Annotated in this window: 52 protein-coding genes and 1 other annotated feature (2 of these 53 cut by a window edge); of the genes, 5 read left to right on the forward strand and 47 right to left on the reverse strand. The window is 45.7% G+C overall.

Translation table 11 applies throughout. The features are described from left to right. Window positions 1-86: the 5' end (the start) of a signal peptidase II gene (lspA, locus tag MHH50_RS23450; RefSeq protein ID WP_036683603.1), read on the reverse strand. It extends 427 nt beyond the left edge of the window; the window shows 86 of its 513 coding nt (coding positions 1-86); its start codon is at window positions 84-86; its stop codon lies beyond the left edge, outside the window. A gap of 245 nt (window positions 87-331) precedes the next feature. Here lspA and MHH50_RS23455 point away from each other — a divergent pair, with 245 nt between their 5' ends. After that, on the forward strand, window positions 332-1,054 hold the full coding sequence (locus tag MHH50_RS23455) for a TraR/DksA C4-type zinc finger protein (protein WP_076098553.1): 723 nt from the start codon (window positions 332-334) through the stop codon (window positions 1,052-1,054). Between the two features lie 92 nt (window positions 1,055-1,146). On the opposite strand, the gene MHH50_RS23460 is transcribed toward MHH50_RS23455, so the two are convergent. The 37 genes from MHH50_RS23460 to MHH50_RS23640 all read right to left on the reverse strand — a co-directional run bounded on the left by MHH50_RS23460 (window position 1,147) and on the right by MHH50_RS23640 (window position 44,386). Continuing rightward, window positions 1,147-1,443 (reverse strand): DUF5665 domain-containing protein, encoded by a 297-nt coding sequence (locus MHH50_RS23460; RefSeq protein ID WP_051491300.1) that lies wholly within the window; start codon window positions 1,441-1,443, stop codon window positions 1,147-1,149. Window positions 1,444-1,772: 329 nt separating this feature from the next. Then, entirely contained in the window at window positions 1,773-4,865 is a 3,093-nt protein-coding gene (ileS, locus tag MHH50_RS23465) for an isoleucine--tRNA ligase (protein ID WP_340033513.1), read from the reverse strand. Between the two features lie 1,361 nt (window positions 4,866-6,226). Then, window positions 6,227-6,501, reverse strand: a binding site (T-box leader). A 185-nt stretch (window positions 6,502-6,686) separates the two neighbouring features. Next, window positions 6,687-7,199: a DivIVA domain-containing protein gene (locus MHH50_RS23470; RefSeq protein ID WP_051491297.1), complete on the reverse strand. Its 513-nt coding sequence runs from the start codon at window positions 7,197-7,199 to the stop codon at window positions 6,687-6,689. Window positions 7,200-7,426: 227 nt separating this feature from the next. Further along, window positions 7,427-8,209: a YlmH/Sll1252 family protein gene (locus MHH50_RS23475; RefSeq protein ID WP_036683613.1), complete on the reverse strand. Its 783-nt coding sequence runs from the start codon at window positions 8,207-8,209 to the stop codon at window positions 7,427-7,429. Window positions 8,210-8,218: 9 nt separating this feature from the next. After that, entirely contained in the window at window positions 8,219-8,485 is a 267-nt protein-coding gene (locus tag MHH50_RS23480; protein WP_036683616.1) for a YggT family protein, read from the reverse strand. A gap of 7 nt (window positions 8,486-8,492) precedes the next feature. Continuing rightward, window positions 8,493-8,933 (reverse strand): cell division protein SepF, encoded by a 441-nt coding sequence (gene sepF / locus MHH50_RS23485; protein ID WP_036683619.1) that lies wholly within the window; start codon window positions 8,931-8,933, stop codon window positions 8,493-8,495. Window positions 8,934-8,944: 11 nt separating this feature from the next. Next, a complete protein-coding gene (locus tag MHH50_RS23490) occupies window positions 8,945-9,631 on the reverse strand; it encodes a YggS family pyridoxal phosphate-dependent enzyme (protein ID WP_036683622.1) in 687 nt (228 codons plus the stop codon). A 3-nt stretch (window positions 9,632-9,634) separates the two neighbouring features. Then, window positions 9,635-10,492, reverse strand: a complete 858-nt coding sequence (pgeF, locus tag MHH50_RS23495) for a peptidoglycan editing factor PgeF (RefSeq protein WP_340033514.1) — start codon at window positions 10,490-10,492, stop codon at window positions 9,635-9,637. A gap of 104 nt (window positions 10,493-10,596) precedes the next feature. Continuing rightward, window positions 10,597-10,941: a YlmC/YmxH family sporulation protein gene (locus tag MHH50_RS23500; protein WP_036683628.1), complete on the reverse strand. Its 345-nt coding sequence runs from the start codon at window positions 10,939-10,941 to the stop codon at window positions 10,597-10,599. Window positions 10,942-11,071: 130 nt separating this feature from the next. After that, a complete protein-coding gene (gene sigG / locus MHH50_RS23505; RefSeq protein WP_036683631.1) occupies window positions 11,072-11,854 on the reverse strand; it encodes an RNA polymerase sporulation sigma factor SigG in 783 nt (260 codons plus the stop codon). Between the two features lie 78 nt (window positions 11,855-11,932). Next, window positions 11,933-12,655, reverse strand: a complete 723-nt coding sequence (gene sigE / locus MHH50_RS23510; protein ID WP_036683937.1) for an RNA polymerase sporulation sigma factor SigE — start codon at window positions 12,653-12,655, stop codon at window positions 11,933-11,935. 92 nt (window positions 12,656-12,747) lie between these two features. Beyond that, a complete protein-coding gene (spoIIGA, locus tag MHH50_RS23515) occupies window positions 12,748-13,695 on the reverse strand; it encodes a sigma-E processing peptidase SpoIIGA (RefSeq protein WP_076129086.1) in 948 nt (315 codons plus the stop codon). Window positions 13,696-13,965: 270 nt separating this feature from the next. Beyond that, complete coding sequence (gene ftsZ / locus MHH50_RS23520; protein ID WP_076129065.1) at window positions 13,966-15,087, reverse strand: cell division protein FtsZ; 1,122 nt, start codon at window positions 15,085-15,087, stop codon at window positions 13,966-13,968. Window positions 15,088-15,148: 61 nt separating this feature from the next. After that, entirely contained in the window at window positions 15,149-16,411 is a 1,263-nt protein-coding gene (gene ftsA, locus MHH50_RS23525; RefSeq protein ID WP_076136520.1) for a cell division protein FtsA, read from the reverse strand. Between the two features lie 343 nt (window positions 16,412-16,754). Next, entirely contained in the window at window positions 16,755-17,510 is a 756-nt protein-coding gene (locus MHH50_RS23530) for an FtsQ-type POTRA domain-containing protein (protein WP_340033515.1), read from the reverse strand. 65 nt (window positions 17,511-17,575) lie between these two features. Then, window positions 17,576-18,859 (reverse strand): UDP-N-acetylglucosamine 1-carboxyvinyltransferase, encoded by a 1,284-nt coding sequence (gene murA, locus MHH50_RS23535; protein WP_036683642.1) that lies wholly within the window; start codon window positions 18,857-18,859, stop codon window positions 17,576-17,578. 205 nt (window positions 18,860-19,064) lie between these two features. Next, a complete protein-coding gene (gene murG / locus MHH50_RS23540) occupies window positions 19,065-20,177 on the reverse strand; it encodes an undecaprenyldiphospho-muramoylpentapeptide beta-N-acetylglucosaminyltransferase (RefSeq protein WP_248549382.1) in 1,113 nt (370 codons plus the stop codon). A gap of 5 nt (window positions 20,178-20,182) precedes the next feature. Continuing rightward, window positions 20,183-21,280 carry a stage V sporulation protein E gene (gene spoVE / locus MHH50_RS23545; RefSeq protein WP_036683647.1) on the reverse strand — a complete coding sequence of 366 codons (1,098 nt, stop codon included), beginning with the start codon at window positions 21,278-21,280 and terminating at the stop codon, window positions 20,183-20,185. A 49-nt stretch (window positions 21,281-21,329) separates the two neighbouring features. After that, a complete protein-coding gene (murD, locus tag MHH50_RS23550) occupies window positions 21,330-22,751 on the reverse strand; it encodes a UDP-N-acetylmuramoyl-L-alanine--D-glutamate ligase (RefSeq protein ID WP_340033516.1) in 1,422 nt (473 codons plus the stop codon). 3 nt (window positions 22,752-22,754) lie between these two features. Beyond that, window positions 22,755-23,720: a phospho-N-acetylmuramoyl-pentapeptide-transferase gene (gene mraY / locus MHH50_RS23555; protein WP_036683653.1), complete on the reverse strand. Its 966-nt coding sequence runs from the start codon at window positions 23,718-23,720 to the stop codon at window positions 22,755-22,757. Between the two features lie 21 nt (window positions 23,721-23,741). Next, complete coding sequence (gene murF, locus MHH50_RS23560; RefSeq protein ID WP_076306391.1) at window positions 23,742-25,148, reverse strand: UDP-N-acetylmuramoyl-tripeptide--D-alanyl-D-alanine ligase; 1,407 nt, start codon at window positions 25,146-25,148, stop codon at window positions 23,742-23,744. Further along, complete coding sequence (locus MHH50_RS23565; protein ID WP_038572864.1) at window positions 25,145-26,632, reverse strand: UDP-N-acetylmuramoyl-L-alanyl-D-glutamate--2,6-diaminopimelate ligase; 1,488 nt, start codon at window positions 26,630-26,632, stop codon at window positions 25,145-25,147. The genes murF and MHH50_RS23565 overlap by 4 nt, the downstream gene beginning before the upstream one ends. 55 nt (window positions 26,633-26,687) lie before the next feature. After that, the gene (locus MHH50_RS23570; RefSeq protein ID WP_076136530.1) at window positions 26,688-28,613 is read right to left on the reverse strand and encodes a stage V sporulation protein D; all 1,926 of its coding nucleotides are present in this window, start codon (window positions 28,611-28,613) and stop codon (window positions 26,688-26,690) included. A 79-nt stretch (window positions 28,614-28,692) separates the two neighbouring features. After that, window positions 28,693-30,849, reverse strand: a complete 2,157-nt coding sequence (locus MHH50_RS23575; RefSeq protein ID WP_340033517.1) for a penicillin-binding transpeptidase domain-containing protein — start codon at window positions 30,847-30,849, stop codon at window positions 28,693-28,695. 124 nt (window positions 30,850-30,973) lie between these two features. Then, window positions 30,974-31,366, reverse strand: coding sequence for a septum formation initiator family protein (locus tag MHH50_RS23580; protein WP_036683668.1), 393 nt, complete (start codon window positions 31,364-31,366; stop codon window positions 30,974-30,976). Window positions 31,367-31,389: 23 nt separating this feature from the next. Next, window positions 31,390-32,343 carry a 16S rRNA (cytosine(1402)-N(4))-methyltransferase RsmH gene (rsmH, locus tag MHH50_RS23585; RefSeq protein WP_036683671.1) on the reverse strand — a complete coding sequence of 318 codons (954 nt, stop codon included), beginning with the start codon at window positions 32,341-32,343 and terminating at the stop codon, window positions 31,390-31,392. A 36-nt stretch (window positions 32,344-32,379) separates the two neighbouring features. Next, a complete protein-coding gene (gene mraZ, locus MHH50_RS23590) occupies window positions 32,380-32,817 on the reverse strand; it encodes a division/cell wall cluster transcriptional repressor MraZ (protein WP_036683674.1) in 438 nt (145 codons plus the stop codon). Between the two features lie 262 nt (window positions 32,818-33,079). Beyond that, window positions 33,080-34,351, reverse strand: a complete 1,272-nt coding sequence (locus tag MHH50_RS23595) for an adenosylhomocysteinase (protein WP_340034635.1) — start codon at window positions 34,349-34,351, stop codon at window positions 33,080-33,082. Window positions 34,352-34,518: 167 nt separating this feature from the next. Then, window positions 34,519-36,150, reverse strand: coding sequence for a bacillithiol biosynthesis cysteine-adding enzyme BshC (bshC, locus tag MHH50_RS23600; protein ID WP_076129044.1), 1,632 nt, complete (start codon window positions 36,148-36,150; stop codon window positions 34,519-34,521). A 230-nt stretch (window positions 36,151-36,380) separates the two neighbouring features. Next, a complete protein-coding gene (locus MHH50_RS23605; protein ID WP_036683682.1) occupies window positions 36,381-37,301 on the reverse strand; it encodes an ATP-binding cassette domain-containing protein in 921 nt (306 codons plus the stop codon). Further along, window positions 37,298-38,293, reverse strand: coding sequence for an ABC transporter ATP-binding protein (locus MHH50_RS23610; RefSeq protein ID WP_036683686.1), 996 nt, complete (start codon window positions 38,291-38,293; stop codon window positions 37,298-37,300). The genes MHH50_RS23605 and MHH50_RS23610 overlap by 4 nt, the downstream gene beginning before the upstream one ends. An 11-nt stretch (window positions 38,294-38,304) precedes the next feature. Then, a complete protein-coding gene (locus MHH50_RS23615) occupies window positions 38,305-39,240 on the reverse strand; it encodes an ABC transporter permease (RefSeq protein WP_036683689.1) in 936 nt (311 codons plus the stop codon). A gap of 3 nt (window positions 39,241-39,243) precedes the next feature. Continuing rightward, window positions 39,244-40,176: an ABC transporter permease gene (locus MHH50_RS23620; protein ID WP_036683691.1), complete on the reverse strand. Its 933-nt coding sequence runs from the start codon at window positions 40,174-40,176 to the stop codon at window positions 39,244-39,246. Window positions 40,177-40,397: 221 nt separating this feature from the next. Then, window positions 40,398-42,107, reverse strand: coding sequence for a peptide ABC transporter substrate-binding protein (locus tag MHH50_RS23625; protein WP_076129042.1), 1,710 nt, complete (start codon window positions 42,105-42,107; stop codon window positions 40,398-40,400). A 150-nt stretch (window positions 42,108-42,257) separates the two neighbouring features. Then, complete coding sequence (locus tag MHH50_RS23630; protein ID WP_076129040.1) at window positions 42,258-42,644, reverse strand: DUF3397 domain-containing protein; 387 nt, start codon at window positions 42,642-42,644, stop codon at window positions 42,258-42,260. A 21-nt stretch (window positions 42,645-42,665) separates the two neighbouring features. Further along, window positions 42,666-43,628: a 2-dehydropantoate 2-reductase gene (locus MHH50_RS23635; RefSeq protein ID WP_076278782.1), complete on the reverse strand. Its 963-nt coding sequence runs from the start codon at window positions 43,626-43,628 to the stop codon at window positions 42,666-42,668. Between the two features lie 107 nt (window positions 43,629-43,735). Then, window positions 43,736-44,386 carry an RsfA family transcriptional regulator gene (locus MHH50_RS23640; RefSeq protein WP_036683702.1) on the reverse strand — a complete coding sequence of 217 codons (651 nt, stop codon included), beginning with the start codon at window positions 44,384-44,386 and terminating at the stop codon, window positions 43,736-43,738. A gap of 345 nt (window positions 44,387-44,731) precedes the next feature. Here MHH50_RS23640 and MHH50_RS23645 point away from each other — a divergent pair, with 345 nt between their 5' ends. Together MHH50_RS23645 and MHH50_RS23650 are read left to right on the forward strand one after the other, a co-directional pair. Beyond that, on the forward strand, window positions 44,732-44,968 hold the full coding sequence (locus MHH50_RS23645; RefSeq protein ID WP_036683705.1) for a DUF2626 family protein: 237 nt from the start codon (window positions 44,732-44,734) through the stop codon (window positions 44,966-44,968). A gap of 167 nt (window positions 44,969-45,135) precedes the next feature. Continuing rightward, the gene (locus tag MHH50_RS23650; protein ID WP_076185283.1) at window positions 45,136-46,236 is read left to right on the forward strand and encodes a hypothetical protein; all 1,101 of its coding nucleotides are present in this window, start codon (window positions 45,136-45,138) and stop codon (window positions 46,234-46,236) included. Here MHH50_RS23650 and MHH50_RS23655 read toward each other — a convergent pair. Continuing rightward, complete coding sequence (locus tag MHH50_RS23655) at window positions 46,228-47,454, reverse strand: extracellular solute-binding protein (protein ID WP_076192073.1); 1,227 nt, start codon at window positions 47,452-47,454, stop codon at window positions 46,228-46,230. The genes MHH50_RS23650 and MHH50_RS23655 overlap by 9 nt on opposite strands. 380 nt (window positions 47,455-47,834) lie before the next feature. Further along, window positions 47,835-49,166 carry a PhoH family protein gene (locus MHH50_RS23660; RefSeq protein WP_036683710.1) on the reverse strand — a complete coding sequence of 444 codons (1,332 nt, stop codon included), beginning with the start codon at window positions 49,164-49,166 and terminating at the stop codon, window positions 47,835-47,837. Between the two features lie 107 nt (window positions 49,167-49,273). Here MHH50_RS23660 and MHH50_RS23665 point away from each other — a divergent pair, with 107 nt between their 5' ends. Further along, window positions 49,274-49,849: a YhcN/YlaJ family sporulation lipoprotein gene (locus tag MHH50_RS23665; RefSeq protein WP_340033518.1), complete on the forward strand. Its 576-nt coding sequence runs from the start codon at window positions 49,274-49,276 to the stop codon at window positions 49,847-49,849. Window positions 49,850-49,904: 55 nt separating this feature from the next. Here the strand turns inward: MHH50_RS23665 and MHH50_RS23670 are convergent, their stop codons facing one another. From MHH50_RS23670 to MHH50_RS23695, 6 genes are all read right to left on the reverse strand, one after another. Beyond that, window positions 49,905-50,357, reverse strand: coding sequence for a pyridoxamine 5'-phosphate oxidase family protein (locus MHH50_RS23670; protein ID WP_076129033.1), 453 nt, complete (start codon window positions 50,355-50,357; stop codon window positions 49,905-49,907). A gap of 101 nt (window positions 50,358-50,458) precedes the next feature. Beyond that, a complete protein-coding gene (locus MHH50_RS23675; protein WP_076129031.1) occupies window positions 50,459-51,559 on the reverse strand; it encodes an LCP family protein in 1,101 nt (366 codons plus the stop codon). Window positions 51,560-51,641: 82 nt separating this feature from the next. Beyond that, window positions 51,642-51,938, reverse strand: coding sequence for a YlaH-like family protein (locus MHH50_RS23680; protein ID WP_076179286.1), 297 nt, complete (start codon window positions 51,936-51,938; stop codon window positions 51,642-51,644). A 129-nt stretch (window positions 51,939-52,067) separates the two neighbouring features. Next, window positions 52,068-53,909 (reverse strand): translational GTPase TypA, encoded by a 1,842-nt coding sequence (gene typA / locus MHH50_RS23685; RefSeq protein ID WP_076129029.1) that lies wholly within the window; start codon window positions 53,907-53,909, stop codon window positions 52,068-52,070. Between the two features lie 205 nt (window positions 53,910-54,114). Next, entirely contained in the window at window positions 54,115-54,624 is a 510-nt protein-coding gene (locus tag MHH50_RS23690) for a hypothetical protein (protein WP_076192076.1), read from the reverse strand. A gap of 220 nt (window positions 54,625-54,844) precedes the next feature. Continuing rightward, the gene (locus MHH50_RS23695; RefSeq protein WP_076136549.1) at window positions 54,845-55,504 is read right to left on the reverse strand and encodes a TerC family protein; all 660 of its coding nucleotides are present in this window, start codon (window positions 55,502-55,504) and stop codon (window positions 54,845-54,847) included. Between the two features lie 171 nt (window positions 55,505-55,675). Between MHH50_RS23695 and MHH50_RS23700 the strand changes: the two genes are divergently transcribed. Next, a complete protein-coding gene (locus MHH50_RS23700) occupies window positions 55,676-56,368 on the forward strand; it encodes a TerC family protein (RefSeq protein WP_340033519.1) in 693 nt (230 codons plus the stop codon). Between the two features lie 67 nt (window positions 56,369-56,435). On the opposite strand, the gene thiI is transcribed toward MHH50_RS23700, so the two are convergent. Continuing rightward, a protein-coding gene (gene thiI, locus MHH50_RS23705) for a tRNA uracil 4-sulfurtransferase ThiI (protein WP_340034636.1) crosses the window boundary here: on the reverse strand, window positions 56,436-57,671 show its 3' portion. It continues 45 nt past the right edge of the window; the window shows 1,236 of its 1,281 coding nt (coding positions 46-1,281); the start codon falls outside the window, past its right edge; the stop codon is at window positions 56,436-56,438.

Below are 57,671 nucleotides of genomic sequence, written 5' to 3' on the forward strand. Positions count from 1 at the left end.
TCTCCGATCTCCAGACGTGTAGCAATGAGATACTTTGTCCCTTGATCCACCAAAAATACAATAAGAGCAATCAAATAGTACACCACAGAAGTTGTCACTCCGTTCTTATTTTTCCCGCTAAATGCGGTACGAATACTGTTTAAAGACTTGTATATTGTAGCACAGCCCTTAAAGAATCGTCTATTGCGGGACATCCGCTAAGTTCAATCTTGGGGACTATTTTCCAGCGCTAAAATCCCTGCTCTCCGGTCAACCTAACAGAGAACCATCCGGTGTTATCCGGCAAGTCGGAATGATTCTTATAAAAGGTACAGAAAGGAGCTTTCTCATTATGACGCACCTGACAGTACAGCAGCTCTCAGAGCTACGCGCACGATTGGAAAAAGATCGGGATACGATTCAGCACAGGCTTCAGAATAATGAACATTACGGCTTAGATGAATCCATGCGGGATGGCTCCGGAGAACTTTCCGAGAATGACAACCATCCAGGAGATGCAGCCACCGATTTGTATAATCGCTCCATGGACATTTCACTGTTAGAGCGGGACGAGCATGAGCTGGACGATATTGAAGCTGCTTTATCCGCTATGGATAATGGCACCTATGGGATATGCAAGGCTAGTGGTGAGCCGATCCCTTTTGAACGTTTATCTGCCATCCCTTCCACACTTTATTGTAAAGAGCACAACCCGCGGCAAAACGCACCTTTCACTCGTCCAGTGGAAGAGGAGCTGTTATCTCCACCTTTTGGACGAACCAGTCTGGATGAACGCGACGATCAAAACGGTTTTGACGGTGAGGATGCCTGGCAGATTGTTGAAAGCTGGGGTACCTCGAATTCTCCCGCCATGGCGGAGGGCAACAATATTGATTCTTATAATGATATGGAGATTGAAGCCGATGAGCTGGAAGGCTGCGTAGAGCCTTGGGAGAACTTTATCGCCACTGATATCACGGGCAACAATCTAATTGTAGTGCCTGGACGGAGCTACCAGCGTTATTTGGACAGTGACGAGGCAACCCATAGCCTAGATCCTCTCGACGAAGACTAAACACAGATGTCCTCAACACAAAAACATTTAAACAGCGTACTGTTCCAGTTTTGAGGAATGGTTCGCTGTTTTTAATCTTAACGTTTCGATGGCTATTTGAACTCTAGCTGACGTTGTACGATCCGCACAATATCCGCAATATAATCACCAATGATCGGTAGATTGAGCGCGCCTAGTCCCTGAAGGATATAAATAATCGTTGCCGCAAAAAAAGTAAAACCCAGTGCAATCCCAACTCCCCGAGCTGCTCCAAATAAAATATTTCTCCAAATCAACCGCCAAGGTGAATATAGCAGATCCGTATATTGATAAATTCGGGATTTTTCCAAAATATGAGCCCACTCAAAGGTCAAACGGTACATCGTATTCATTTTTTCTTCCAGCGGAATATCCTCGGGATTACGCGGATCTGCTGTTAGATACTCAGGATTAACTTCAGGAAAAGCCTTATTCTCCTTTTCCTTGTCTGGGTTATTCTTATTGCCGGATGTCTTAATGGAGATTCTCCTCTTATTTCCCTCCACAGCTACGGCTCCTCTCATATGTCTTTCCTTCGCTACAAAGTAAACGAGCCCGGCCAAAGAGAATTCATCTCCTTAAGCTCGGGACTCGTTAGTTTTGCGCCGAAATATAAAGACTATATTTCCCGCATAAACGGAAGATCTCCGTTTACACTTATGCCGCTAGTATATGCTGTTTTGGGACAGGTAATGCAGAATTATGCTTCGATATGGATACCGATGGATTTGTCACCGACTTCTACCGTCTCAAAAGCATGTTCTCCATCAAAATCAACCGTAGTCACAAGAACATTGTCTCGCAATACATTGTCAAATGCTGTAACAGCTGCTTTTAGCTCATCGTCTAACTTCAAAGTGAGTGCGATCCGTTTCTCGATCGGCAGATCCAGACGTTTACGGTAATCTTGAACCGCGCGAATGATCTCACGAACCCAGCCTTCTTGTTCAAGCTCAGGCGTGATTTCGGTATTGAGCGCAACCGTAACTCCATATCCGGAAGCTGCGGCGAAACCTGCTTTGGCTTGTTTTTCAACAAGCAGCTCTTCAGAAGTGATTACAAGCTCTTCACCTTCAGGTGTCGCAATTGCAATTTTACCGTCCTGTACCGCATTGCGGGTAGAATCACTGTCGAGGCTTTTCAGGAAGCCTTGCAGGAAGCCTACATTTTTACCGTATTTTTTACCGGCTACCTTAAGATTCAGCTTGAGTGTGAAATCAACAAATCCGCTGTCACTGTTCTCCAGCACGATGTTCTTGATGTTGATCTCATCTTTGATGATCTCTTCATACTCAGCCAAATGGAAGTCACGGTTCATCGAAACGATCAGCTCGGACAGCGGTTGACGATTCTTAATGCCTGTTTCGTTACGTACGTTACGCGCCAACTCAACGATCTGTCTTGCACTTTCCATATCCTCTTCCAGCTCTTTATCGATCAAGTTCTCGTCAGCAACCGGGTAGTCTGCCAAATGCACACTTTCTCCGCCGCCAAGGTTCGTGAAGATATCTTCGGACAACATCGGTGTAAATGGAGCCATCAAAGTTGCTGTCGCCAAAAGCACATGAGTCAACGTACGGTAAGCATCCAGTTTATCTTCACCTAGGCCACTCCCCCAGAAACGGTCACGGGAACGACGGATATACCAGTTACTCAGCTCATCCACAAAGTTCTCAATAGCTCTAGACGTATTCACGAAGTCATTTACCGCAAGCCCTTTATCCACCAAAAGAATCAAGCTGTTCAGACGGGACAGAATCCAGCGGTCCAGCTTATGTTTTGATACTTTAAAAGGATGGTCGGCTGGATCGTAACCATCAATGCCCGCATACAGCGTCAAGAAGGCATGTGTATTTACCAGCGTATCCACTACTTTAGATTTCGTCTCACCTACAAGACCACGCGAGAAACGTTTATTATTCCACGGTGCACTGTCGGACAAAATAGCCCAACGGAATGCATCCGTGCCGTAATCGTTCATGATTTCCCAAGGATCAATAACATTGCCCTTGGATTTAGACATTTTTTGACCATTCTCATCGAGGATATGACCGTGAGCAATAACTGCTTTATATGGAGCTTTACCCTTGAACAAGGTGGATACTGCAAGCAAGCTGTAGAACCATCCACGGGTCTGGTCGATCCCTTCACAGATCATATCTGCCGGGTACTGATCATCCAGCTTATCCTCGTTCTCAAACGGATAATGGCTTTGTGCAAAAGGCATCGAGCCACTATCGAACCATACGTCGATCACTTCCGATGTACGAACCATCTCTGCACCTTCGCTAAACGGACTGCGCAGCTTGATCTTATCCACGAAAGGTTTATGCAGTTCGATATCTTCCGGAACATCACCAATCGCCATCGCTCTTAGCTCTTCAATGCTGTGTGGAGCAAACTCTTTGCCCGTTTCTTGACATACCCAGACATTGAGGGGTGTACCCCAATAACGGTTACGGCTGATATTCCAGTCAACCAGTTCATCCAAGAACTTCCCGAAACGGCCTTCTCGTACATGCTCAGGGTACCAAGTTACACTGTTGTTGTTAGCAATCAGCTGATCTTTGATCGCTGTAGTGTTGATGAACCAGCTGTCTGTTGCGTAATACAAAAGTGGGGTATCACAACGCCAGCAGAACGGATAGCTGTGCTCGTATTTCTCTTTACCGTAAAGCAATCCTTTTTCAGACAAAACCTTAATGATATCCAGATCGCAATCCTTAACAAAACGTCCCGCAAAATCAGAGACTACATCCGTATACTTACCGGAATTATCAACCACATTTACGAAGCTGATGCCATTCTCACGGCAAGTCTTGTAGTCATCTTCACCATGTGCTGGTGCCATGTGTACGATCCCTGTACCACTGGAATCTGTAACGAAAGAAGCGCCTACGATAACATTGCTTTTCTCTGCCTTAATATATCCGAATGGAGGTGCGTAAGTTTTACCGATAAACTCGGAACCTTTATGTGTAGAAAGGACTGTGTGCTCACCTTTCATTACTTCTTCGACCAAGTTTTTAGCAACGATGTACACACCATCTTCTTGTTGCACACGTACATAATCCATGTCCGGGTTCATAGCTAGCGCCATATGGGCTGGCAAGGTCCAAGGTGTTGTCGTCCAAGCCAATACGTAGTCTCCGCTGTCATCCAGCTTGAACTTCGCGGTCGCACTGAGATCCTTAACGGTTTTGTAGCCTTGAGCAACTTCATGTGAGCTTAGTGTAGTCTGGCAGCTCGGGCAATACGGGCTAACACGGTGTCCGCGGTAAAGCAACCCGTTCTCATGCACTGTAGCCAAGATGTTCCATACACTTTCGATATAGGTGTTATCCAAGGTTACATAAGGATTATCTAAATCCGTCCAGTATCCGATTGCTTCTGTAAATTCACGCCATTGCTTCTCATAACCGAAGACGCTGTCTTTACATTCCTGGATGAATTTTTCTACGCCATATTCCTCGATCTCTTGTTTGCCGGAGATGCCAAGCTTCTTTTGTACGCCTAGTTCTACTGGCAGACCGTGTGTATCCCAGCCTGCTTTACGTACCACGCGGTAACCTTTCATCGTCTGGTAACGACCGATGAAATCCTTGATTACCCGTCCCAGCACGTGTCCGATATGCGGCGCACCGTTTGCTGTAGGCGGACCTTCATAGAATACATAATTTGGACGTCCCTCACGGTTCTCCATGGACTTGCGGAACGTATTTTCGTCGCTCCATTTCTTTAATATGCGGACATCTCTTGCCCGCGCCTTTTCTCTGACATCTACTTTTTGCATGTGATGGTCAATCCTTTCATGGATTAGTCTATAAAGCTCTTTTCGATCTTTGGGCGACCTTGCGCAGCTGGTCGCTCACCGCTCTTGCCCGGGCACCCGAGCTGCGATCCCGCAGGGCAACAATCGCTCGGGGCGCCATACGCGACCTTGCGCAGCTGGTCGCTCACCGCTCTTGCCCGGGCTCCCGAGCCTCGTTCCCGCAGGGCAGCAATCGCTCGGGGCGCCATACGCGACCTTGCGCAGCTGGTCGCTCACCGCTCTTGCCCGGGCTCCCGAGCCGCGATCCCGTTAGGGCAGCAATTGCTCGGGGGGCCAATGGGCGACCTTGCGCAGCTGGTCGCTCACCGCTCTTGCCCGGGCTCCCGAGCCGCGATCCCGCAGGGCAGCAATCGCTCGGGGCGCCATACGCGACCTTGCGCAGCTGGTCGCTCACCGCTCTTGCCCGGGCTCCCGAGCCTCGTTCCCGCAGGGCAGCAATCGCTCGGGGCGCCATTTTCGCGACCTTGCGCAGCTGGTCGCTCACCGCTCTTGCCCGGGCACCCGAGCCGCGATCCCGCAGGGCAGCAATTGCTCGGGGCGCCATACGCGACCTTGCGCAGCTGGTCGCTCACCGCTCTTGCCCTGGCTCCCGAGCCGCGATCCCGCAGGGCAGCAATCGCTCGGGGCGCCATACGCGACCTTGCGCAGCTGGTCGCACAGCTCTTGCCCTGGCTCCCGAGCCGCGATCCCGCAGGGCAGCAATCGCTCGGGGCGCCATACGCGACCTTGCGCAGCTGGTCGCTCACCGCTCTTGCCCGGGCTCCCGAGCTGCGATCCCGCAGGGCAGCAATCGCTCGGGGCGCCATACGCGACCTTGCGCAGCTGGGCGCTCACCGCTCTTGTCCGGGCTCCCGAGCCGCGTTCCCGCAGGGCAGCAATCGCTCGGGGCGCCAATGGGCGACCTTGCGCAGCTGGTCGCTCACCGCTCTTGCCCGGGCACCCGAGCTGCGATCCCGCAGGGCAGCAATCGCTCGGGGCGCCATACGCGACCTTGCGCAGCTGGTCGCTCACCGCTCTTGCCCTGGCTCCCGAGCCGCAATCCCGTAGGGCAGCAATTGCTCGGGGCGCCAATGGGCGACCTTGCGCAGCTGGTCGCTCACCGCTCTTGCCGTAAAGGCCCCGCAGGCGAACCCGCCAGGGGAGCCTAAGAAGGGCCGCTCCTTCAGCCACATGAATCCGTTCGTTTCCACCACCGTACCTAGTTTGCACGAGGCTTTACTTTGCGGGTGTCCAGAGGGCAGCAGCCCTTGGGGTCCCCCTTAGAAAGGGGGATTTAGGGGGATGGCCGCCCCGGAACAACAAAATAAGCGTCATCCCACCCCCAAAGGGGCGAGACGACGCTCGCGATACCACCCTAATTCTGCGCATGAGCACATCCTTAAGGGGAGTGTATTCAGCACAATCTCAGTCCTGCGCGTAAATTTTGTGCACAGGTCCGGTGTAACGTCCGGCAGACGGTTAGGCTTACGCACGATCAACGCTTCAGCTTAACTTCTAGGGGAAGATCTTCCGGCAGGGTTCGAACAATCGGCTCGCAGCAATCGCCGACTCTCTGGAGAACGTTACCTTGTCGTACTTGTCCCGTCATCGAATACATATAAACATTATACAGATATGTTCTATTTATAGACTTTTTGAATCTAAATGTCAACAACCATTCGCCCAATCTAGCTATTATGAGCGTACTAGCGCATGGAGTTCACTTTATTATGGTCTATTTTATCGAAAAATAAAAATAGAGGGAATAGCTCCCTCTATTTAGCCAATTATCGTCTGAAACCTTTAGATGCGATGAAGAACATCATCCTTGAAAGCTACATTCTCGCTCGCCTCACGACTCTCTAAGGCATTCCAGTCATCCTGTGATAACAGCTCCAGCTGAGCTTCCACTAATGTCCGGAAACGAGTGCGATAGATCGAAGCTTGCTTGCGCAATTCTTCAGTCTCAATAGCAACCTTACGGGATTTGGATAACGCTTCGTTAATAATACGATCGGCGTTTTTCTCCGCTTCCTTGATAATGAGCTGGGATTCCTTCTTGGAGTTGTTCTTCACATCATCCGCCGCTTCCTGAGCGACTAAGATCGTCTTCGATAAACTTTCTTCAATATTCACAAAATGATCCAGACGCTCTTGAATAGACAAAAGCTGATTCTGCAGTTCCTTGTTCTCACGGATGACGCTTTCGTAATCCTTGATCACTTGATCCAGAAATTCGTTGACCTCGTCCTCATCATAACCGCGAAGTCTCCGAGAAAACTCCTTGTTATGTATATCGAGCGGTGTTAATGGCATGCTGTGCACCTCCTAGAAATTTCGGACCTTCTTTATCTCTAAATCGCAACTAAGCGGCAGACAAAGAAGAAAGACTGTACTTCAAGTAAAGGCAGAAGGTGTTCCTGTGTTCCGCCTGCCATTCATGGTCCGCCTCTTCTTAAAAGTATCGGCGTCCAGCTTAAAAAATGTTTGATTCCCTCGAAATAATCAATTTCGACAAGTAAGACCGTATTCCTGCAAGGGATTCACACAAATTTACCAATCTGAACACGGTATCGGCCCTTTTTCGTCAAACTGCCGACCTCTAGAACCTTGAAGCGACCAAAGCCTTGAATAGATACCATGTCACCATCCTTAAGACCGCAGGATGGGTCTTCCTCCACTTTCCAGTTTACCCGAACACGTCCAGCCTTGATGGGAGCAAGAATTTTGCTTCGGCTAAGCCGTGTTACATCTGCGGCAATGCCATCCAATCGCAGGGATGCTACAGTCAAATCCATCAATTCCAGCTTAACCTCACTATTACGCAAGGCGGAAAGGGGTAATACTTCCGTACTTACCTGTATCCGGTGCACTCCAGTTAAATTCATAGCTAAATAATCTGCAATATCAGCAGCGACTACAACATGACAACCATCGTCCAGAACATGAATATCACCGATTTTGCCTCGTTTAACGCCCAGCCCCAGAATAGAACCCATGTAGTCCCCATGCTCCAGAGCCAGAAACTTCTGCTCCCCTGAGGTTATTGCAAGCACCTTCAGCTCCATGTCTTCCTGATCCAGGTCACGATAATCAGGAGCGACAAGCGCTCGCTTCCGCTCTGCCTCAGCATGTCCACCTTCCCATTTAACAATCACATCAGGATGGCGGTTAACTAAAGTTTGCAGAATAAAACCTTGGCGGGGATCGAGAAATTCAGTTAATTTAGTCTCATGATATTCTCCAGCGTTGGTAACCCATTCGAAGGCCTTGTCCACAAATTGACGTTCATCGGGATGAAAATGCCCGTAAACTTCGTTCTTCATCACAATTGCCTAAAAAATCAAATGCAGGATAGATTTAAGTCCGCCTGCAGCGAATTCCAAGACAAGTAATGCAATAATTGGAGAGATATCAAGTGTACCGAAGAGCGGTGGAATAAACCGTCTGAAAGGTGTTAAATACGGCTCTACGAGTTTGCTTAGCAGTTCTCCAATGAAGTTATCACGAACGTTGGGTAACCAGGACATTAGCACATAGAAAATAATCATGTAAAAATAAATGTTAAACAAAATATCGATAATGTAATCAATTTGAAGCAAAGCCCATTCACCTCATTCTGTTATAGTCTTGATCGTCACCTAGGATTTCTGTAATGGAGCCTTGAATTTCAACAGTATCTGGAGTGCACATAAATATATTGCCCCCAATTTTAGAGATTCCTCCCCCAAGGGCATAAACAGTTCCGCTGAGAAAATCAATAATTCGCATTGCTTGATCATTGCGAACACGCTGCAGGTTAATTACTACCGTCCGATGCGAACGGAGATGATCAGCAATCTCCTGTGCCTCATCATATGAACGTGGTTCATATAATACAACCTTGACATTTTTTTGCGAATGGATACTGACAACGTTGCCCCTCTGATTTTTGCGGGTTTCTACAGGGGCCGGCTCATACTCATCCTCTTCGTGGATTTGCTCCCGCTCCACAACTTCCTCTTCCTCCTGCAAGCCCAAAAAACTCATAAATCGGTTCATAACGCTCATCACGATCCCTCCTAATGGCCTACTAACACCGTACCCAGGCGTACCCAGGTGGCTCCTTCCTGTATCGCCACTTCAAAATCATTCGACATTCCCATGGACAGCTCCGTAATCGGCTCAGGTGTCAAAGCAAGTTGATTAAGCTCATCGCGCAGCTCACGAAGTCCGCGAAATACAGGACGGGTAAGCTCCGGATCACCTTCTAAAGGTGCCATCGTCATAAGTCCAATTACCTTAACGCGGTCCAAACTAGCGATTTCACGTAAAAATCCAGGTACTGCCTCAGGTGACAGACCAAACTTCGTATCTTCGCCAGAGATATTCACTTGAAGAAACACATTCACTTCCTGATCAGCGGCAAGCGCCTTTTTGTGCAATTCTTGCGCCAGAGACATCCGGTCCAAAGAGTGTATATATTGAAATTTGCCAATAACGTCTTTAACCTTATTGGTTTGCAAATGCCCGATAAAATGCCATGTCCCTTTGTCCCCTAAAACCTTCCATTTGTGTTCAGCATCCTGCCAGCGACTCTCAGCAACATGCTCTAGGCCTGCCTCCAATACGGAGGATACCATTTCCAGAGAAACATATTTCGTCACTGCAATTACCTTGACGTCATTACGATCCCGGCCGCTTGCCGCGCAGGCACGTGCTACACGTTCCTCTACCTCAGCAATTCTCTCCTGCAGTGTTAAAGACAACTTTCAACTCTCCTTTATTCCGATCCAGCTCGTCATTCTGCCTGTAATACCGTTTTCTTTGCGATAAGAAAAAAACAAATCACGATTACAGCTTGTACACCATGTTGTACATTCGATATGAGTCGGCAATATTCCTGCTTTTATCATAATGCGTCGATTCATTTCTTTCAAGTTTAGCAAGTATTTACTCTGATCAGTCTCTGAGGCTCTGTAAAGCTCCACAGCATCGAAAGTTTCTATCCCCTCATTCAAGCTGCCCTCCAGCTGCCGAACATGCTCCATCACATAATCATCCACCTCATAACAGCAGTCGCCAATGGATGGACCGATCGCTGCCACAATATCATGTGGATGGCTGCCGTATACCGTTTGCAGCTTACTCACCATGGCTGCGGCAATCTGAGCCACCGTTCCTTTCCAGCCTGCATGTGCAAGACCGACGACTCTACGCACGGGATCATAAAAATAAAGGGGCACACAATCCGCATAAAAAGAAGTCAACAAAACCCCAGGCACATCCGTCAGCAGACCATCCTTAGCTTGAAATGCCGATGCTCTGTCCTGTTGTCCCCGCCCACGGTCCACTTCCCTTACTACAGCTATCTCTGCCCCATGAGTTTGTTCTCCACAGGTCCATGCTTCCGGCTTGAAATCAAGAGCTTCGGCAAGCGCTCTCCGATTGCTCAGGACATCTTCAGGAGCATCCCCAACGTGAAACGCACAATTCAGGCTGTCATAGGGCGCCTTGCTAGCCCCTCCCTGTCTACCAGTAAACCCCGCTGTAATTTCGTTATGCTCCACTCGCCAAGGCTCCAGATGGAGCAGCATAAGCATTTCTTTCCCCTGCACAAACGGTTCCATTTCCTCACCTCCGCCTTAGTGTACCACATGTAAATACCCGTACAAAGTGACGGTTAAGCCTGATCGCCTAAATTCTTAAATAAAAAAACAAAAAACGCACCTAATTAATAAGTGCGCCGTTCGCTGCGATCTCCCCGTTCCAGATACATCGTTTCACGCTCTTCCTGTCCCGGAGACATCCGCGACTCTTCAATCTTCACGAGCACAACATCGGACCCGATCTTGACTATATTCCGCCATGGAATAATCAGATCTGTCCCGCCTCCGAACAATCCCATAAACCGAGTGTATCCGGGTATAACGATGGCATCAATGACACCACGGCGCAAATCAAGCTCCAGATCACTAATCTGCCCCAACCGCTTGCCATCTACAATGTTGATAACATCCTTCGTCTGAAAATCAGAGATTTTCATTTTTTTGGCAGACCCTTGATAATCCTCGTTCATCTCACCACCCCTGTACAATCCGACCTATAGTCCAATATATGATCCGGAAGCTTGTCAACATGCATTAAAAAGAGGAGACAGCCCAAAATCCTTAACCCGGATTCTGGAATATCTCCTCATGGCTACTGCTCTAAGATTTCACGTGTTTTTGCATTTGCTGAATCGCAGATTTCTCCAGACGTGAGACCTGTGCCTGTGAAATGCCAATCTCATCTGCGACCTCCATCTGTGTTTTCCCTTCGAAAAACCGCATGGATAAAATTCGTTTCTCCCTTTGTCCTAATTTACGCATCGCTTCACGTAATGCAATTTCTTCGATCCACGACACATCCTTATTCTTATCGTCGCTAATCTGGTCCATTACATAAATAGGATCGCCGCCGTCATGATAGATCGGCTCGAATAAGGACACTGGATCCTGAATGGCATCAAGAGCAAAAACAACATCTTCCTTCGGCACACCCAGCGCTTCTGATATTTCGAATATCGTCGGTTCCCGTGAGTTCTGATTGGTCAGACTATCACGTACCTGGAGCGCCTTGTAGGCGATATCTCTGAGAGAACGTGATACCCGAATCGGGTTGTTATCACGCAGGTAACGCCGAATCTCACCGATAATCATCGGAACTGCATATGTGGAGAATTTAACGTTTTGTGATAAATCGAAATTATCGATGGCTTTCATCAGACCGATGCAGCCCACCTGGAACAAATCGTCAACAAATTCTCCCCTATTATTGAACCTCTGGATAACGCTTAGAACAAGTCTAAGATTACCGTTTACCAATTTCTCTCTGGCGGATCGCTCGCCCTGCTGCTGCAGCGAAGTGAACAGTTGCCGCATTTCCACATTCGTTAGAACAGGCAGCTTAGCAGTATCCACACCGCAAATCTCGACTTTATTACGGGTCATGATGATTTACCTCCCAAGGAGAAACATTACTGTACATTATCTCCCGGGCTCGCCATTTTATTCCTTGCTAATTTCACCTTACACCATCTTGTTAAACTCCTTGCGCAGCCGCTTGATAATTCTTTTCTCCAGCCGCGAAATATAAGATTGGGAGATGCCAAGCAGATCAGCCACATCTTTTTGTGTCTTTTCTTCGCCTCCGCGCAGGCCAAATCTCAGCTCCATAATGAGTCTTTCCCGATCACTCAGCTTTTCCAGTGCCTTTTGCAGCAGCTTGCGATCAACCTGTTCTTCTATGTTCCGATAAATGGTATCATTTTCCGTTCCTAATACGTCAGAAAGCAATAATTCATTGCCATCCCAATCAATATTAAGCGGCTCATCAAAAGAAACCTCACTCCGTGTCTTGCTGTTCCGCCGCAGATACATCAAGATTTCATTCTCTATGCAGCGGGATGCATAAGTAGCCAGTTTTATTTTTTTCTCAGGATCAAAAGTGTTCACAGCCTTAATTAAGCCAATAGCGCCAATCGAAACCAGATCCTCGATATTGATGCCGGTATTCTCAAATTTACGAGCGATATATACTACCAAGCGAAGATTGCGCTCAATCAACATCGCACGAACAGCTGCATCGCCGCTAGACAGCCGCTGAAGCAGATATTCTTCTTCTTCCCGTGTCAGCGGTGGAGGAAGTGCCTCACTCCCGCCAATATAATAGATTTCCTGACTCTTCAGCCCTAGTAGAAACAGCATGCGGTAATATTGCAGCTGCAGAGCAATTTTCCATTTGACCATTATTTGTTCCTCCTCCAAGAAGTGCACGGTTCGCGTGTGAAGCTTTCAAATCCCGCTTTCAGCCATCAGAAGTTTGGTTCAGCTAGCTTTAAAGATTAGGAAGGCAGTGCTGCAACAGTAGCGCTCTCTTTTTGAGTCAAATCAGGATGTATTACAGCCCGATAGGCTCCATCCCCCGACAATGTCCCACCATCCAGCCCAATCAAGACTCTTTTACAATAAAAGATATCTTCACCAAGCTTTATCGTCACCTGATCAGGCTTCAGTGCGAGCATAAATGATGCCCCCCGGTTAACTCCCCTGTAAGGCACCAGTCGCATCCTGTCCTGCCAAGCAAACGACTGCCCGTCCGTTTCTAGTAAAAGTTTGTCCGCTCCGTCCTGAGTGAGTCTACCTTTCCATGTTTCAGGCAGATGTCCCTCCCAGAGCGAAGATTCCATAACCATCACCGGTATGCGGGTCAAAGGATCACAAAGCCGGTTACCTGTGTCTAGCAGGCCGGGACAGGAAACAGTCACTCCATCAATTTCTACTACCACCTCACCGATATAGGTTTCAAGCTGCTCCCTTCTGATTCGTGAGGAGTGCACTGCCTTGAAGCAGATTAACACCAGGGGAAATACTGCAATTACAAACCAAAAGCCAATCTTTAGGCGGTAAGCATGCCCTCCTGAAGCAGTGAACATAATACCATTCCAAATATCACCGGAGCTCTGCAGCAAATAGTGAATACCTACAATCCCACCAGCCGCTGCGAAATTGATAATATAAAAAGCTCCCATAGTGCGAAGGTAGCTTTGCAGACTCCCAAAACCAAAGGCAATCCATAGCATAACCACCGACAATCCAAACTTAATGAGGAAGGTATACATGAAAGACAACTCCGGCACAAACATCATCACCACATACAGCGCACCAACCAGAGCTGAGAGGACTAAACGCCACCATGATATCCTCAGCTTGACCATCCAGCCTGTCAGCCACAAAAGAATTCCGTCGATCACTAGATTGGCGGCGAATATCAAGTCAATATAAACAACCAGTGCATTCACCTGCTTACTATGGCGGAATCTATCCTGTAGCCAAAATGGATCAGGCTCTGTTTTTTTGGACGATATGATTAGTATAAAAAGTCTCGCATTCAAAGTCTGTCTAAACTTGGGGGGCATTCTTAAGGTTTTTTTGTCGAGTTATAGCGCGGGAGGGTTTTATTCCTACTGAACAACATTTCACATAAAAAAAAAGCACCGCATTGCCCTAGCTCTATTAGCTGGGGAATACGGTGCTTCATATCTTTTAATAAAAATATTTAATTAGTCATTGTTGCCACGATTACGGTTACGCAGGAACGTCGGAATATCTAATTGATCTGACGTATTCTGATTCCCGAACGGACGCAGATTAGCAGCGTTCTTATCCGGTGCTGCCGCTGGCTCGTTATTCGTCGAGACCGGACGGCGTCCTGGAGCTTCAGGCGATGGTTTATGTTCAAAGCCAGTAGCAATTACTGTTACTTTGATATCATCCTTCAGGCCTTCATCAATTATCGCACCAAAGATCATATTCACTTCAGGATCAGAGGCGGATGTAACAATCTCAGCCGCTTCATTGACTTCGTATAGAGAGAGGTTAGATCCTCCCGTAATGTTCATGATTACGCCGCGGGCGCCTTCAATAGACGTTTCCAAGAGTGGGCTCATGATGGCTTTACGTGCTGCTTCAGACGCACGGTTCTCACCATTTGCAATACCAATACCCATAAGCGCTGAACCGCGCTCTGTCATGATCGTCTTTACATCCGCAAAGTCAAGGTTAATCAGACCAGGAACCTTAATTAGGTCAGAGATACCTTGAACAGCCTGCCGGAGAACATTATCTGCTTCACGGAAAGCTTCCAACATCGGTGTTTTCTTATCAACAATTTCAAGCAAACGGTCATTTGGAATGACGATTAGTGTGTCGACTTTTTCTTTCAAAGCTTCGATTCCAAGCATTGCCTGGTTATAACGTTTTCTTCCTTCAAATGTGAACGGGCGAGTCACTACACCCACAGTCAGGGCTCCACACTCTCTAGCAATTTCAGCTATAACTGGCGCCGCACCTGTACCTGTACCGCCACCCATTCCTGCAGTAACAAATACCATATCTGCACCTTTAAGGGTATTCGAAATCAGATCACGGGATTCCTCCGCTGCTTTCTTACCGACTTCAGGGTTGGCGCCTGCACCCAAACCGCGGGTCAGCTTGTCCCCAATCTGCAGCTTGTGCTCCGATTTGGCCATATGCAACGCTTGGGCGTCTGTATTAACCGTAATAAATTCTACACCCTGAACGCCGTTTTCAATCATCCGGTTGACAGCATTACTACCTCCGCCGCCCACGCCGATGACTTTTATTTGCGCCAAGCTCTCCATTTCAAAATCAAATTCTAACATATTGTTCCATCTCCCCCTCAATGTGCTTGGATGGCCGGTCCAAGTATATCTGGACTTACACTTATATAAACTCGCTAAACATATTTTTTAGACGCTCCACAAATCCGGGCTTCTGAACAGTTTCCTGACTCGGAGTGGCGTTCTGCTTGCTCCGGTTGACCGTCTTTTTGTTGCTGCTTCCACCACTGTTTCTTCCACGGAAACTACGGACAACATTATGCAGAATACCGACACCGCCGGTAAACCCAGGGTCCCGTACACCGATATAATCCGGCACGGCGATGCGTACAGATGCAGCCAGCTCAGTCTGAGCAGCCTTCAATACACCCGGCATCGAGACAGTCCCACCTGTTAGTATATAACCTCCAGGCAGTTCACTGTAACCAAGCCGTTTAACTTCTTGACGAATCAGGTGGAATATTTCTTGCACCCTTGGCTCGATAATGGCCGCCAGATCCTCTTGGTTAAATTCCTTCTCCACGTTACTGCCAATGCGCAATACCTTGAAGACAACGTCTGAGGCTGCATCGTCAATCCAAGCACAACCATATTTAAGTTTTACCTTCTCCGCTTGATCAGTAAGTGTCCGAAGTCCGTAGGCAATATCATTGGTTACGAATTCTCCTCCGATCGGAATCGTGGAGGTTGCACTAAGAGAACCCTCTTCGTATATGGCTATTGTTGTTGAGCCCGCACCGATATCAACCAGAACAGATCCCATCGATTTCTCGTCCTTGGACAGCGCCAATCCACCAGCTCCAAGAGACATCAGCACAAGATCCTTTACCTTCAGCCCTGATTTCTCAACACAGCGTAGTAGATTATGTATTGGCGTCTTAGCACCCGTAATGATTGTTGCCTCAACTTCCAGACGAACACCAATCATTCCGCGCGGGTCTTGAATTCCTTCAAGACCATCGACGATAAATTGTTTGGGAACAACATCAATCACTTCACGCTCCGGAGGCATAGCAATGACTTCCGCAGCTTTAATTACGCGATCGATATCATCATCGCCGATTTCACGATCCTCATTCTGAACGGCCACAACACCGTGGCTGGATTGCAGGCCAATATGATTACCGGAAATGCCTACATAAACCTCTGATATTTGAATACCCACCATCTGCTCTGCATGATCTATAGCACTTTTGATCGATTGCACAGTTTGGTCGATATCTACAATCGCGCCTTTACGTATTCCTTCCGAATCGGCAGATCCAACGCCAATAATATTAAAGGTTCCATTGGTAACTTCCCCAATTATTGCCCGAACTTTGGATGTACCGATGTCCAAACTAACAATGATGTCATTGTTGCTCAAGTCCTATGGCACCTCCTGTTATAATCATAATTAATTGCATTACCTTATCCCGGTCCCGGGAAACTTCTCTGTACATATTCAACATACCTAATCCTTTCCCTCTTTTTTCTACAAATTTTTTGAACGGAATAATATTCCAACATCCCCAAATGTGAATAGTTACTCATATGTTATTGTAAAAATAGCAATTATCACAAGAAATATCGGCCTAATTGGTCATTTCAACCAAATATAGTACTATATCTCAAAAAAATCGAAGAAAAAAGAGGGATATAGCTTATTGCCCGTAACTCCGATTGTAGCATTTTTTTAACTCTATTAGTAGGGACTATTTACCTCCACACTACTCTTGCGCAACATCTTCTTCATCGCTTACAACCTGAAAGGGAACATATGAATCGGCTTCTAGCATTTTAATCAGTCCAGGCTGTTCAGTCTCTATAATCTGATTCAAATAGGACACCTTGCTCTTTAGCAATGAGATGGCTGTAATCACCTCAAAACGGGATCTAGTATAGAGCTTGATCCGGTCTGGAAAAGACAAGGTCGGCGAGGGAACAATCTCAGAGATATCACTTGTCAATTCATTAGGAATGCTTGCTAATGCTTGACAAAGCTTAGCCTTATTCGGATCTTCCGGGTCCCAGTTCGTTAATATGGGTTTCTCAACGGCAATTCCTGTCTCATTAACAGGGACTGCAGCTCCACTGGATAGAATTGCCTTCAAGAGGCCTCCCTGTTCCAGTTCATAGGCTACCGCTGGAAATTCCTCAAGCTTCACTGTGATCACCCCGGGGAAATCCTTCTGCACGCTGACGTCTTTAATCGTCTTAAGCTTCAGCAGAGATTCTTCCACAGCTTTCGTTGATACAGCAAAGAATTGCCCACCTATTTTAATTCCACTTTGTGAGAGTAGCTCTTCACTAGTAGAATACTTACTACCTTGAAAATCTATCACTGTAATATGGCTAATAGACGATCTAAAAAAAATCACAGCAAGAAGCGCAGTGAACAGCAGCAGCAGGATCGCCGTAATCTTACGGCTCATTTTTTTCTTAGGCTTGTCCTCTTTAAGAAGAGGTAATCGGGTTGTAGTCATTCTCATATTCTCCGTAATAAGGCCCTGTCTCCTTCTCTGGGAGATCTGGAAGGAGACAGGGAGCTTTAATTGGCCAAATCAAGTGGATCCGTTACAGGCACCTTACGGCTTATACGCGCGCCAAGCTTCTGAAACAGCTTCTCTATTCCATCATAACCACGGTCAATGTGATGCGCTTGCTCAACGACCGTAGTCCCTTGTGCAGCAAGCCCGGCAATGACCAGAGCTGCACCCGCCCGCAAATCAGTAGCTTCCACAGTAGCACCATACAATCTCTGAACGCCGCGAATAAACGCACGATTCAAATCGATAGAAATGTCAGCACCCATCCGGGCCATTTCTTCCACATGTTTGAACCGTCCCTCAAACACCGTCTCCTTGATCACACTAAAACCATCGGCGAGCGACAGCAGCACCATGACCTGAGATTGCAGATCCGTCGGGAAAGAAGGATAAGGAGAGGTTACAATTCTCTCAACCGCACGCGGACGCCCCATGCAGCTGACATTAATTATATCATTGCATACTGTGATTTGAACACCAGCCCGCTTAAGCACATGAATAAGCGAAGTCAGATGCCCGGCGTTCGTATGTGTCAAGGTCACATTCCCACGTGTAGCTGCTGCAGCAATCATTACAGTTCCAGCCACTATCCGGTCTGGGATTACCTCGTACGTACAGGGATATAAGTTTTTGACACCCTGGATCGTAATGGTATCCGTGCCTGCACCGATAATCTGAGCACCCATACTATTCAAAAATTGCTGTAGATCCTGTATTTCCGGCTCTCTTGCTGCTCCCGATATCGTCGTTGTCCCCTCTGCCTTGGCGGCAGCCATCATAATATTCTCCGTGGCTCCAACACTTGGATAGTCGAGATGAATATCACTCCCTACAAGCTTTGAGCCCCGACAGGATATTCGTCCGTTGCTTTCCTCGATCTCCGCCCCCAGTGCTTTAAGACCCTGCAAATGAAGATCGATTTTACGCTCCCCGATCGCACAGCCACCAGGCTGATAGATCGTTACCTCACCAAATCTGGATAACAGCGGTCCCATTAAAAAAATGGAAGATCTCATCTGCCGCATCAAATCCTCAGGTACATGAGATGTCCCCACGGCTGACGTATCTATCGTCACCGTATCCTCTTGATGCACGCACCTGCAGCCCAGCCGATCCAAGATGTCTAGCATAGTCTCGATGTCCAGCAGCTTCGGCACATTATGCAGTGAGTGAACTCCTTCGGCCAGCAGGCTTGCCGCTAGAATCGGCAGCGCCGCATTTTTTGCTCCATGGATACGAATGGTGCCTGACAGGGGACTTCCACCCTCAATCACCAATTTGTCCAATGTATCACCTCCGAGATTACCGCTCACCCACCACAAACACTTCCGATACAAGGTCATATGAAATGTACAAGATTATCCTGCACTACCTTTCAGGTTAGGAAGTGTCCTGGGTGATTGTCACGATTATAGGATTATCCTATGTTCGTTCCTCCAAGTGTGTGACAGAGAGCTGCCAATAAGGAAAAACCTCTCAAAGGTTAATGGCTTAAGACTGTTTACCGGCTAGTCTTCGGAGTTCGTTAGTGACAATGGCAGCAGAATCCCTTTTGCCCAGTCGTCTGGAAGCCTCGGACATTTTTTGGCGTACAGCTTCAGTTCCAATGATTGCTTGCACAGCTTCATAAAGCGCCTTACCATTCAATTCCTTCTCAAGCAGCACCACAGCGGCCCCTTCGCGTTCCAGCTGTCTTGCATTCGCCTCTTGGTGATTATTCGTCACATTAGGAGAAGGGATAAGTACAGAAGGAATACCCAGCGCTGTAATCTCAGCGAGAAAGGATGCCCCCGCCCGATTTACGATTAAGGAGGTACAAGCCAAGACCTCCGGCATATTGTGAACATAAGGTAGGACATGCAGCCAGTTCGGTGTGCTACCCAGCTTCTGACGCAATTCAGCACGGGTATCCTCAAAATAAGGCTCACCTGTAACGTAAACATAATGAACACCATTACCCTTACCCACAAATGGGGCCATTTCAATCATGGCTTTATTAATAGCCTTAGCCCCTTGACTGCCGCCAACAACCAAAACAACCGTGCTGTTATCCGGAATGCCCAGCGAGGCAAACCCCCGTTGTGGACTAGCCGTAGTAACCGTCGTTGCCCGAGGATTACCTGTGTAGATTACGTGCTTGCTCCCCGGAAAAGCAGATTCTGTCCCTTCAAAGCTTACGGCCACTGTACTCGCGTAACGACTTAGAAAACGATTTGTTAAACCAGGGATAGCATTTTGTTCATGGATCAAGGTTGGAATACCCAGCCGGGATGCAGCGTAAACGACCGGACCACATACATAACCGCCTGTACCAATTACAACATCAGGCTTAAACTCTCTTAACATTTCTTTGGAAGCCTTAACGCCCTTTAAAAAACGCATCACCGTCTTGACGTTGTCCATGGACAGCTTGCGCCGAAAGCCAGTGATGTCGATAGATTTGAAAGGGATATTCTCTTGGGGAACGAGCTTGCTCTCTAAGCCACGCGTTCCACCAATATACAGGAAGGTAGATTCACTATCTTCTGATTCCAGTTGTCTAGCAACAGCGACTGCGGGATAGATATGACCACCCGTGCCTCCGCCGCTTAATACGATACGCATGTCTTTCACCTCGCATAACGGGATAAGTTCAATAGAATGCCCAGGGAGGTTAACATCAGTGTAAGTGAAGAACCTCCATAGCTAATCAGAGGAAGTGTGATGCCTGTTACAGGCATTAGACCGATGACCACACCAATATTAATAATGACTTGCACAGCCACCATACAGACGATGCCAACGGCCAAATAGCTTCCAAAACGGTCAGGTAGACTCATCGCCACCTTCATTCCGCGCCAGATTAGAATAAGAAACAGGATCAACACAGCCAAACCACCGATAAACCCCAGTTCCTCGGCCAATATAGAAAAAATAAAATCGGTCTGCGGCTCAGGTACATAACTGTACTTCTGCCGGCTCATTCCAAGTCCGAGACCCCCGAGTCCTCCAGGCCCAATCGCGTATAGCGACTGAATAATCTGGTAGCCTGCACCGAGGGGATCGGACCAAGGATCAAGAAAAGCGGTTATACGCTGCAACCGGTAAGGTGCTGCGGCAACCAAAGCAACAAACCCAGCCACCCCAGCTACTCCTAGTGAGAGTAGATGTTTCATTCTTGCTCCAGCTGTAAAGACCATCATTAAGGCTGCGCCAAACATAACGGTACCTGTACCCAGATCCGGCTGGAGCATAATCAGTGCAAAAGCTGATCCGATAAGCGCTAACGGGGGAAGTAAGCCACGAGTGAAGGAGGTGATATCATACTCTTCTTTTCCCAGCCAATTCGCCAGAAATAGAATCATCCCCATCTTCATGAACTCGGAGGGCTGAATCCCGAAGGAGCTGATTCCGAGCCAGCTGCGCGCTCCCCCGCGAACTACACCAATGCCGGGAATAAGCACCATAACGAGCAGGATAAAGCAGACAATCAGTGCCGGCTTAGCCAGCTTTTTTAACACTTTGTAGTCTGTATTCGCTGTAACAAACATTGCAACAAGTCCCAGTCCTGCAAACAAAAGCTGCCTCTTTACAAAGTAAAACGAATCTCCATAATTGCGGAAGCCTAAAACAGATCCGGCGCTGTATACCATCACCATGCCGATCACCAGCAGAGAAAGAATGGGAATCAGCAACCAAATATCGGGAGCATGACGAGTTTTGTTCATCAGGAGCACACCTCTTGCATCCGTAGTAGGGGCTTATCCACCCCCCTACTTAAAGGTTATGCACCGCCTCTTTAAAAATACACCCGCGCTCTTCATAGGATGTAAACATATCCCAACTAGCACATGCAGGAGACAGGAGAACGATATCTCCTTCTTCCGCCAGAGCGGAAGCTTCCCGCACAGCTGCTTGCAGCACGGCGGCGGCGCTCTCCCCATTATCGACGGAGATAATCTGCTTTAATCCTGCCAGCTGTGCTACATTTATTAGCTTGTCCTTGGTTTGTCCTAACGCCACCAAAGCTTTGACGCGTCCGCTCAGGACAGGCAGCAGCTCCATATAATCGGAGCCGCGGTCTAATCCGCCAGCGATCAATACCACCGGCCGCTGAAACGATGTCAAAGCCGTAATTGTCGCTTTGGAGTTCGTTGCTTTGGAATTGTTATAATAAGCGGCTCCAGCCTTATCAGCTACATACTCCAGGCGGTGCTCCACACCGCGAAAAGAAGAAAGCACTCCGCTTAATAGAGAGGGGTCCGCTCCAGCGGCAATAGCAATTCCACAGGCAGCCAGCGCATTCCCCACATTAAAGCGACCCGGAAGGGCGATGGAATCCACATCCGCGATTATCGTTTCCTTGTCCGCAGATTCGCGATAGATAATGTGGCGCTTCAGCTCATCATCTTGCCCCGTAATGTAGGACGGGCTAACAAATACTCCATGAGGCAGCTCCTCAAACAAGGAGAATGGAAGAATAGAAGCCTTCATATAGGGTACAAGTTCCCGGCAGACAGGATCATCCCAGTTCAGCACTGCTGTATCCGTAGCTAATTGATTAGCGAACAGCTTGGTTTTGGAATCCACATAATCTTTCATGCTTCCATGATAATCCAGATGGGTCTCTGCAATATTCAGCAGACAGCCTATCTTAGGGCGGAAGGTCTCCGTACCTTTAAGTTGAAAGCTGCTAAGCTCAACTACCATCCAGTTATCCTCGGTAGCCTCTTGTGCAGCCTGACAGAGAGGCGTACCAATATTGCCCGCAATTATAGGGTTCATTCCCGCAGCTTCCAGCATATGGCCTACCCAGGTCGTCGTTGTCGTCTTACCATTGGAACCCGTGATCCCGATCATCGGCGCTGCACAAAGTCGATATGCCACCTCTACCTCTGTGACCACTTCAATTCCAAGCTCAATTGCCTTTTGTACAGGAGGCGCAGAATAAGGAATGCCTGGATTCTTGATTACCAGACTTACACCTTCATGAATAAGACCTTCCGGATGCCCACCGCATATAACACAAATTCCCAAAGATTCCAATTCGGAAGCTTCGGGACTTTGATCTCTTTCCTTTTTATCGTTCACCGTAACTACAGCGCCGCGTTCATGCAGCACTTTAGCCACCTGGACACCGCTTTTAGCAAGCCCAAGAACCACAACTTCTTCACCACGATACTTATCTGGATGTTTCATTCTCTACAACCCCTTGCTAATAAATAGTCCCACAGCAGCCAACACCAAGCTAACCGCCCAGAACGAAATTACCACACGCCACTCCGACCAGCCACCAAGCTCAAAATGATGGTGAATCGGGCTCATTCTGAATACACGTTTGCCACGGGTTTTAAATGAAACGACTTGAATCACAACGGACAACATTTCAATTACAAAAACACCGCCAATGATGAGAAACAGCAGCTCACTCTTCGTGACAATAGCAATAGCACCTATCGCGCCACCAATACCAAACGAACCCGTATCCCCCATAAATACTTTAGCAGGGTGGGCATTAAACACAAGAAAGCCAAGTACAGCACCAATCATTGCCGCAGCACATACACCTGCCGCAATAGACGTAGCCTGCATTGCCACCACCGCGTATGCGGCCAAAGCAATGGCGCTAACCCCGGACAACAGTCCATCGACTCCATCTGTAAAGTTAACGGCATTCGTCACTGCCATCATCATAATAATGATGAATGGATAATAGAACCAGCCACCCCAATCAAAGCTGAAATCAGTACCTGGAACGCTGATACTTGTACTGTGTCCGGCATAGATCAGAAGACCGCACATTAAAGCACCAACCAGCAGCTGTCCAAATAACTTTTGACGTGCTGTGAGCCCTAAGGAACGCTTAAACACAATTTTGATATAGTCATCCAAAAATCCAATCAATCCAAAACCAAGCGTAGCTACAAGCAGTACATAAAAATCTGTATTCACCACAGAAAATTTCAGATAAGACAAGGTAAAAGCTACGATAATCACGATACCGCCCATAGTCGGCGTTCCCGCTTTCTTCAAATGGGTTTGCGGTCCGTCATCTCGCACCTGCTGTCCGAATTTCATCCTGCGCAGAAGCGGAATGAAGAGCGGAGCGGCAATGACCGCAAGGATAAAAGAAACAGCAATAGTCAATAACAATAGTTGATAATCCATGGGTACACCCCCTCCAATGATTTAGGTCTGTTGAATATCTTTATTTAGGCTCTGAAGCACTTCCTCGAGCTTCATCCCTCTTGATCCTTTAAATAGAACAATATCCTTAGCACTGCATTTCTCTAGAAGGACAGCGGTTAGTTCCGCTTTATCTGTAAAAGCTTTTACGCGCTCTTTGCCGAATTTCTCTTCTGCTGCTTTGGCAATATGAACGGATAATGGTCCGTAAGTACATACAAAATCAGTTAATGAAGGGTCAAGGTAGTAGCCTATTTCTTGATGAAATTCTACTTCCTCCGGCCCAAGTTCCAGCATGTCCCCGAGCACAGCGATTTTATTGCCACTGCATTTCATAGATTGCAGGACATCTATAGCCGCCTTCATAGAAGTAGGGCTGGCATTATAAGCATCGTTTAAAAGCGTAAGTCCGGAGGAAGTCCGAATCACTTCAATCCGCATGCCCGTCAACTTGAGCCTGCTGAGACCCTCCTTCATATTCTGCTCCGTAACCCCAAAATGACGAGCAACCGCTAGTGCAGCCAGAGCGTTAACAACGTTATGCTGACCTGGCAGCGGTAATGTAAAAGCATGTTCCTTATGACGGCTTGACGTGAACGTCATGCCACCAGTATGGGACATCATCCCTGTTGGATAATCATCATTATCCTCATTTAGACCAAATCGGAAGGTTCTCATCCCTTCTGGAGCCTTAAAAGTGGACTCTTGCATTACCTCAGTCAGCAGCGGTTCGTCACCATTATAAATCAGCAATCCCCCCGGCTTCAGCCCTTCAGCAATCTCCAGCTTGGCGCGGGCTATTTCTTTACGTGACCCCAGCTGCAGTAAATGCGACTCGCCTACATTAGTAATTACCGCTACGTCTGGTTCAGCCAAAGAAGCCAGCAGAGCAATTTCTCCCCGCGAGCTCATCCCCATTTCAAGTACAGCGATCTCTGTATCCTCAGCCATGGATAAAATAGTAAGCGGAAGACCGATATGATTATTGAAATTCCCTGCTGTCTTATGCACTTTGAACTGCACTTCAAGCAGAGACATAATGATATCTTTTGTTGTTGTTTTCCCGTTGCTGCCCGTAACAGCGACAACCTGTGGAGCCACTTCCTTCAGATAAGCAGCGGACAACTTCTGAAGAGCCTCTAGTGTATCTTCAACAATAATAACTCCGCCACCTTCAGGTACCGGTCCTTTATCGCGTTGCCACAAGGTTGCACCCGCACCAGCAGCCAGTGCTGCGGCAGCATAGTGGTGACCATCGAATTTGTCTCCAGATAGAGGCACAAACAGGCAGCCGGGTGTGATCTTACGGGAGTCGGTAACGACTCCCGTAAGGGTTGTATTCATAGCTTCGACAGCAGCAGGTTCCCCTGCGCACATGGCAGCAATATTTTCAAGCGTTCTTGTAATCAATAGTTTCGGCCCCTTATAACTTCTTTAGCGACGATGCGGTCATCGAAATCATGAACCACTCCGCCAATCAGTTGATAGGTCTCATGACCTTTCCCCGCAATCAATACTACATCGCCAGGGCTTGCCATTTCAATAGCCTTCCCGATAGCTTCTCGGCGATCAACAATCATATGATACCGGTCAGAGGTGACTCCATCCTCTACTAGTCCTGCTTCTATATCCTTCAAGATTAGTTGAGGGTCCTCCGTCCGGGGGTTGTCAGAAGTTACGAATACCATGTCGCTATATCGTGCAGCGATCTTCCCCATTAATGGACGTTTCGTCCGGTCTCTGTCACCGCCACAGCCAAATACTGTAAGCACTTTGCCGGTAGCAAATTCGCAGACCGTTTTTAATACATTCTCTAGCCCGTCTGGTGTATGTGCGTAGTCAACGATAACAGCAAATTCCTGACCTTCATCCACTGACTCCACCCGTCCAGCTACACCATCGATTGCCTCAAGACTAGTCTTGATATCAGCCAGAGAGACATCTTCCAATAAAGCAGCTGTAATCGCCGCGAGTGCATTGTAGACATTGAACTTACCAACCATACGGAGCGAAATGTCCGTCTTCCCCTTAAACGTATCTACATGGAAAAAAGTTCCTTTTGCGGTGATCGATATTTGCGAAGCTCGGACATTAGCGTTGTTATCAATGCCATATGTAATCACTTCCGCCGCAGTTTGGGCTGCAAAATATTGACTGGCTTCATCATCCGCGTTCAACACCGCATATTTGCGTTCTTCCTTCCACGGAGAGATCACATTTCCCAATCTGGAGAAAAAGAGCCCTTTAACCGCCCGATACTCCTCCATTGTATGATGATAATCCAGATGATCTTGGGTTAAGTTCGTAAAAATTGCCGTACGGAAGTCCGCACCCTTCACACGTCCTTGCTGAAGTGCGTGAGAGGATACTTCCATTACACAACATTCCACACCTTTGGAAGCCATATCATGAAGGGAACGCTGCAGATCTAGCGATTCTGGAGTTGTGCCTGACATAGGGTAGCTTTTGCCGTCATAGCGCATTTGAATTGTTCCAATCAGACCTGTCTTCATATTCTGATCCTGCATAATCCGCTCAATGAGATAAGTCGTTGTTGTTTTGCCGTTTGTGCCCGTCACCCCGATCATTCTCATCCGGCTGCTAGGTGAGCCAAAGAATGCATTCGACATGACAGACATCGCAAACCGGCAGTCATCCACAACAATCTGCGGGATATCAAGCTCCAGCTTGTGCTCACATACAATAGCCGCCGCTCCGGAGGCTACTGCTTGCGGCGCATATTTGTGCCCGTCCACGGTGTGGCCAGGCAAACAAATGAATAGATCTCCCGGGCCTACACGGCGGGAATCCGTCTGAAGATCAGTAATCTCCACATCTCCATCCCCGTATAGTTGCGAAGTAGCAAGACAAGCAGATAATTCGTTAACTTTCATAGTAATCCCTCACTCTACATTTTCGGATACGAGCTGAAACCTTATACCTTAATCATTATTCACTAGATGCTCCCATATAAATCCTGATGGTTGAGCCCTGTTCTACTCTGGCCCCAGCCTTAGGAGCTTGATTGATGACCGTATTTCCTGTGCCTGAACGTGCAAGATTAAAATTCATATTTAAATCCTCATAGATATCCTGCACCGTTGCTCCGGTAAGATCAGGTACGGTCACTATCGGAGTTTCGCCATACTTATAAGTTTTGGGAAGCTGATCACTGCGCTCCGGAATCTTCATATAGTGCAGCGAGTCTTCCAAAATATTTTGCACGATTGGAGCTGCAACCACACCCCCAAATTGAATCCCTTTCGGATTATCCACGGCAGTGTACACAACGATCTGAGGATCATCCGCTGGTGCAAAGCCAATAAAAGAAACAATGTGCTCTGTTGGAGAATAACGTCCATTTACAACCTTCTGTGCAGTACCCGTCTTGCCACCTACACGATAGCCGTCAATAAAAGCCGGCCGTCCTGTGCCTTTGGCAACCACGCTCTCAAGTGCTGCCCGCACCTTCTTGGATGTTTCCTCCGAAATGACCTGCCGCACAAGCTCTGGCTTCACCTCTGATACAGTCTCTCCAGTAACCGGGTTAACCCATGCTTTTGTTACATGAGGTTTATAGAGATTACCGCCGTTGATAGCCGCGGATACCGCAGCAATCTGCTGAATAGGCGTAACCGAAACCCCTTGACCAAAGGCTGTAGTCGAAAGCTCTACCGGACCTACTTGATTAAGCTTGAACAGAATACCATTAGCTTCCCCATTCAGATCAATTCCCGTTTTGCTGCCAAAACCAAAATCACGGATATATTTGAAAAGTGATTCTTTTCCCAGCCGTTGCCCTAAGGCGACAAACCCAGGGTTACAGGAGTTCTCAACTACCTGTAGAAAGGTTTGACTACCATGACCGCCCTTTTTCCAGCAGCGCAGCTTTGCGCCCGCCACCTCGATAAACCCCGGATCATAGAAATGATCGTTCTGAAGATCTACTTTACCTTCCTGCAGCGCAGCAGCCAGAGTGATGATTTTGAACGTTGAACCAGGTTCATAGGTCATCCAGATAGGCAGATTCCGGTTGTAAATCTGCGCATCATATTCCTTGTATGATGCTGGTTCATACCCCGGTCTGCTAGCCATGGCTAGTATCTCACCATTCTTCGGATTCATAGCTATAGCCCAAGCACCCTGCGCCTGATATTTTACCATAGCCTGATCAAGCTCACGTTCCATAATGGACTGGATCTGTTTATCAATCGTCAGCTCCAGATTAAGTCCGTCTTGAGGGGCAGAATATTTCTCAGATGAGCCAGGCATAAGTCTTCCGCCCGCATCAGACAAATAAGAAATATTGCCGGCTATACCTTTGAGCAGATTGTCATATATACTCTCTACTCCTGTAATACCCTGGTTATCTATACCTGTGAAGCCTAGAATATGCGCGGCTAAATCGCCGTAAGGGTAATACCTTTTGCTATCCTCAGCGACAACGATGCCCGGCAGCTGCAAATCACGGATGCTCGCGGCAAGATCCATCGTAATTTTGCGGCCGCCGGGCTGAAGTTTCACCGACATTTCTTTTTTGGACAGCAATGTCATCAGCTTCTCCTCAGTCATCCCAAGCAGTGGAGCTAATTGCTGTGCTGTCTTTTGCTTCTCTTTTACCTGCACCGGTACTGCATACACTGTAGGTGTGGTGATATTAGAAACGAGCGGCACACCTTCACGATCCATAATTTCACCACGTTTAGCGGTAAAAGGAATATTGCGGCGCAAGGAATCTTCTACCTTCGCAGTCAATTCCTCTCCTTGAGATAATTGCACATACGCAAGACGCACGACCAGCGAACCGAATAACACTGCCAGTCCCAGCAATGTCCACAGCATTCTCCGCCGTGTTACGACTTTGGAAACCTTCATTCCGTTCTCCCCCACTTTCAACAATAGACATGAGCTCTTATCTTCATGACTATTCGGGACAAACAGGGGTTAGAACAAGCTATGTTCCGCTCTCGGAATCTGACCCCTCATCAGCAGGCGGGGCCACGGGAATATCTTCGCCATAATCATTTAATGGCTTCATTTTCAAAGTGACCAAGGTCTTGCCATTTTGCGTGCCTACAATCTGTTCTGAGACGTAACCTTCACCATCTACCGCAATCTCTACTTTTAGTAGAGTTAGAATTTCAAGTGCATCACGCAGGGATTCCCCTTTTAAATCTGGAATGGTAGGCTGAGCCCCCTGCGGACTTAATAAATAGATCCGTTGCCCTGTAGCAAGCTTCGTACCTGCCTCAGGATATTGACTCTCTACAGTAGATCCTTCACCGACCACTACATAATCGAAGCCTTGATCCAAAAGTGCTTCTCTTGCTTCCTTCATCGTCTTGTCTGTTAGATCTGGTGTAGTCCGAAGTGCGACTGTTTCAGTCTTAGCCGGCTTTTTGCTGCTGCTATCACTAGCCTCAGACGCCAGCTTAGGTACTCCCATGTATTGCAGAGACTGGGATACAATCTCTTTAAATACTGGAGCAGCTGCCTTACCGCCGCCAACCTCAACGTTCGGTTCGTCAATAATGACAATAACAGCGATCTTTGGATCATCAACAGGAGCATAACCAATAAAGGAGACAAGTACTTTGGATTTCACATAATCCTTTCCTTCAACCTTGATAGCCGTTCCTGTCTTACCTGCCACGCGATAGCCGTCAATATAAGCGTTGCGGCCTGTTCCTTTTACTTGGTCAGCAACAACCTGCTCCAAATATTCACCCGTTTTCTTGGCGCTTTCCTCATCAATCACCTGACGCACTACACTAGGCTGAGTAACCTTTGTCTCACCAGTGTTAGGGTTTGTGACCTCCTTAACTACATACGGAGTCATCAACTTCCCCCCATTAGCGATAGCAGATACGGCAACTAGCTGTTGAAGTGGGGTTACTAGCACTTTACCGTGTCCATATGCGAGTGTCGCAATTTCTATAGGACGTCCAAGGTTAGGGTTAACGACCCCGCTTACTTCTCCCGGCAGATCGATTCCCGTTTTCTCATTGAAGCCAAAATCATTGATATACTGTAATAGCTTGTCCTGTCCGAGCATTTCATATAGCTTAACGAATAGAACGTTACTAGAACGTTTCACACCTTCAAGAAAACTGATTTGCCCCCATCCAGCATGATTAATATCATGCAGTGCCTTACTATATCCCTTTATCCGGATGGACCCGGACAAAAATGTCGCAACAGGATCAAAAAGCTTTTCTTCTACTGCGGCGGCAAGCGTTACAATTTTGAAAGTGGAACCAGGCTCGTATTTAGATTTAATAGCATGATTATAGAATCCCGCCCCATCGGCCCCGGTCTTCCAAAATTCATTTGGATTATAGGTAGGCATATTGGCTAATCCCAAAATCTCCATCGTGTTCGGATCAGCAGCAATGACACTCATACTTTTTGGCTTATATTGCGCATACGCCTTTTGCATGGCCTCTTCTATATAATGCTGGATCGTACTATCGATTGTAAGCTTGAAATTACTTCCATTTACTACTGGCTTATAGGTATCTTGTGAATCCGGCAATTTTACCCCTTGACCGTCACTTTGATAAAGCAGCTTGCCATCGGCACCCTTAAGCTCCGTATCAAAGTATTTTTCCAGTCCCATGATAGCATTGCCGTCCCTATCTGTATAACCTAAGATATGTGCAGCTAATTCATCTTTTGGATAATATCGTTTCTGCTCTCTAACAAGCCCAATACCGGTCTCTTGAATTTTATGTTCTTTACCTAGGGCTACATAAAATTCTTTCACCTTATCGGCAAGCTCCTGATCAATCTTCCAGCCTTCATTACGAATTTCCCGGTTCTTGAGGTAAGCACCCGTCTTTTCGTCCTTGGCTTCAACCAGCTTACGCAGCTCATCCTCTGGTTTGCCGAGCAATTCGTGTAATCCTGTGATGACCTCTTCCCCGATGCCTTGTTGTTGAATCACTTCAGGATTCACCACCACGGTATAAGCAGGGACATCGCTAGCGAGCACACTCCCGTTACGGTCAGAAATCGTACCTCGCTCCGCTTTGATAGTTGAGGTATGCGCCCAAAGCGTGGCGGCCTTTTCCTGCCATTCCTCACCTTGCATAACTTGAATCCAGAACACTCTAACGATCAAAACAAGAAAAAAGAGGGTAATACACCCTCCTATAAACAGCGTGCGAAGTTTTATTCTTTTCAGCATAAGCGAACCTCACAACTTTTTTTATTGCGATCTTGCCAATCGCTCACTAATTATCACCCGGAGTCGTTGCCGAGCTTGCCGGAATATAGATTGTTGCATTCTCATCCGGGGACACATAACCAAGATCCCGTGCTTTTTGGGCGACTTTCTGCTCTAGATTCTGCTTTTCCATCTGATACGTAGAAATCTGCTTCTTGGCTGTTGCAATATCCTGATCTAATTTCTGAGCCTGCAAGTTCAAATCATAAATTTGGACGTAACGTGAAATCAGGGTGATCGCCACCAGAACGCATACTCCTAGCGTCAGCATATACAAAAGTTTCTCTTGCAGCGGAAGTACTCTTCGTCTGGTAACTACTTTTGTCTTCTCGCGGTAAAGGGGGTTTACCTCTTCTTTTCTTTTGGGCTGAACTGCTAAATTGCCGCGGGTATAGGCCATCTCTGACTCTCCTTTATCGTCAATTACAATTTTTCTGCAATGCGCAGCTTAGCTGAGCGGGCTCGGGTATTAAGCTCAAGCTCTTCTTCAGAAGGCACAAGCGGTTTACGATTGATTAACTTAAGCGTGCCTTTCGCGCCGCATACGCAAAACGGAAAGTCAGGCGGGCATGTACATCTGCTTAAATAGCTGCTAAAAATTTGCTTGCAAATTCGGTCTTCGAGCGAATGAAAGGTGATGACGGATACTCTGCCTCCTGGTGCAAGGCAACGTACTGCACTATGTAGCCCTTCTTCAAAAGCACCCAATTCGTCATTCACAGCAATCCTTAATCCTTGAAAGCTACGTTTAGCGGGATGCCCGCCTGTTCTTCGAGCAGCTGCCGGGATACCTTCCTTGATCAGTTCTGCTAATTCTCCTGTTGTCTCAATAGGAGCTTCTTCTCTTCTGTCTACAATTTTTCTAGCGATTCTCCGCGAGAATTTCTCTTCTCCATATTGGAAAAGAACACGGGCAATCTCCTGCTCGGACCATGTATTCACAATTTCAGCAGCCGTCAAAAGTGCTGACTGATCCATGCGCATGTCCAGCGGAGCATCATGATTGTAACTAAAGCCTCGTTCCCCTTCGTCAAACTGGGGAGAGGATACGCCAAGATCAAAGAGCACTCCATCTACTTGGGGAATACCATCTGTTTGTGGCACAAAGGGCACATCCTTAAGTACACTCTCCAGATCACGGAAGTTAGTCTTAATAGTCACAACCTTGTCTCCGTATTCCGCTAATCTTTCTTTGGCGTTCTCCAAAGCCCAATCATCTTGATCCAAACAGATTAAACGGCCTTCGCCGCTAAGCTTGGAAGCGATAAGTGAGCTGTGTCCCGCTCCACCGAGAGTGCAATCTACATAGATTCCGTCTTTTTTGATGTGCAGCCCTTCTGTCGCTTCTTCCTTAAGCACCGTGATGTGGTGAAACAAGCTGCATCCCTCCAGGACAGTATTCGTTATTGTGTTTTATAGATCAAAATTGAAATCCACCAATTTCTCAGCGATTTCGTTGAACGATTCCTCTGACTGTTCGAAGTACTGTTCCCAAAGCTCTTTGTTCCAGATTTCCACCCGGTTCGAAACGCCCAGAATGACACAGTCTTTGTCCAGTTTGGCATACTGCCGTAAATTGGCCGGCAGATTTACCCTTCCCTGCTTATCCCAAACACATTCAGTTGCACCTGAGAAAAAAAAGCGGCTAAATGCGCGGGCATCTGATTTCATCAGCGAAAGGCTTTTAAGCTTTTGTTCCATGATTGCCCATTCTTCCATGGGATAAACAAACAGGCAGGAGTCTAGGCCGCGGGTCGTCACGAAGGAGGTTCCGAGCAATTCACGGAGTTTAGCCGGAATAATGATTCGGCCTTTGTCGTCAATGCTGTGTTGATACTCTCCCATGAACATCCTTTTTCCCACCCCTAATCCCCGAATCCCCACTTTACCCCACTTTTCACCACTTAAGCATAATAGATTCGCCATTAAAAATCAAAAACCTTTTTCTGGCCAAGGAAATTTTTCCTAAATCAGATAGCTCGTTTCCCGTAAAACATTTCTCCACAGAAAAAAGCCATACAATCGGAATCTTGTCCGTTGCATGGCTTTGTTAAAAAGTTGCTTCAGTTCAAGGTACACTGGTTAATACACTTTATTGTTATGCGTTCAGTTATTAATCGTTCAAATTCCAGCTGTCCAAATAATCGACTTGTGCCGGAGTGAGGCTATCGATGTTAATGCCCAGACTTTCCAACTTATAACGTGCTACTTGCTCATCCAGCTCATAAGGAACATTTTCAACTTTTACGCCAATGCTCTTATAATTATCATTTACATATTTCAGCGACAGTGCCTGGAGTGCAAAGGTTGTATCCATAATTTCAGCAGGGTGACCATCAGCAGCACCCAGATTTACAAGTCTGCCTTCAGCAAGCAGATATAATTTACGTCCGTCACGAAGCTGGTACTCTTCGATATTTTTGCGAACGGTACGTTGGGATACGGATCTTTCCGACAGCTCAGGCTTATTCACTTCAACGTCGAAATGGCCCGCGTTGCACATGATTGCTCCATCCTTCATCACATCATAATGTTCACCGCGAATTACATAACGGTTACCAGTTACTGTAACGAAGAAATCACCAACCTTAGCTGCTTCCAGCATTGGCATTACTTCAAAACCGTCCATATGTGCTTCAACGGCTTTAATCGCATCAACTTCTGTGACAACCACTTTTGCTCCAAGTCCTTTGGCGCGCATGGCAACACCTTTACCACACCAGCCGTAACCGACAACAACTACTGTTTTGCCCGCTACGATAAGGTTGGTTGTGCGAATAATTCCATCCCATGCCGATTGGCCAGTGCCATAACGGTTATCAAACAAATATTTGCAGTAGGCATCATTAACCGCGACCATTGGGAACTTCAATACGCCTTGCTTATGCAGAGCTTTTAGACGAATAATCCCGGTAGTTGTTTCTTCAGCACCCCCGCGAATATTCTCCATCAGATCAGGACGCTCCGAATGCAGCAATGTAGCAAAATCCCCACCGTCATCAATAATCAAGTCCGGTTTGCTCTCCAGTGCTTTGATATTAAGGGCTTTAAATTCTTCAGGAGACGGATTGTATTTAGCAAATACTGTGATTCCATCCTCCACAAGCGCTGCACATACATCATCCTGTGTAGAAAGTGGATTCGAACCTGTAATGGTTACATCTGCACCACCAGCTTTGACAACCTTCGCCAAATAAGCAGTTTTAGCTTCCAAATGCAATGTGATCGATACTTTCAGACCTTTAAATGGCTGTTCTGCTTCAAACTGCTCACGAATACGGTTCAGTACCGGCATATGCTGGCGAACCCAGTCGATTTTCAAATGCCCTTCGGGTGCGAGTGACATATCAGCCACGATACTATTTTGTTTAGATGAACTCATTATGAAACCTCCTAAAAGTTTTATGGAGCTATACTTCTATGATCCACTTCGCAATAAAACTTGCTCCGTAAGCATACGCTTTGTTTTGTGAGCGTTACTACATTGAATCTGCTTCGTACAAAACTCACTTCGTAAGCAAAAGCTTAGTTTTGTGGAAAGCGATACTTCCATTACATATAAATGATGCGATGTGTTCCACTGTAATCCGGTTCAACCGTCATTAACTCATCCAGCCAAGCAAGTCCGTACCGGTTCAAGTAATACATGATATTGTACACTCTTTCCTGCAGTTTACCCAGTGGCATTAACGACAGCTCGATTCGCTCCCATTGCCGGATTGCAGCTTCGTTCTGTTTTGCCATTGCATCTTGGGCTTTCGCCTGTAAAAAAGTAATTTGATCTAGAATCTTCTCTTTATTGTTATTCCCCAGCTTAAGCAGACCGGCCTGAACCGTTCCAAGCTGCTCAATAAGCGGTTCGTACATGGCGGCGAATGAGGTCTTGGTTTCTTCAAAACGACGTTCAATCCCCAGCTCATCCTGTGCGGCCAGCCATTCATGTCTTTTATGATCCAGTCCTTGTCTTACATCCTCAAAGCTAAGTTGATATTTATCCATATGCTTGTGCAGCGTACCTTCTACGACAGTAAAAGACATTCTAGGGATAATTAACGGCATTTCTCCCCCAATGGTCTCAAACGCACGACGCGGAATGGCCCAGTAAGCAATCTCACCTTGACCCAGCACCGTTGCCAGAACAGGCAACACATAATCCTGCATAAGTGGACGTGTCAGCACATTATTGCTAAAGCGTTCCGGATGTGCCTGCACCTCCTCAAGTAATTCATCACGGGAAAAGGATACCTGACCCTTGCGATCCGTAAAGATTCCGTCCTTCTTGTGAAGCAGAAGCCGTGTACCTTCATGAATATAAAAGAGGTTGGCATTGCCAGCTGTAACATCAGCCTGAAGCTCATATCCGGCGCCCACAATATCAGAAGCAGAATTCATATACGCTGTTTCCAGTGCATCATTCTGCATAATTAGCGAAGTGAAAAATGGCTGTTCTAACTTACGTAAGTTGGGATCAGCAGAATCAAGCAGAATTAGACCAAATTTACCAAATAATGAACCCATCAGCTTGGCAAATGCATCTGTCATACTATCTGCTCTAAAAGAAGAAGTGCGAATGAATTCCATAATCTGCGGCTTAAAGTCGCTTTCCTGAAGCAGACCGTCTAACTGTTCCACTACCTGCTGCCAGCTTTCCTCTTCTACACGAATATCACTTACTGAGGAGCGTTTCTCTTCTGACTTTTCTATCTTAATCTTAGTAATCTCCTGCGTACGATTCAGTACATACGTATGATTCACTTCATCCCAGTCATGATCTTCACCTGCAATCCAGAATAAAGGAACTACCGGTCGGCCGAGTTGTTCAGCTGCTTCTTTTGCCGCCATAATAGTAGTTGCAGCTTTATATACCACTAACAGGGGTCCAGTAAATAGTCCGCTTTGCTGCCCACCTGTCACCACTAATGTCCCCGGCTGCTCTAAAAGAGCCAGCGAAGCCATCACCGCATCATGCGAGTTATGCTTTTCATTATATTGACGTAGACACTCAGCAATCTGAGTCCGGTCGGCACGAAGGCTTTCTCTGCCGTCTAGCCACTCTGCCCTTCTACTTCTACTTTCTTTATTGCGGAAATCCCCACCGTACAAATGACTAACCTTTTCAAAATGATCTATATAGTCGCGCGAGAGTGCAGATCCACCCTTGAGCGGTTCCGTTACAATATTCATTTGCTAGTGCCTCCAGTTCTACTAAGCAGTTATATGTAAATCCAAGTTCGTAAAAACTCTCTATGATTGTATCCAAAGTCAGGAGCCGCGTCAAAGTAAAACATGTCTTGATATCAGCAACACAGGTACAGCCAACTGTTCAATTATACTATAAATTCATTAAATAATATCCTAAATACATACAAGAGGCGAGAGCATAATGCTCCCGCCTTTGAAAACCTAAGTATAAATTATGCGAATTTTTTGCTGACAAAGTGGCCTTTAGATACTTCTACTAATTCAAAGTCACTGTCATTGGTCTTATCGTTAGCAGAATAAATAGGGCTGCCAAGCTCATCATGCAAGTGAATACGTTTTTTGTTGACTTCAATTTCCGGATCCGGAACTGGAATAGCCGACAATAGGGATTTAGTATAAGGGTGGATAGGATTTGCATACAGCTCTTCACTTTCCGCCAACTCAACCATTTTACCCAAGTACATAACTGCTACGCGATCACTGATATGTTTAACCATGGACAGATCATGCGCGATGAAAAGATAAGTCAATCCAAGACGATCTTGCAATTCTTTAAGCAAGTTAACGACCTGAGCTTGAATGGATACGTCAAGTGCGGAAATCGGCTCATCACAAACGATGAACTTAGGATTAACCGCTAACGAACGGGCAATCCCGATACGTTGACGTTGTCCACCGGAGAATTCATGCGGATAACGGGTTGCATGGTCATGGTTAAGACCAACCATATCCAGCAGTTCTTCAATCCGTTTCTTACGTTCTGCACGGCTGCCAGCCATTCCGTGAATGTCCAGTGCCTCGCCGATGATATCAGAAACCGTAAACCGCGGGTTAAGCGATGCGTACGGATCTTGGAAAATCATTTGCATGTCACGGCGCATAGCCTTCATTTGATTTCCAGGCAATTTATAAATGTCTGTACCATTATATTTCACACTTCCAGCAGTAGGCTCATACAAGCGAAGAATCGTACGTCCAGCAGTAGTCTTACCACAACCGGACTCACCTACCATCCCAAGTGTCTCGCCCTCACGGATCGTGAAGTTAATATTATCAACAGCCTTAAGAACCTTACCTTTACCTACATTAAAATATTTCTTAAGACCTTCTACCTCTATTAGGTTCTTACTCAAGAGTACTGCACCTCCTTGGCCATCGAATGCAGATTCCAGCAACGCGCCATATGCGTTTCGCTGAATTCTGTGGCGCCGGGATCGATTTGTTCGCACACATGCATCGCTTCATTACAACGAGCAGTGAACGGACAGCCGATCGGCGGCTTGATCAGATCTGGCGGTGTGCCGATGATCGGAATAAGCGGCTCGCCTTTCTTTTGGTCCAGACGCGGCATTGAGCGCAGCAGACCTTTGGTGTATGGATGTTGTGGATTTTTAAAGATTTCCCATCTTGTTCCGGTCTCCACAACCTCACCTGCATACATTACAATCACCCGATCACACATGCCAGCAACTACGCCCAGATCATGTGTAATCAGAATAATGGAGGTACCTAGTTTTTGCTGCATCTCTCTCATAACTTCCATGATCTGCGCCTGAATGGTTACATCTAGAGCTGTTGTAGGCTCATCTGCTATCAGCAAAGCCGGACGGCAAGCTAACGCGATTGCGATCATTACACGCTGGCGCATACCGCCTGAGAATTCGTGGGGATATTGGTTAAAGCGAGCCTCCGCATTTTTGATGCCTACTAATTTCAACATCTCCATACCTTGCTTTTTCGCTTCGGCCGCTGACATTTTCTGATGTTTAATCAAAACTTCAGTGATCTGTTTGCCCACTTTGATGGTTGGGTTCAGAGAAGTCATCGGGTCTTGAAAAATCATGCCAATATCTTTACCGCGAATAGATTCCATTTCTTTCATGCTTTTGTCTAGCAGATTCTGTCCTTGAAAAATAATCTCTCCCTTTTTCACTTTAGAAGGTGGGGAAGGGATCAAACGCATAATCGATTGAGCAGTTACACTCTTACCGCTGCCGGACTCGCCGACGATGGCAACCGTTTCGCCTTTGCCAATTTCAAAATTCATACCACGGACAGCTTGTACTTCTCCGCCCTTAACAAAAAAGGAAATATGCAAATCTTTGACTTGTAAAATAGGTTCCATCCATATTCCTCCTATTTCTTCAGCTTAGGATCAAGCGCGTCACGAAGACCATCACCGAAAATGTTGAAAGAAAGCATTGTTAAGCTGATTAGGATCGCAGGGAACAAGAAGCGCCATGGATAGTACAACCAGCCGGTGAGTGAGTCATTGATCATCGATCCAAGTGAAGCAACAGGAGCTTGTACACCAAGACCCAAGAAGCTTAGGAAGGCCTCAGCAAAGATAGCATTTGGTACAGACAGTGTAATGGTTACGATAATCGGACCAACCGCATTCGGCAGAAGGTGCTTGAACAACAGTCTCGCAGAACCAGCACCCATGGAACGGGACGCCAATACGAATTCACGATTCTTGAGCTGCATAATTTCTCCACGCACAATCCACGACATCGTAATCCAGCCTGTAATGGTTAGAGCTAGGATGATTGTTCCAAGACTTGGCTCAAGAACGACCAAGAGCAAGATTACAACCAGCAAATAAGGAATAGAATACAAAATTTCAGAGAATTTATTCATAATATTATCTACACGGCCGCCGAAGAAGCCCATAATGCCTCCGTAGATAACACCGATGAACAAGTCGATGGCTGCCGCAGCAAGACCAACGATCAAGGAAATCCGTGCACCGTACCAAGTACGAACAAAGATATCACGACCAAGATCATCCGTTCCAAACCAGTGATCGGAGGAAGGGGGCTTATTGGTGCTCATCAAATCATTAGAATAATAGTTATATTTCGAGATAAAAGGTGCAAAAATCGCTGCAAGTACAATCAAACCCAGGATACCGAGCGCAGTCATCGCCATTTTATTTTGACGCAACCGTTGCCAAGAGTCTTTCCAAGCAGAGAGACTCTCACGCTGGATAACTTCGGCTTCTTTTTCATCTACACCGACTTTTTGAAAATCTTCCGGTTTTAGATTTAGCAAGTTATTTTCAGTAGCCACTATTTAGCCCTCCTTTCCTCCACTTAATTTCATACGTGGGTCAATTAATACATAAGCAATATCCGTAATAAAGCGGGCAACCATGAGTAATACACCATAGAAAATGGTTATCCCCATAATAACGGTATAGTCACGGACACCAATCGCTTCCACGAACTGTTTACCAATACCCCCAACACCAAAGATCTGCTCGATAACAACCGAACCAGTTACGATGTTAGCTGTCATTGGACCCATATAAGTAACAACAGGTAGAATTCCGTTACGAAGTACATGGCGGCTCAGAATAGCCATCCAGCTCAATCCCTTTGCTTTAGCCGTTTTGATATAATCCGCATTCAAAACTTCAAGCATACTTGAACGGGTCAAGCGGGCGATAAAGGCGATCGGCTGTGCCGAGAGCGCGGCCACGGGTAAGAAATAATAGATTGGCCCTTTAAAACCTGAAACCGGTACCCAACCCAGTTTGAAAGCAAATACATACTGCAGTAATGACGCGACTACAAAGCTCGGAACCGCAATCCCCAGAACTGCCAGCACCATAGCTGCGCTGTCAATAAACTTTCTGTGATAGAGTGCCGCCAACATGCCGAGAAATACTCCGACAATAACCGCCACAACGATTGCGACGAGTCCCAGCTTCAGCGACGCTGAAAAGGTTTGACTGATCAAATGTGATACATCTTGATTTAGGCGTTTCATTGAGACACCTAGGTCACCTTGGATAATATCACCTAAATACTTAAAATACTGATGAGAGAGCGGCTTGTCCAGACCATATTGTTCCATCAGACGTGCTTTAATTTCTGGCGGTACCTTCTTTTCAGAAGTAAACGGATCCCCCGGAATAGCTTTCATCAAGAAAAAGGTAGCTGAAATCAATACAAATAGAGAAACCAACATATAGAAAAACTTATTTGCGACATAACGAACCATCCCCATCACACCTCCTCCGACAATTTTTGATACACATAATAATGATTTTATGAAAAAAACGGATTTTTGTCTATTTTCTATATATGTTATTAATAACATTAATTAACAAATAGACAGGAATACAAAAAAAAGGGATATATATGGAATTCCACATATATATCCCGAAGTATTCTGCAACTTCAGTCAACTAACTATTCTGTTGTAATTACTAAAGCAATATCTTAGTGCTCAAGCAAGTATCCGCGAGTCAAGTCAATTGCACCACTAAAGTCAAGAGTAACACCTTTAAGGTACTCTTTAGTCAGGGAGTTGTTAGTGTAGTAGTACAAAGGAATCAGAACCATATCTTGCTCAATGAGCAATTTCTCAGCTGCAGCAAACTTTTCTTGACGTACTGCCAAGTCAGTGCTTGTTTTAGCTTCGCTGATCAATTTGTCATACTCAGGGTTAGCGTAACCAGTATCATTGTTACCGCCACCTGTTACCCACATATCAAGGAAAGTCATTGGATCATTGTAATCCGCAGTCCAACCAGCACGAGCAACTTGGTAGTTCAGGTTTTGACGGTTTTCAATAAATACAGCCCACTCTTGGTTAACGGTTTGTACGTCGATACCAAGATTGTTTTTCCACATATCAGCAATCGCCAAAGCGATTTTCTTGTGACCTTCACTTGTGTTGTAAGTCAGGGAGAATGTAGGCAGTTTATCCATACCTTCTTCTTTCAGACCTTCAGCAAGCAATGTTTTAGCTTGTTCTAGATCTTCAGTGAAGTAGCTATCTTTAACTGCTGTACGGTATTCACCATCAGCACCAGCGATACCCGGAGGTACATAACCGTAGGCTGGGAATTGTCCACCTTGTACTACATTGTCAATCAAAGCTTGACGGTTAATGGACATTGCAAGAGCCTTACGGATTTTAGCGTTTGTGAAAGGTTTTTCAGTGATATTGAATTCGTAGTAGTATACGGAAGCAATACCTTTACGGCTGAATTCGTTAGGAAGTTCTTTTTGCACGATTGGAATTTGTTCTGATGGAATTTCACCAGTTGGTCCACCGGCACGATCGTATTCACCGTTCTTGTAGCTGAGCAGCTCAGTTGCACCGCTGTTTACAAGGGAGAAGTCGATTTTGTTAAGTTTAATGGAATCTTTATCCCAATATTTATCGTTTTTAGTTACAACAAGTGTTTGACCTGTAGTCCACTCTGTAAGAGTGAAAGCACCGTTAACGATCATAGTATCTTTGCTTGTTGCCCATTTAGGATTACTCTCAATGGATTTGTGTACAGGGTAATAAGTGTAGAAGGAAAGCAATCCAAGGAAGTAAGGAGTTGGGGCTTCAAGAGTAACTTCAAGAGTTTTCTCATCAACCGCTTTGACACCTACTTGACTGAAATCGGTAATTTCCTTGTTGTAGAACTTTTGAGCATTTTTGATGTAGTACAATTGATAAGCGTAAGGTGCAGCGGATGCAGCAGCAGGATCGAGCACGCGTTTCCAAGCGCGAACGAAGTCTTCTGTTGTTACAGGATCGCCATTACTCCATTGTGAATCACGGAGTTTGAAAGTATATACCAGACCGTCAGCGGAAACTTCCCAGCTTTCAGCAACACCTGGTTCAGCTTGACCAGATTCAGCATTCATGCGAGTCAGACCTTCGTACATTGTTGTCAGGACAGTGTGAGCTTGGCTATCTTGAGCCAATCCTGGGTCAAATGTTGGAGGCTCAGAACTAAGGTTAATTCTCAATGTTTGGTCAGCAGCCAATTTTTCTTCTGTAGCTGCATTACCAGTTGCCGTGTTACCAGTGTTAGCATTGTTACCTTTATTGCCGCTGTTTGCATTGTTTCCGCCGCAGCCAGCAAGCACTGTGCCGATAACAAGTACTAATGCAATCATTAGCAATAGACTTTTACTCTTCTTCATCTAGCAGTTCCCCCTAAATAGAATGTGGTATATGGTTTATGATTATACAACCAGTGGTCAAAAAAATCTAGTGCAATGTTTTCAGAAAATATTTTTTTTTTAAAACTTTAAACTTTTGTGACGTTGACGCTTCACCGAAGCAGTGGAACGTTACATCGCTTGTGATATGTAGGTAATTAGCCCAACAAACATAAATAATAAATATCCGAAGCTCATAAAAAAGAACGAAAGTCTCCAAACTGCCCGAAATAACCGCTTCCCATCTACCTTTCCTTTCATCCGATTTTGAGCTCCGCCAATCAGTCCAGCGGATATTAATACAATAATTAGTATAAGGTAAAACCCAAAACCGGAATTAAAGATGTTATTAAACAATGCGGAGACCGACAATAATAAAAAAAATGTGGTCACGTCCATAGCGAGCATAAAAGTTTTCTTTTTATCTTTTTTTAAGCCCTTTCCAATGAAAAAAACAATCAAAAACGGCACAATCGGAATAACGCTTAAAGTAATAACCGAATCCATCAGCAGTCCCATAGCTTCACCTCTCCCCAGAGATCATACCCCAATACCTTCTACTAATTGGCAGAGCCAGCGATTTAATGGTGCCGACACTCCAGATCGTTCTGCCATTTCTACAAGACTTCCGTTGATCCAACGAATTTCTGTGGTTCTTGAAGCAAGTACATCTGCCAGCATAGATGAAATATTGCCAGACGTTAACCGGCACACCTGAAGGATGTTATCCCAAGCATCCTTATCATAAGTAATTTCACAGAAATCATACACCATTATTGCTTCTTCAAAAACTTCCTTCATTAATTGGAGGCGTTGCTCTGAAGACAACAGCTCCCCATTTGGAATACGCCAAATCGCCGTGAGTGGATTTATAACGGCATTGATCAAGAGCTTCCGGTAAATCATGGTATCCACTTCATTCGACAAAAAGGCTGCGAATCCTGCCATTATGAGAACTTCTATTAAATTATTCGCTTTTAAATCATTATGTATGCTATGAGCTTGTCCATCCCCTAAGCTCCATTTTCCTATCCACACCTCCCCTGCTCCTGCATGAATGACTTCAGTTAATGATTTGCGCTTCGCAGCCTCCGTAGTCACAGCTACATATAAATTGGCGTTTGGCAACATGCCTCCTAACATCTCCATATGTCCTGTACCATTCTGAAAACAAATCATATGTACTTGCTCTTCCTTAAGTAGGGATAGAAATTCAGGCAAATCATTATGTAGAGTATTCTGTTTAACCGTCACCACGATCCAATCACTCGGCTCTTCTAGATAAGCACCAGCGAACTCCCCTATTGGCGCGGATACAAACTGATCTTCCGAAATTGTTATCGGCTCGCGTTCATCCTCGTAGGTAACCGTTAAGCCATCACGCCCTAATCGTTGGCATTGTTCTATCCCTCGGCACCACAGTCTCACATCATTCCCGGCTTGGATCAGTCTCCCTGCCAGCAGCAGCCCGAGTGAACCTGCACCAATTATATCAATTTTCATATAACCCTCCTGCTGATCTTAAGCACAATTTTTCTAAGTATACCAAAAACCCCGCAAGTGGTGCTTAAAAAGCAGACCACTTGCGGGATTGTTAGTTAACCTATCGTTTATTCAATGCGTTCTAAATTTCCGTTACCATCCATTTTGAAACGAGTCTTCATTTCTTCTTCTTCTTCATTTAAGAAAGCAAGCCTGCGAGCACGATCCATAATCTGAATTAAAGCTTTGTAATCATCGTTGACTACCCGGTAGTCGCTTTGAGCAAGATTAACCTCTTTAGACAACCGCTCATTCTCAGATCGTAATTCTGTTAATTCATCTTCCTTCTCGCGCAGGTCTCTTTCCAGCATTTTCAGCTGACGTCCTGCTTCCTGGATCGTACCCTTCCATTGTCTTAAGAAACGAATGACCGCATCAATGGATAATGTGTTTTCACTTAATCCCTCACCGCGCCCAAATTCCTCATCGACATCACCCAGAATCAGACCAGCTACTTGCGCTCCTCTTACTGACGGCTGCTTTTTCAGGTAGCTACGCTTTTGACGTTGCCCTTTAGCAATACCGATTGCACCTTCATAACTTTTCCGAACACAACTGTTCCAGCGGAATCCGCAAGCGGCCGAAGTTCTGCCGATTTTTTCACCCACCTCTTCAAAAGCGGCAAGCTGTGTGCTGCCCTCCCGAATGTGTCGCAAAGTTACTTCTGCCAATATTAGATCATCTTCTGCACTCCAAGCGTCCTGTCTAACGGCTGTCATAAAGCCAAACCTCCTAACAACGTCATGAAATAACCATCTCCATAACCGGCAGTTCTGCCGGGTAGTGAATAGGGATAAAAGCTGCTTACTCCATTTCTATGCTTCTCATAGAGTTCATAGAATCTATTTGATACTAATTTGTATTTCCATTATCTGCGTACATCATACGCATAAAACTATAAATTCTCTTTTTTAAAGCACTAATCACTCAGGTCAATTATAAAAATCACATTTTTTGAAGATTAGTGCATTTTTTTCAATGAATTCGTTTACACATAATTATGTTGAGGGTATAATAAATCGAAGGAATATTCGTGAGATACATACTGGAAGGGGGACTCTCTCTTGGACCGCATGTTTCGGGTATTAGGTTTTTTCACATTAGCTATTGGATTGATGGCTTTCGCCGGAGGTCTAACAGAAATGGCCTTGCTTTTCTTTTTACAAACTGCATTTTTCGTAATACTTGGCTATATGAAATTTACTGAAAAAACTTATGTTCTTCTCTTCTGGGCATACATGATTCTGACTTTCACCGGATTTAGTTATTGGACGATCTTTCAAATGGGTCTTCCACTATAAATTGCAGTACTCTTTTGGAGCGGATGAGGTCCTTATCTTATAAGGATCACTTCCGTTTTTTTGTTTGTATGCTATTTTAGAAGGGTTAAACATATTATTAGTACATACATATATCATTTCAAAAAAAAGGTGGTGGTGTGGTGCGCTCCCGCAATTTACAAAGCCGCATGATTGCAACCATACTAATTCTCTTCTGCTGTACTTTGTTTCCGTTACAACCTGTGAAGTACTTGTCTGCCGATCCTAGCGGTGATTTTTTCAATTCTGCTATACCAGATAATGAAGAAACCCGTAAACTACTTGAACAGACCTTGTCTTCTGCAGAAATTGAACGTGAAATCATCAAGATTACAGCCGAACAAAAAGCACTTGAACAAAAGGTAGAAAGCCTGAACAGACAAGCTACCCAGAAAAAAACAGCCATTGCGGACCAACAGGAACGGGCAGGTGCAGTTGTGCGTTCTTATTATATGGGGGATAGAGATAATCTTCTGGCCGCGTTTTTTTCAGCAAAAAGTATCAGCAGATTCCTGGCTCTGTTCGATTATTATGAGATTATTATTGGAAATGACCGCGATATTCTCTCACAATATGAAGAACAATATAAGGATTTGAAGGATACCCTTCAGACTGCGAAGCGAAACTCGGAAGAGCTCGCCCGATTGCGTACGGCTCTGGAGGAACAGCAAGTTCGGGTAAACGCGCTCAACAAGGATATTGAGGGTGGGATTAAAAATAGCAGCGATCCTGAAAATATGAGTACTCTACTTAAAGAATTCACATTATATTGGGAGAATATCGGCCTGCACGAGGTAAAAACTTATTTCAAGGCGTTATCCTCCGCAATGAATAAACTACCACAGTTTGTTCAGAATCGAGAGGGTGTACTGACCCGAAAAGGAATGACTTATGAGCTAAACCTGAAGGAAGAGGATCTGAATGAATTTTTGCAATCGCAGAATTCGCTGTTTAAAGACTTCGCCTTTCATTTCAATGACGGATCGATTACTGCCACTGGAAAAAGCGGAGCGCTAGCCCTTTCACTGACCGGTCACTATACCATTCAGGAAGAACCGATCAACGGCCTTATATTCCAAGTCGATCATATTGTATTTAACGGTCTTGAATTGCCTGACACAACAAGAAAAACGTTGGAAGAAGAATTTGACTTAGGCTTTTATCCAGGCAAAATAGTATCTTTCCTTCGTGCCACGGCAGTAGATAGCCAAGAGGGCGTCTTGCATGTTAAGCTTTCCATTTCATTTTAGGCCTTCTTTTAGAAATTCTTTGTAGCCTTCCGCATCTATCTGCCCTGTTAATAGTAACGATACAGCTTCAACAACCTTACTCCAGCCGCCCTGTGAATCATCCTCCGGGGCGGTTTCTTCTGTCAGCAATAGCTCAACATCGAAAGGAAGCTTGTATTTAAAAGCATGCTCTGAACGATAAAGAACATCAAGCGCCGGCAAGCTCCCCGTATTCTCCAACCAATCCAGCTGAGCATCCTCTGAGGTGATAAAGGTCAGCCAATTCACAGCTTCCTTTGGACTTTGAGATTGAGCTGGAAGGGCAAAAGATCGACTGTAACAGGATTCAAACCCACCCCCATTATTAGCAGTCAGGGCCGGTACAGCAGCAAGGGATGAATTTCCATGCTTCTGCCACTCGGATAACGGTAATGAAGCAACGGCGACACTACCTCCTTGTAGCATATCCCAGACATCTTTATTGTAGCGGCTGGTGAGATAAAAATAACTGCGGGCGTTCTGAATCCAATTCAACACCTCTTGGTTATCTGCTAACAAGCTGCTATTCATGCTCTCCATTACCGCTGACAATCCATAAGGATTGCGGGTATCCATCGCAAGTAAATATTTCCCTTGCTCTTTTAGCACATTCTGAAGCAGGATATTCCACTCTTCGAGGCTTTTGGGTAATGCATTAAAACCCAGCTCCGCCAGCCGTTGTGGGGAATAAACAAGCACGTAAGGATCTATATCTAACGGGACTCCCCAATTATATCCATTCCACTGCATCCAGGGGATCAACTGTGTTAACGGTGCACTCCCCGGAACGCTCTGATACACATCCATCGGCAATAAATATCCACGTGTGGCCCAGTCCAGAATGCTTCGTCCATCTGCCATGACTATATCCGGGCTGTCCCCGATCGTTAAATCATGCTTCAATACCTCATCGGCATCCTCCATATCCACATTGCTTAAAATAACCTTTACTCCACTTTCTAAGGTATAACGGTTGCTAAGGAGCTCCAGTTCACTAAATTCTTCGCTATTTAACGATACTCTTATGTGTAAGCTATCTATAGTTCCCTCATCTCCGGAAGAGGGATGGGTCGACTGACTTTGTGGTCTTTTCATAGGACGTGGATCGTTACTGGTACTCAATTCCATACTGGGCGACAGGCTTGTCAGCGATAGTAGTAAAATTGCAAAAAGCAGCCAATAATTTTTGCGTTTCAGCACGATTTCCCACCTTCCCTTTTGATTGGTCTCCCCTATTTTACCAAACCCTCCGGTACTTGTCTTTAGTTTGTGAAACCGTTCTCTTTCTATTATATGGGTGAAACGCCAGAGGCATTAAAAATAGGAAGGTAATCTGACCGCCATTACAAGAAAGCTTTGGACTTCCGATCGCTGTTATCCTCAGATTTCCTGAACTAATTACCGCATCATGCGGTTAAAATCCGAGGATAAAGGCGAACGCTTCGCTTCTACAGTTCCAAACTTTCTTTCCATGGCTCTAATCACCACAACCAACTTTAAATTCCTCTGCCGTTTCCGGGCGGGCAGGAAAAAGCCGGGAGTGTTTGCTTCTCCCGGCTGAAAATAGGATTGATGAACGGTTAGAGTAGATCCGCGGCCAATTGCGCCAAGCGGGAACGCTCACCTTTTTCCAAAGTAATATGTCCGCTAATCCCTTGCTGTTTAAACTTCTCGACGATATAGCTCAGTCCGTTGCTCGCAGCATCCAGATATGGATGATCGATTTGCTCTGGATCGCCCATTAGAATGACTTTACTTCCTTCTCCCGCTCTGGAGACAATGGTCTTCACCTCATGGCGGGAAAGGTTCTGCGCCTCATCAATAATAATGAACTGCGATGGGATTGAACGGCCGCGAATATAGGTTAAGGCTTCTACCTGTATACTTCCTAACCCCATTAAGATTTTATCGATATCGCCAGCTTTTTTGGTATCGAACAGGAATTCCAGATTATCATAAATAGGCTGCATCCAGGGTCTAAGCTTCTCATCCTTCTCACCGGGCAAATACCCAATGTCTTTACCCATAGGAACGACCGGACGGGCGATAAGCAATTTTTTGTATTTATGTTCATCCTCCACTTTGAATAGTCCGGCTGCAAGCGCCAATAACGTCTTCCCTGTCCCAGCCTTACCCGTGATCGTTACGAGTGGGATTTCATCATTTAGCAGCAGCTCCAGTGCCATTCGTTGTTGAGCATTACGGGCGCTAATCCCCCAAACCGAATCATTGCCCAGATAGAGTGGCTCCAGACGTGTGGCATCACTATTCACTTTGAGAAGAGCTGATTTGCCAGTGCCAATCTCATCCTTGAGAATCACAAATTCATGAGGGTACAACGGATACGACAACGCAAGCTGTTTTACCGTCAGAGAGCGGTGACTGTAATATTCATCAATCAATGCGGGATGAACCTGCAGAGATTGGTAACCAGTGTATAGTTCATTTAAGTCTCCAGTACGATCTGACAAATAATCCTCTGGCGTAATTCCAAGTACATCCGCTTTAATACGAACCAGTACATCCTTGCTCACAAGCACAACGGGACGCGGATCGGGCTTCTCATTCTCTTCATTCAAATAATTGAGAGCAACAGCCAAAATCCGATTGTCGTTAGACACCTCACCAAACATTTCCTGTACCTTCACAAAACTGCGATGGTTAAGTTCTACCTTCAGCTTGCCTCCATGCTCCAGTTCCACACCACTATGCAAATGACCTAGTTCCCGGAGTCCATCAAGCAATCGGGATACTGTACGGGCATTCCGACCGATTTCGTCAGCATTGCGCTTCTTGGAGTCGATTTCTTCCAGCACAACAGCCGGAATAACCACCTCATGCTCCTTGAAAGAGAAAATTGAATTGGGGTCGTGCAAAAGCACGTTGGTATCTAGCACAAATATCTTGTTCATATTATCCCCTCCACAGCGCCTGGTTTGATTGATCATACATAACTCTTTCCGCCAAGGGAAAAGATATGGTACAGAAACGATTCTTTGGCTGAAAGGAGTAATCACATATGAGAAAATCAATATGTCTGTTGCTGGTACTGCTGCTACTGACAAGCTGCGGTATCGCTAATAAAAAGACATCACCCTCTCCTCAGAATAAACAATCTGCGAATGCTGTAAAGGGTACGGGGAACCATGAGGTTCGGCAATTGTCCAATGATGGTGCGACTAATCCTAAAGCCACCTCAAAAGCTGGACAAGCCGTCAATGTTAATGGAGAAAGTGAAATTGCACTTAAGGATCATTTTGAACAGTTGGCCAAAAGAGTTCCCGGTGTAAATGGCGCACACTGTGTAGTCATGAACAAAGTTGCCATTGTTGGTCTTGATGTAGAAGGTTCTCTGGGCCGTTCACGTGTAGGAAGCATCAAATATTCTGTAGCGGAAGCCATCCGCAAAGACCCAAGAAGTGTACGGGCGCTTGTCACTGCGGATATGGATCTCTCCAGCAGATTAGCGGAAATGAGCCACCATATCTCCAAGGGACATCCGATATCCGGATTCTCATCCGAGCTGGCCGATATTATCGGACGAATCATGCCACAGCTGCCAGAGGATACCAAGCCGCAAAAAAATGCACAGTAGAGATTAAGAACAAAAGATGTTCTTTGAGTTCAAAAAAAGCCCAGTGATATTTTCACTAGGCTTTTTTCATGGCAGCAAATACTTGTCCGTCCAACTTCTCAGCGGCACGTCCATCATAAACTTTCGCATATCTTGGGGCGGAGTCCAGCTGCGCGCCGTAAAAAAGCGCGTTGCGGACCGCTTGAATTTCAACATCAAAACAGCACATCTTAAAAGGAACATCTTCTAGCGGGTCCTGCCTTACAGCAGCACTACCGTTAATGGCATAGACAGTTCCTTCACCAAACACAGTTATAGTTATTAATGGATTAACCTTCATATTATTCACAAGTCTTGAACGATGATCAATAGCCAAACGCACAGTACTAGGACTAACAGCATAAAGCCACGAAATAGCTGTGGATGTAGGACCGCCTGTCTCCGCATCAACTGTGTTTAGAAGAACAAAGGTTTCCGATTGCAGCATCGATAGCAAAGTTTCATTCAGCTGAGCAACGGCTTCGGACATAAGTACTGGCCCCCTATGCGACGTTAATTCATTCGATTTATTATATTATAGCACAGGCTGAAACTTGCATTCAATTTTAGCTATGGAAGATATTAAGGTCCTCAAGGCGTCTCAGCAGCTGTCGAATCAGCTCCAGTGGAAATTCCTGCAATTCGATCCTGCAAGCTTTTCTTAGCGGCCTCAAACTCCTCATCATTAATATATACATATGGACTTCGCCACGTTCCAGTAACCGGCTTGAATTCGATATTCTCTTTGGAAATCTTCCAATACGTCGCAATCATATCTTTGATTTGCGAATTTTCGATATCTGTCTTCATGTTACTGTCCACTGCATCAAGCACCTTGCCGATTTTTAATACGCCACCAAGCGATTGCATCTGATCCACCAGACTGTTCAGAACTTCGTTCTGGCGTTTGTTGCGATCAAAATCATCTGATGCGTTGGTCTTAGGCTTGCAATTGGATTTACGATACCGCACATAGTCCAGTGCATTTTTTCCATCCAGCTCTGCCGGACCCTTTTTCAGATTGATATTCGTGCCATCCACAGTGTCTGTATAACACATATTTTCACTAATATTTACTTCGACTCCCCCAAGCTCGTCCACTACATCACGGAAGCCCTGAAAATCAAGAATCGTTGTATAATCTACATCAATATCCAAATACTTACCCATCATCGTCTTCATCTCATCTTCAGCCAGTAGACCAGAGGATTTCTCCTTACCCTTGAAGCGAGCATAAAATTCATTGATTTTCGTCTTCTTATAGCCGCTTAGCTCCACATAGGTATCACGAGGAAGCGAAACAATAGTCGCTGATTTAGTCTTAGGATTAAGTGCTGCAACCATGATCACGTCAGTCAAATAAGACTCGTGTTTAGGTCTGTTATCCGTTCCCAGTATAAGCATCGTCAGTGGTTTTTCTGAAGCGGAATGCCCTGGAGCAACCGTACCCTCAACCCCTGCATTAAATACGCCATGCTCAAGCTTCCAATACAGATAACCGCCATAACCCAGCACGCCGAGGATCGCAATAATTAGCAAAGTTAACAATACTCTAACTAATCTGCCAAAAAAACCTCTCTTTTTCACTTTCTTTTTCGTTTTTTTCTTAGAAGCACCCTTCACAGGCTGTTTTCTATTAGTAGGTTGTTGCCCGTTTGCTCTTGGAGGTAAACCGCTGTTTCTTGTACTCATAATAGAATAAAGTCCTTTTCATTTCATTTAGAATTAGAATTGCTACATTAATTAGACGATCCTTAAGGTACAAAAGTTGCGATTACGACCTCTTCGCTGCTGCCGCAGCCTTTCTCTTCTGTCGAGCTTCTACTATATAACGTATCCGTACCATCAGCATTAATCCGACAGCAACCAACAGACACTGGATAATCGGAAGCTTATCATGTTGGAAAATGAGGAGCATGCCAGAGCCAACCGCCATCATTATGTAGAGCATGATTTCCTTGCCAATCGATAACTTTTGATTCACACGAAAGACTTGATTATAAACAAAAGTAAGCAATATAAAGATAACAATATAAGCGACGATTGGATGCTCAGCGAACCACACCTGCATAGATAACCGCACTCCTCCCAAATTTAAGATACGTTTACATTATATCATCAGTAGGGGAATTTTTTGTTTCTTATATTAAAAAAAGCCGCCGGATGCAATAATCCGGCGGTCTTATTCATAAGCATGTGTTTACGCGTTGGCTTGTGCTGTTTTACGTTGTTTCTCTACACGTTCGCGTTCGCCTTTGTTCAGAATCTTTTTACGCAAACGAATGGATTTAGGTGTAATTTCACAATATTCATCATCGTTCAGATATTCAAGTGCGCCTTCCAAAGAGAAGGTGCGTGGTGTCTTCATTTTTACAGTATCATCTTTGCCTGAGGTACGCATGTTGGTAAGTGCTTTTTCCTTACAGATGTTAACGATAATATCGTTATCACGGGTATGCTCGCCTACGATCATACCTTCATAAATTTCTGTACCTGCATCCAAGAAGAGAATACCACGATCCTCAACACCCACGATTCCGTATTGAGTTGTTGATCCAGTCTCACTTGCTACAAGCACACCTTGATGACGTCCGCCAACTTGACCAGCAACCAGTGGAGCGTAGCTGTCAAAAGCATGGTTCATAACGCCGTAACCGCGTGTCAAAGTCAAGAAGTAAGTGTTGTAACCAATCAATCCACGTGCAGGAATCAGGAATTCCAGACGTACTTGACCCGTACCGTTGTTAATCATATTGACCATTTCGGCTTTACGAGTACCCAGACTCTCCATAACAGAACCCATGCTCTCTTCTGGAATATCAATCATTAGACGCTCAAGCGGCTCCATTTTGACACCGTCGATTTCTTTAATGATTACTTGTGGTTTAGAAACTTGCATTTCATAACCTTCACGACGCATATTCTCGATCAGAATACCAAGGTGAAGCTCACCACGTCCAGAAACGATAAATGCATCAGGACTATCAGTTTCTTCCACACGCAAACTCACGTCTGTTTCAAGTTCTTTAAATAGACGCTCACGTAGTTTACGGGAAGTTACCCATTTACCTTCTTTACCAGCAAAAGGACTGTTATTCACTAGGAATGTCATTTGCATGGTTGGCTCGTCAATCTTCAGAACCGGAAGTGCTTCAGGGTTTGCAGGATCAGCAATGGTCTCACCAATGTTGATGTCCTTGATCCCTGCAATAGCAACGATATCCCCTGCGCCCGCTTGCTCTGTTTCAATACGTTTCAAACCTTGGAAGCCGAACAATTTCTCGATACGTGCAGTTTTGCTCTTACCATCACGCATAATAACTGTTACAGATTGACCTTGTTTGATCACACCGCGGTTAACACGTCCAATCGCAATACGACCCAAGTATTCGTTATAATCCATCAACGTTACGAGGAATTGAAGCGGTTCTTCAACACTTTCGGTTGGAGCTGGAATATGTTCAACAATGGTTTCGTAGAGCGAAAGCATCGTTTCATCTTGTTTCTCAGGAACCATGCTTGATGTACCATTAAGAGCAGATGCATAAACAACAGGGAATTCCAATTGTTCGTCATTTGCTTCAAGTTCGATGAACAAATCGAGCACTTCATCAATAACTTCCTTAGGACGAGCAGCTGGACGGTCAATCTTGTTCACGACAACGATCGGTGTAAGTTTTTGTTCCAATGCTTTACGCAGAACGAATTTCGTTTGCGGCATGCAGCCTTCATAAGCATCAACAACCAGCAATACACCGTCAACCATTTTCATGATCCGTTCTACTTCGCCACCAAAGTCAGCATGTCCAGGTGTATCCACAATGTTGATCAAAAACTCTTTATAAGTAATTGCTGTATTTTTAGCTAGGATTGTAATTCCACGTTCCCGTTCGATATCATTAGAGTCCATAGCACGTTCTTGCAAGTGCTCATGGGCGCTGAAGATCCCCGATTGTTGAAGGAGCTGATCGACGAGTGTTGTTTTGCCATGGTCAACGTGGGCAATGATCGCAATGTTGCGAATATCTTTTCTTGAATGCATGATTTGTATCCAAATCCTCTCATTTATCAAATTAAAACTGTTAAAATTCATAGCATGTCACGGCAGTCTCACAAAAGAAGCGCCAGGCAGAAAGCCGACGCTTCAACATAACATTAATATTATAGTGAAAGTACCATGAAAAGCAAGTCTTTTTATGAAAAAACAGTTACCAATTTCCGTTTTTTTTCACAAGATCCTACAGCAATTAGCTTCGATACCATCTATTCCGGCCACGTGCTCTGCCTCGACCGGTAATCAGCCAAATTCCTACAGCTATTAATACAATCCCGATCAGGTAGATCGCGCCGGTGCCCATAAGGCTGAAAATACAAAGCGCAAGGCTTAGTAAGCCTAATGTTACAGCAATTGCTGACAGGCCACCCGTCCGTCTAGGTTCATAGATGGAGTATTCATACAAGCCCACGGCAAGACCAAGCAACAGCACAGGCCATAAGCTTCTCATAAGCCCCCATCCCCAAATATTGCAGAGGCCAAACAACAAACCATACACCGTTAATATCCCGGCAGGAACCAATACCGAGGCCGAAGCACGACGGCTGAAAAATAACATGTGTAGTACTATTCCTGGAATTAAAATCACTAGAGGCCAAAGCGCGCGCCCCAAAAATCCGAAGACGCCCAGCTTACCTAATAAAATCACGATGCCAGCAGCAACAATAAAAATTCCTAGCTGTATATCTTTCTTTGAAGACATCCTTCACCCATCCCTTCAATTTCACGTCTACCTCATTTCCTCGTCACCATATAGCCTGAAAGCGACAGGATTCTTACTCATATATTATCCGAAACATACACAAAATGCCATCACTCCCTGTGATTAATCAGTGTCGATAACCGCTTCTGATCACGCAAAAAAAACGGACAATTCCAATTTATGGAGATGTCCGTTTAGTATTGCCTTTTATTGCAATTTATTAACCTGCAGATGTTTTTCTGCGTTTTATTGCTCCCGTAACGACAACTAATATTCCTAAGGCAATGGGCAAATAGGAATGTGAGGAAGGGAACAAAAAGGAGAGCATCGTCCCTAATTTTGCATCCTGAAGCAACATATCCCCTGCTGTAAACGCCAATATATAAGCACCGATAAATACGAGCACTGGAAACCGGTGCAGCCAGCCTACAATAATGCCGCTTCCCCACACTACTATCGGAATGCTAAGGGCAATCCCGATGACAATTAAAGCCAAATCTCCTTTAGCTACTCCTGCAATAGCTAGTACATTATCCAGGCTCATAATGAAGTCTGCTACAAGAATCGTTCGGATTGCTTTCCAGACTGAGGATGATTCCCTTACTCTGAGATCCTCCTCTTCCTCCAAAAGCAGCTTGAACGCTATCCATAGCAGCAGCATTCCCCCTCCAGCCTGAATATAAGGGATTTTTAATAGCAATACCGCAACAAAAGTAAGCAAACACCGCAGAACAACTGCGCCTGCTGAGCCCCACCATACTGCAGTCTTTCGGTGCTTCGCCGAAAGATCCTTGCTGGCCATTGCGATAACCATTGCATTATCTCCGCTCAGCACCAGATTAATCATCAATATTTCACCAAGGAGCAATAATGAATCCATTCGCACTTACCTCCCCGAGTCACATGTAACTACTTGTATGTTCGGAAATGACAAGCTATGCTTCCTGTCCAACTTTTTTTGAGCGTGAACGCATGTTGGCTCCTTTTTTTGCGTATACAAAACTAAGCATATTTTGAAGCTCAATCTAACAAACTTGGGAGTGACTTTGCTTTGAATACATCCATTTGGGAGTTTATATTATCGCTGCTCAACATTATTTTTCTAGATCTTATTTTGGCGGGAGATAATGCCATTGTGATCGGTCTTGCGGCGCGTAATTTACCGTCAGACACGCAAAAGAAGGCTATCGTATTTGGAACAGCAGGTGCTGTAGTGTTGCGGATCTTCGCAACGATTCTGGTCGTATGGCTGTTGAAAATCCCCTGGTTACTGCTTGCCGGAGGGATTTTACTCATTCTGATTGCCTATAAGCTGTTAACCAGTGAGAACACTTCAACAGATATCAAGGCAGGTCAAAGCTTGTGGTCCGCTGTAGGTACAATCATTTTAGCTGATGCTGCCATGGGCCTTGATAATGTGATCGCCATTGCCGGAGCTGCCAAGCATAGTATCTCACTGGTTATCATAGGACTGCTGATCAGTGTCCCCATCGTTGTGTGGGGAAGTACCCTTTTTATTAAATTAATCAACAAATATCCATGGATCATTTATATTGGTTCTGCTGTCTTAGGTTTCACTGCTTCAAGTATGATTACGGATGAACATCAGCTTGCGCCATTTTTTGATCATCATCCGCTGCTCAAATATCTGTTTATAATCGTGATCATTATAGGTATTTTGGCAGCGGGACATTGGAAACGCCAATCAAAACCAGAAGAGCCTCAGGAAGGCACAATCGTCTAAACCACAAAAAAACTGCCTCAGAACGTAGATTTCACTACGCTTCAAGGCAGTTTTTTGGTTTATTATTTTAGAACCATTCTTCCTGTAATCCAGCCTCGACACTTACAACATCACTAGGCTTCTCATCTCCATAGGGAGTGATTAACACGGTCTCTGTGGCTTCAATCGCCGCTTCCAGAAGTTCAGAATATCCCGGAAGCGTAGCTTCTATCTTATCCACAATCCGTAAATTCGGATTTGTTGTAGGTGATTTTGGAACAAATAAAGTACAGCAATCCTCATAAGGAAGGATAGACAAATCATAGGTACCGATGTTCTTCGACAGGTCCACAATATCACTTTTGTCCATCATTACCAGCGGACGCAGAAGGGGCAGGGTTGTCGCCCGGCCAATCACGTTCATGCTTGGCAAGGTCTGGCTAGCGACTTGTCCCAGACTATCCCCGGTTACAATCGCCAATGCACCTTCGCGCTCAGCAAGCTGGGTAGTAATTCTCAGCATTGCCCGTCGCATCAGTGTAATAATCAGATTATCCTGGCCGATGCCGGTAAAGGAAGTCTGCACTTCAGTAAAGGGTACCAGATGCAGCTTGATTACACCCGCATAACGTGACAATACCCGCGCAAGATCCACAACTTTTTGTCTAGCAAGCTCGCTTGTATAAGGATAACTGTAGAAGTGCACGCACTCCACTTCAAGTCCGCGCCGCATGGATGACCAGCCTGCTACGGGACTATCAATGCCACCGGACAGCAATAACATCGCTTTTCCGTTAGTGCCTAATGGAAATCCACCTACACCGGCAATATTTTCACAGAAAATATAAGTATGTCCCTGACGAATTTCGACCCTCAGCTCTAATTCAGGCGATTTAACGTCTACGGTGAAGCCAGGATATCCTTGCAATAGTGGTGTCGCGATCAGTTTATTCATCTCAATGGATCCGTAAGGGAACTCTTTCCATACCCGCCGAGCATTAACCTTAAATCTGGTGCCCGGAGCAGGCGCGATTATCTCCAAAAATTGACGGCTGACCGCTACAATATCCTCAAGCTCTGACTTAGAAACCTTCACTGGACTAACTGAAGCAATGCCAAATACATTCTTCAGTGCTTGTACCAATTCAATCGCAGATTCCCCGTTCAATTCCACGTAAATTCTTCCGAATTCCTTGCTCAGAACTACGTTTGGATAAGGCTTAATCAATTCCTTCACATGACGCAGTACGGTTTTTTCAAATCGGGTACGATTTTTGCCCTTTAAAGTAAACTCTCCAAAACGCAGGAGCAGCATATCAGCGTA

It is taken from the genome of Paenibacillus sp. FSL H3-0302 (assembly GCF_037982245.1).
In the GTDB taxonomy this organism is placed as follows: Bacteria; Bacillota; Bacilli; order Paenibacillales; family Paenibacillaceae; genus Paenibacillus_AQ; species Paenibacillus_AQ odorifer.

Excerpts from the sequence above, each read along its gene's own strand:
- MHH50_RS23455 (WP_076098553.1), top strand. The coding sequence starts at position 332 with ATGACGCACCTGACAGTACAGCAGCTCTCAGAGCTACGCGCACGATTG.
- ileS (WP_340033513.1), bottom strand. The coding sequence starts at position 4,865 with ATGCAAAAAGTAGATGTCAGAGAAAAGGCGCGGGCAAGAGATGTCCGC.
- MHH50_RS23470 (WP_051491297.1), bottom strand. The coding sequence starts at position 7,199 with ATGCCATTAACACCGCTCGATATACATAACAAGGAGTTTTCTCGGAGA.
- MHH50_RS23475 (WP_036683613.1), bottom strand. The coding sequence starts at position 8,209 with ATGAAGAACGAAGTTTACGGGCATTTTCATCCCGATGAACGTCAATTT.
- sepF (WP_036683619.1), bottom strand. The coding sequence starts at position 8,933 with ATGAGCGTTATGAACCGATTTATGAGTTTTTTGGGCTTGCAGGAGGAA.
- pgeF (WP_340033514.1), bottom strand. The coding sequence starts at position 10,492 with ATGGAACCGTTTGTGCAGGGGAAAGAAATGCTTATGCTGCTCCATCTG.
- MHH50_RS23500 (WP_036683628.1), bottom strand. The coding sequence starts at position 10,941 with ATGAACGAGGATTATCAAGGGTCTGCCAAAAAAATGAAAATCTCTGAT.
- sigG (WP_036683631.1), bottom strand. The coding sequence starts at position 11,854 with ATGACCCGTAATAAAGTCGAGATTTGCGGTGTGGATACTGCTAAGCTG.
- ftsZ (WP_076129065.1), bottom strand. The coding sequence starts at position 15,087 with ATGTTAGAATTTGATTTTGAAATGGAGAGCTTGGCGCAAATAAAAGTC.
- MHH50_RS23530 (WP_340033515.1), bottom strand. The coding sequence starts at position 17,510 with ATGACTACAACCCGATTACCTCTTCTTAAAGAGGACAAGCCTAAGAAA.
- murG (WP_248549382.1), bottom strand. The coding sequence starts at position 20,177 with ATGCGTATCGTATTAAGCGGCGGAGGCACGGGTGGTCATATCTATCCC.
- spoVE (WP_036683647.1), bottom strand. The coding sequence starts at position 21,280 with ATGAACAAAACTCGTCATGCTCCCGATATTTGGTTGCTGATTCCCATT.
- murD (WP_340033516.1), bottom strand. The coding sequence starts at position 22,751 with ATGAAACATCCAGATAAGTATCGTGGTGAAGAAGTTGTGGTTCTTGGG.
- mraY (WP_036683653.1), bottom strand. The coding sequence starts at position 23,720 with ATGGATTATCAACTATTGTTATTGACTATTGCTGTTTCTTTTATCCTT.
- MHH50_RS23565 (WP_038572864.1), bottom strand. The coding sequence starts at position 26,632 with ATGAAAGTTAACGAATTATCTGCTTGTCTTGCTACTTCGCAACTATAC.
- MHH50_RS23570 (WP_076136530.1), bottom strand. The coding sequence starts at position 28,613 with ATGAAGGTTTCCAAAGTCGTAACACGGCGGAGAATGCTGTGGACATTG.
- MHH50_RS23580 (WP_036683668.1), bottom strand. The coding sequence starts at position 31,366 with ATGGCCTATACCCGCGGCAATTTAGCAGTTCAGCCCAAAAGAAAAGAA.
- mraZ (WP_036683674.1), bottom strand. The coding sequence starts at position 32,817 with ATGTTCATGGGAGAGTATCAACACAGCATTGACGACAAAGGCCGAATC.
- bshC (WP_076129044.1), bottom strand. The coding sequence starts at position 36,150 with ATGAATATTGTAACGGAACCGCTCAAGGGTGGATCTGCACTCTCGCGC.
- MHH50_RS23610 (WP_036683686.1), bottom strand. The coding sequence starts at position 38,293 with ATGGAACCTATTTTACAAGTCAAAGATTTGCATATTTCCTTTTTTGTT.
- MHH50_RS23620 (WP_036683691.1), bottom strand. The coding sequence starts at position 40,176 with ATGGTTCGTTATGTCGCAAATAAGTTTTTCTATATGTTGGTTTCTCTA.
- MHH50_RS23625 (WP_076129042.1), bottom strand. The coding sequence starts at position 42,107 with ATGAAGAAGAGTAAAAGTCTATTGCTAATGATTGCATTAGTACTTGTT.
- MHH50_RS23630 (WP_076129040.1), bottom strand. The coding sequence starts at position 42,644 with ATGGGACTGCTGATGGATTCGGTTATTACTTTAAGCGTTATTCCGATT.
- MHH50_RS23635 (WP_076278782.1), bottom strand. The coding sequence starts at position 43,628 with ATGAAAATTGATATAATTGGTGCAGGTTCACTCGGGCTGCTGCTGGCA.
- MHH50_RS23640 (WP_036683702.1), bottom strand. The coding sequence starts at position 44,386 with ATGACAGCCGTTAGACAGGACGCTTGGAGTGCAGAAGATGATCTAATA.
- MHH50_RS23650 (WP_076185283.1), top strand. The coding sequence starts at position 45,136 with ATGATTGCAACCATACTAATTCTCTTCTGCTGTACTTTGTTTCCGTTA.
- MHH50_RS23660 (WP_036683710.1), bottom strand. The coding sequence starts at position 49,166 with ATGAACAAGATATTTGTGCTAGATACCAACGTGCTTTTGCACGACCCC.
- MHH50_RS23665 (WP_340033518.1), top strand. The coding sequence starts at position 49,274 with ATGAGAAAATCAATATGTCTGTTGCTGGTACTGCTGCTACTGACAAGC.
- MHH50_RS23670 (WP_076129033.1), bottom strand. The coding sequence starts at position 50,357 with ATGTCCGAAGCCGTTGCTCAGCTGAATGAAACTTTGCTATCGATGCTG.
- MHH50_RS23675 (WP_076129031.1), bottom strand. The coding sequence starts at position 51,559 with ATGAGTACAAGAAACAGCGGTTTACCTCCAAGAGCAAACGGGCAACAA.
- MHH50_RS23680 (WP_076179286.1), bottom strand. The coding sequence starts at position 51,938 with ATGCAGGTGTGGTTCGCTGAGCATCCAATCGTCGCTTATATTGTTATC.
- typA (WP_076129029.1), bottom strand. The coding sequence starts at position 53,909 with ATGCATTCAAGAAAAGATATTCGCAACATTGCGATCATTGCCCACGTT.
- MHH50_RS23690 (WP_076192076.1), bottom strand. The coding sequence starts at position 54,624 with ATGTCTTCAAAGAAAGATATACAGCTAGGAATTTTTATTGTTGCTGCT.
- MHH50_RS23695 (WP_076136549.1), bottom strand. The coding sequence starts at position 55,504 with ATGGATTCATTATTGCTCCTTGGTGAAATATTGATGATTAATCTGGTG.